This is a genomic window from Nocardioides conyzicola (assembly GCF_039543825.1).
GTDB classification, from domain to species: domain Bacteria; phylum Actinomycetota; class Actinomycetes; order Propionibacteriales; family Nocardioidaceae; genus Nocardioides; species Nocardioides conyzicola.
In genome coordinates, this window is record NZ_BAABKM010000002.1 from 1,358,362 (window position 1) to 1,414,276 (window position 55,915).

A 55,915-nucleotide genomic window follows, 5' to 3' on the forward strand; every position below is an offset into this window, starting at 1 on the left:
GTCCGGCAAGGGCGTCGACCCGGTCAGTGGCAAGAACCTGTCGCTGCTGCCGACCAGCATCGACATCTCGTGGTTCCCGCTGGAGAACCCGGGCATCGTCTCGATCCCGCTCGCCTTCTTCCTGGGCTGGCTCGGGTCGGTGACCTCGAAGGAGCCGGACGCCGAGGAGCGCTACACCGAGCTCGAGGTCCGCGCGCTCAGCGGCGCCGGGTCGGAGAAGGCCGTCCAGCACTAGCCGAAGACCACCCCTAGCCGACCGGTACCCGCCACGTCCTACTGTGGCGGGTACCACTAGTTCTGATCCTAGGAGCGAGACGTGAGCGAAGAAACCCTGTCGAACCTGCTCAAGGAGGACCGGCGGTTCGAGCCGCCGGCGGACATCGCGGAGCACGCCAACCTGAAGGAGGAGGCGTACGAGCGGGCCGCCTCCGACCGCGAGGCGTTCTGGGCCGAGCAGGCCGAGCGGCTCGACTGGGCCCAGAAGTGGGACCGCGTCCTCGACTGGGACAACGCCCCCTTCGCGCAGTGGTTCGTCGGCGGCAGGCTCAACGCGTCGTACAACTGCGTCGACCGCCACGTCGAGGCGGGCCGCGGCGACAAGGTGGCCCTGCACTGGGTCGGCGAGCCGCTCGACGACACCCGCGACATCACCTACGCCCAGCTCAAGGACGAGGTCTCGAAGGCCGCCAACGCCCTGATCGAGCTCGGGGTCCAGACCGGCGACCGGGTCGCGATCTACCTGCCGATGATCCCCGAGGCCGTCGTCGCGATGCTGGCCTGCGCGCGGATCGGGGCCCCGCACACGGTGGTCTTCGGCGGCTTCTCCGCCGACGCGCTGGCCTCGCGGCTCGACGACTGCCAGGCCAAGGTCGTGATCACCTCCGACGGCGGCTACCGGCGCGGCGCCCCGTCGGCGCTGAAGCCTGCGGTCGACGAGGCCCGCACCAAGACCGACGTCGTGGAGAAGGTGCTCGTCGTCCGCCGTACCGGCCAGGACGTCGACTGGGACGACGACGTGGACGTGTGGTGGCACGACGCGGTCGACAGCGCGTCGCCCGAGCACACCCCCGAGGCGTTCGACGCCGAGCACCCGCTCTACGTCATGTACACCTCCGGCACGACCGGCAAGCCGAAGGGCATCCTGCACACGACCGGCGGCTACCTGGTCGGTACGTCGTACACGCACTGGGCGGTCTTCGATCTCAAGGCCGAGACCGACGTCTACTGGTGCTCGGCCGACATCGGCTGGGTGACCGGCCACTCCTACATGGTCTACGGGCCGCTCGCCAACGGCGCGACGCAGGTGATGTACGAGGGCACGCCGGACGCGCCCGAGCGCGGCCGCTGGTGGCAGATCATCGAGGACTACAAGGTCACGATCTTCTACACGGCGCCGACCGCGATCCGGTCGTTCATGAAGCAGGGGCGCGAGATCCCGGACCGCTTCGACATGTCGTCGCTGCGGATCCTCGGCTCCGTGGGTGAGCCGATCAACCCGGAGGCCTACGTCTGGTACCGCCACGTCATCGGCGGCGACCGCACGCCGGTCGTGGACACCTGGTGGCAGACCGAGACTGGCATGATCATGATCAGCCCGCTGCCCGGGGTCACCCACGGCAAGCCCGGCTCGGCGATGATCCCGATCCCCGGGGTCGCAGCCGACGTGGTCACCGAGGAGGGCACGTCCGTGCCCAACGGGTCCGGCGGCTACCTCGTGCTCACCGAGCCCTGGCCCTCGATGCTGCGCACGATCTGGGGCGACGACCAGCGCTACAAGGACACCTACTGGTCCCGCTACGCCGACCAGGGCTGGTACTTCGCCGGCGACGGCGCCAAGAAGGACTCCGACGGCGACCTCTGGGTGCTGGGCCGGGTCGACGACGTGATGAACGTGTCCGGTCACCGGCTCTCCACCACCGAGATCGAGTCGGCGCTGGTCTCGCACCCGAAGGTCGCCGAGGCCGCGGTCGTCGGCGCCAAGGACGAGGACACCGGCCAGGCGGTCTGCGCGTTCGTGATCCTGCGCGAAGAGGCCGGCGACGGCGGCGCGGACATCGTCGAGGAGCTGCGCAACCACGTCCGCAAGGAGATCGGCGCGATCGCGAAGCCGCGCCAGATCATGATCGTCGCCGAGCTCCCCAAGACCCGCTCCGGCAAGATCATGCGCCGCCTGCTGCGTGACGTGGCCGAGCACCGCGAGGTCGGCGACGTCACCACCCTCGCCGACTCCACCGTCATGGACCTGATCAAGCAGCAGGAGGACGCCGGCTCCGGCGACGAGTAGCCGACTCGGCGTCCGTGCATCTGTAGGGTGGGCGCAGGTGCGCCGGGAAGTCTGGTCGGCATGACGTCGCCGACCCCTGAGGACCCCCGTGACCAGCCCCACCCCCGCCGGACCGCAGCGGTCCCGGCTGTTCGCGCGAGGGTCGTTCCTCGAGAGCTCGCGTACGGCGGGGATCCTGCGCGCCGAGACCACCGGCGGGATCCTGCTGCTGGTCGCCGCGGCGGTCGCGCTGGTGTGGGCCAACAGCCCGGTCCGTGACTCCTACTTCACGCTGCGCGACACGGTCATCGGGCCGCACGCGTTGCACCTCGACCTGTCGCTCGGCGGCTGGGCGTCCGACGGGCTGCTGGCGGTCTTCTTCTTCGTCGCCGGTCTCGAGCTGAAGCGGGAGTTCGTCGCCGGCGACCTGCGCGACCCACGGCGCGCAGCGCTCCCGGTCGTGGCCGCCGTCGGCGGGATGACGACCCCCGCGCTCATCTACGTGCTGTGGAACCTCGGCACCGGCGGCGAGCTCGTCGGGTGGGCGATCCCGACCGCCACGGACATCGCCTTCGCGGTCGCGATCCTCGCGGTCATCAGCACGCACCTGCCGACCGGGCTGCGGACCTTCCTGCTCACCCTCGCCGTGGTCGACGACCTGCTCGCCATCACGATCATCGCGATCTTCTACACCGACCACCTGAGCCCGGCGTACCTCGCGCTCGGGCTGGTGCCGATCGCGGCCTTCGGCGTGCTCGCCCAACGGCGCATCTACCGCGCTTGGCTGCTGCTGCCGCTCGCGCTCCTGGCGTGGGGCCTGGTCCATGCGTCCGGCGTGCACGCCACCGTCGCCGGCGTGCTGCTGGCCTTCACGGTGCCGGTGCGCCGCGCCGACGGCTCGGCCGGCCGCGGCCTCGCCGAGCACCTCGAGCACCTGGTCCGCCCGATCTCCGCCGGGTTCGCCGTGCCGGTCTTCGCCTTCTTCGCCGCCGGCGTGTACGTCGGGGGCGGGTCCGGCCTGGCCGACGCGCTCACCGACCGGATCGCGCTGGGCATCGTCTGCGGCCTGGTCGTCGGCAAGACGGTCGGCATCGCGGGCTCGACCTGGCTGCTCGCGCGGTTCACGCGCGCCACGCTCGACGACGAGCTCAGCTGGGTCGACGTGATCGGGATGTCGATGCTGGCCGGTGTCGGCTTCACCGTCTCGCTGCTGATCGGCGAGCTCGCCTTCGGCACCGGCACCACCGCCGACGACCACGCCAAGGTCGGCGTGCTGGTCGGCTCGCTGGTCGCGACGGCCCTGGCGTCCGTCGTGCTGCGCAGCCGCAACCGGGTCTACCGACAGCTGTGCGAGCTGGAGGAGCGTGACGCCGACGGAGACGGGGTACCCGACGTCTACCAACACGACGACAACACGAACTGAGGGTTCTGTAGGGTGACGCGCATGGCGAACAACCAGCCCCCGACCCCTTCCCCGACCGAGGGCGATCCCACCATCGGCCGGCTGGTCCACGACGCCACCCGAGACATCTCGACCCTGGTCCAGAAGGAGATCCAGCTCGCCAAGTCCGAGCTGAAGGTCAGCGTCAAGGCCGGCGGCATCGGCATCGGCATGTTCGCGGCGGCGGGCTTCCTGCTCGTCCTGGCCGTGATCATGCTGTCGGTCTCGATCGCCTACTTCATCAACTGGAACGGTGACGGCCTCGCGCTGCACTGGGCGTTCCTGATCGTCTTCGGCTTCTACGCCCTGGTCGCCGGGCTGCTCGTCTACCTCGGCATCCGCAGCGTGAAGAAGGTGCGCGCGCCGGAGAAGGCGATCGAGCAGGGTCGCGAGATCCCCAAGGCGCTGAAGGGTCAGCACAGCTGACCTGCGGCTGACTATCCGGCGCAGTTGCCGGTGCTGACCGAGTCCGAGCTGCTGAGCCCCGCCGCCGCGGCCTGTGCCACCTGGTCGGCGGTGAGCGCGTAGCCCGTGTCATGGTCGTTGACCGACGCCGCGAAGACGACACCGACGACGTCGCCGGCCGACGAGACGATCGGGCCGCCGGAGTTGCCCGGGCGGATCAGTCCGCGCAGCGAGTAGACGTCGCGGATGACCGTGCCGTTGCCGTAGATGTCCGGCGAGCGGAGCCGCTGCTGGGAGCGGATGCGACCGGGCTGGACGTCGTACGGGCCGTCCTCGGGGTAGCCGAGGATGGCGACGCCGGTGCCGGCGTCCGCCGTACGGTCGAAGTTGAGGGTCGCGGTGTCGCCGCTGTCGAAGGCGAGCACGGCGACGTCGACGTTGGGGTTGTAGTAGACGACGTCGGCGGACAGCGTGGAGTCGCCGATCTTGACCTCGGGGTCGTCGACGCCGGCGACGACGTGGGCGTTGGTCATCAGGCGGTTGGGGGCGTAGACGAAGCCCGACCCCTCCACCCCGCGGCCGCAGGAGTTGCCGCCCCTGACCTTGACCACGCTGGCGGCGGCCCGGTCGACGTCGGGGTCGCGCAGCAGCCGCTTGGGGCCGGGGCCGACCTCGACGATCCGCTCCGGGGCGAAGGGCTCGAGGTAGCGCGGGAAGAAGCTGGTGCCGACCACGTTGTTGAACGCCTGGAGCGCGCCGTCGGCGGTGTCCGGGAGCGCCTCGTCGACGTGCGCGAGGACCGCCGACTCCCGCACCAGAGGCGTGATGCCGTTGATCCGCGAGCCCGAGATCGCGACGCCGAGCGCCCACGCGACGATCAGGACCGCCACCGCGCTGAGCAGCGCGCCGCCGACCGCGTCGACCGCGCGGACCGGCTGCCAGGTGATCTTGTCCCGCAGCCGCGAGCCCACGAACTGGAAGACCGCCTGCCCCAGCGAGGCCGAGAGGATCACGATGAAGAGAGCGCCGAGCGACACCCACATCGACGGGTTGGCATCACCGAGCGCCGTGGGTGCCAGCCAGACCCCGAAGAGCCCGCCGAGCAGCAGCCCGGTCGTGGCGAACGCGCCGGTGATGAAGCCCTGCCAGTAGCCCGACAACGCGTAGGCGAGGACGAGGACGACGAGCAGCCAGTCGAGCAGGTTCACCGAGCACCTCCGCGGCGCAGGTCGTCCTCGATGTCGAGCAGCGCGGCGGTGCGTCGCTCCTGACCGGTGAACATGTACGCCGGGAGGTCACGCACCCGCGACTCGTCCCACGGCACCGACCAGCCGAGGAAGTCGAGGAGCCGCGCGATGATGCCGCCGGTGAAGCCCCACAGGATGACCTCGTGGTCGGGACCGATCAGGAACCCCGGGCTGCGGTAGTCGCCCACCGGCATCCGGACGGTGATCCGGTGTGCCGGGTCGACCAGCTCGGCGATCGGCACGTGGTGGATCGCGTGCACCTCGGCCCGGCTCACGACGGAGACCTCGGCCGGCTCGCTCCACCAGCCCAGGACGGGCGTGACCGCGAAGTTGCTGGGCGGCAGCCAGAGCTCGGGCAGGCGGCCGAAGACCGCGACCGAGCTCGGGTCGACGCCGACTTCCTCCTCCGCCTCACGGAGGGCAGCCTCGACCACGTTCTCCCCCGCGTCCAGTGACCCGCCGGGGAAGGAGACCTGACCGGGGTGCGAGCGCATGTCGTGAGCGCGTTCGGTGAGCAGCAGCTCGGGACCGTGCGGGCCCTCCCCGAAGAGCATGAGGACCGCCCCACGGCGGGCGTCGCTGTCCGGGGGCGGCACGAAGCTGGTCAGGTCGGAGGCCTCGATCTCGCGAGCCGCCTGCTCGACCGGTCGCAGCCAGTCCGGGAGCTCCGTCACAGGTCGGTCCCCAGGTGTGCGTCGACCAGGTCGAGGAGCTCGTCGTACGACCCGACGCCGCCGAGCTGCTGGTAGGCCAGGTCGCCGTCGGCGTCGATGATCGCGAGGTAGGGGTAGCCCTGGATGCGGGGAAACGGCTTCTGCCCGCTCAGGTCGCCGCCCGGGTCGGCGAGCAGGGGGTAGGTCACCCCGACCTTCTTGGCGAACTCGAGCGCGGCCTGGGGCTGCATGTCGGCGGTGTCGATGCCGAGCACCGGGACGGCGTCGCCGTGCTTCTCGTAGAACTCCTGCAGGGCCGGCATCTCCTTGCGGCACGGAGCGCAGTAGGACTGCCAGAGGTTGACGATCATCGGACCCTTCAGCGTGGCCAGGTCGACGTCGGGGCCGCCGCCCAGGCACGGGAGGGTCACCTCCGGGAGCCCGCCGTCGGCGGTCCCTGGCTGGCAGTCCTCGATGCCGGCGGCCTGCTTGATCTGACGCAGCTGGGGCGTGTCGACCTCGACCTTGGCGTCGCCCGGCGCCTGCGAGTCGGAGCCGCACCCGGTGAGGAGCCCGCTCAGCAACCCACCCAGCAGCACGGCCGCGACGAGCGCGGCCGGGAGGCGGCGCGTCATGCTCTGCCCTCGGTCTTCACCAGCTTGGCCGCGACCTCGGGGTCGGTCGGCCCCTCGCCGTACGACGGGCACCACTTCGCGACCGTGCACGCACCGCAGGCGGGCTTCTGCGAGTGGCAGACCCGGCGGCCGTGCCAGATCAGGTGGTGGCTGAGCAGGGTCCAGTCGCGCTTCTCGAAGAGGGCGCCGACGGCGTGCTCGACCTTGACCGGGTCGGTCTCCTCGGTCCAGCCGAAGCGGCGCGCGAGGCGCCCGAAGTGCGTGTCCACGGTGATCCCGGGGATCCCGAACGCGTTGCCGAGCACGACGTTGGCGGTCTTGCGGCCGACGCCGGGCAGCTTGACGAGGTCCTCGAGGCGGGCGGGCACCTGCCCGCCGTGGTCGGTGACCAGCGCCGCGCTGAGCTTGAGCAGGGACTCGGTCTTGGCCCGGAAGAACCCGAGCGGGCCGACGATCCCCTCGAGGGTGGCGCGGTCGGCGGCCGCCATCGCCTTGGGGTCGGGGTAGGCCGCGAACAGGGTCGGTCGGACCGCGTTGACCCGCTTGTCCGTGGTCTGCGCGGAGAGCACGGTGACCACCAGGAGCTGGAACGGGTCGTCGAAGTCGAGCTCGGTCTTCGCGTCCGGGTAGGTCTCCCCCAGGACCCGGTCGATCTTGCGCGCACGACGCACCAGCCCGGTGCGGGTCTCAGTGACGGGGGCAGGCACGGCGCAAGCGTACGGCGCGGCGCGGACACCACCGATTCGGCCGCCGATTCCCGGTCCGGACCAGCGCGCGCCCGACTTGCGGACACCGGTGCTGCCTGTGAGGTTTCCCACTGGCTAGGATCAGCGAGGAACCCGTGCGCTTGCGGGTCACTTCACGAGGAGGATCCGTGGACAACGACGTACTCCGTCAGGCACCGCTTTTCAGCGCGCTCGACGACGAGGCCGCCACCGCCCTGCGCGGCTCGATGGCCGAGAGCCGCCTGCGTCGCGGGGACGTGCTGTTCCACGAGGGCGACTCCGGCGACAAGCTGTACGTCGTCCTCGACGGCAAGGTGAAGCTCGGGCGCACCTCCTCCGACGGTCGCGAGAACCTGATCGCCATCCTCGGCCCCGGCCAGATGTTCGGCGAGCTCTCGCTCTTCGACCCGGGCCCGCGGTCGGCGACCGTCACCGCGGTGACCGACGCGACCTTCGCCTCGCTCTCCCACGAGGACCTGCTGCGCTGGCTCGAGGGCCGCCCGGGCGTCGCCCGCGGCCTGCTCGCCCAGCTCGCCGGCCGCCTGCGCAAGGCCAACGACGTCGTCGCCGACCTGGTCTTCTCCGACGTGCCCGGTCGCGTCGCCAAGGCGCTGCTCGACCTCGCCGACCGCTTCGGCCGCACCGCCGACGACGGCGTCCACGTGCACCACGACCTCACCCAGGAGGAGCTCGCCCAGCTGGTGGGCGCCTCCCGCGAGACCGTCAACAAGGCGCTCGCCGACTTCGCCTCGCGCGGCTGGCTGCGCCTCGAGCCCCGCTCGGTCGTGATCATGGACGTCGAGCGGTTGGGCAAGCGGGCTCGCTGAGCGTGGTCAGGGATACCCGGTTAACCGGGTATCCCTGAACTTCTATGGCACTGCAATGCCCGAGAAGTTGGCGAAGTGACCGAGAAGCTCGCCTCGGCTGACCCCCGAACCACCCCACCGCACCGTCATCAGGGGTGAGAGGGGGCGAGATGCCACAGCCGTACGACGAGGACGCGTTCCGCGCGTTCGTGCTCGCGCGCACGCCCGCCCTGTCGCGCACGGCGTACCTCCTCACCGGGAACGCCCACCTCGCGGAGGACCTGGTCCAGACCGCGCTCTTCAAGGCGGCCAAGAGCTGGGGCCGGATCCAGGGCGATCCGGAGCCCTACGTCCGGCGCATCCTGTACACGCAGAACGTCTCCTGGTGGCGCAGCCGCCGCCACGTCCGCGAGCACCGGCTCGGGGCGTACGACGAGGCCGCCACCCACCCCGACACCGACCTGCGGCTCAGCCTCGAGCAGGCCCTCGCGCGGCTGACCACCCGCCAGCGCACGGTGCTCGTGCTGCGCTACTTCGAGGACCTCACCGAGGTGCAGACCGCGGCCACGCTCGGGATCGGCGCCGGCACGGTCAAGTCGATCAGCCGCCAGGCGCTGGCCCGGTTGCGCACCCTCGCCCCCGACCTCGCCGAGCACGTGGGAGACCCTTCATGACCCTCCATGACGAGCTTCAGCGGATCGCCGACCGGGCCCCGGTTGCCGACGTCCCGGACGACACCTGGTCCCGCGCCCGCGACGCCCACCGCCGCAACGTGGCACTACTGGTCGCCGGCATCGCGGCCGTCCTCGCCCTCGTCGCCGGCGCCGTCGCCTGGGTGCCCGGCCACGTCGACCCGCCGGTCGCCGACACCGACTCCCTGGGCGTGCCCGACCACCTGTACGCCGTACCCGAGCGGATGGAGGCCCGCGACAACGATGGCGGCTGGATGCGTGACGAGGTCACCGACGACCCGACCGTGGTCGGCATCGGAGCCGCAGCATGGGTGACCAACGGCGGACTGCCGGTCGTCGTCGGCGCGTCCGACGGCGCCTACCACCTGCTCGACCTCCCCGACTTCGTCGGCAACAACTGGAGCTCTGCCGTCGGTCTCGGCGCTCCGACGATCGCGCTCGCGCCCGACGGGCGGCACCTGGCCTACAGCTACGCCGTGTTCGGCCCCGACGCTGCCACCGCGCCGATCCCGACCGGGATCCGGGTCGTGGACCTCACGACCGGCGCGCGGCGCGAGATCCCGGTGCCCGGCAAGGAGGGCACCGCCATCCGGCAGATCGAGTGGTCCCCGGACGGCTCCTGGCTGGCCTTCACCGGGACGCCGCAGGACACCTGGACCGAGATGTCCATGGGGAGCCGCGGTCCAGCGGTGCTCGGCCGGATCCCGCCCGGCCGCGAGCGGGCCCAGGTCAGGGACATCGGCAACGACCAGGCACCGATGTCGGTCGACGACCGGGGCACCGTCCAGTGGCAGAACGGGAAGATCCACGTCTGGGGCCCGGGAAGCCCGGATCCCGACGATCTCGAGTCCGTTGGTCACCTCTCCGACGGACGCCCCGTGGTGTTCGTCGAGGACACCGTGGACTTCCTGGGCGTGTGGAGCGAGGACGGTCTGCGCTCGCTGACGACCCTGGACCCCGGTGTCGGCAGCGACGTGACCGTGGCCACCGACCTGATGCCCCCGGAGCACCCGACGGTCGAACGCCCCGAGCCGAGCTGGCCGTGGTCGGAGGAGCGCCTCTCGATCACGATCGGCCTCGGCGTGGCCGCGGTGATCGCGGCGTGCCTCGGGCTCCGCTGGGTGGTACGCCGCTACCGCTCGGCCAGGTAGGCCAACTGCGCCCGCACCGACCACTCGGCGGCGCCCCAGAGCGACTCGTCGACGTCGGCGTACACGACCTCGACCACCTGCCGCGGCAGCGCCTCGTCCTCGGCCAGCTCAGCAGTGAGAGGCACGCCGAGCTCGTGCAGCGCGCGCTCGACCTGGGCCAGCCGCTCGCGCCGGTGCGCCAGGTAGAAGTCCAGGATCCCGAGGGCGTCGTCGAGCACCGGACCGTGCGCCGGCCACAGGGTCGTGACCTCACCCGCGAGCACCAGCGAGCGCATCCGCTCGATCGAGTCGAAGTAGGGCCCGAGCTGTCCGTCGGGATGCGCCACCACCGTCGTGCCCCGCCCCAGGACCATGTCGCCGGTCAGCAGCGCGCCGTCACCCGGCAGCACCAACGAGATCGAGTCGGCGGTGTGGCCCGGGGTCGTGAGCACCCGCACCGACAGGCCGTCGACGACGAGGTCCTCGCCGTCGACGAGGGGGTCGGCATCGACGCACAGCGCCGGGTCGAGGGCGCGTACGGCGCAGCCCTTGCGCGCCGCGAACTCCGCCGCGACCTCGGCGTGGTCGAAGTGGTGGTGGGTCAGCAGCACCAGCCCCACGTCGCCGAGCTCGGCGGTGAGCCGGTCGAGGTGACCGTCCTCGATCGGACCCGGGTCGACGACGATCGACGCCGACGCACCCGGCTCCTGCAGCACCCAGGTGTTGGTGCCGTCGAGCGTCATCATCCCCGGGTTGGGCGCCAGGAAGCAGCGGCCACGCGAGCCGAAGGACCCGCCGTACCAGGCGGTCATGGGCGACGTCGGGCCGCCACCAGCGGCCGCAGGCGGTCCGGCATCGACAGGGTCCAGCCATCGCCCAGCGGCTCGACGGACGGCGTGAACATCTCCACCGACCGCGAGGCCGCGACCGCGAGCACCTCCTCGGGCGACGCGTGCTCACCGACCTCCATCGAGGTGAGGTACGTCGGCGGCATCAGCGCCAGGTCACCGGTGTCGGCCTGATCGGCGGCCACCCGGGCCGGGATCCACGACACCGACGAGGACTCGGTCGACACGTCGCGGGTGACCTGGCCCGAGGGCAGCAGCGCCACGAAGAACCAGGTGCGGTAGCGCTTCGGCTCGAAGACCGGCGTCAGCCAGGCGTCCCAGACGCCGAGCAGGTCGGTACGCAGCACCAGCCCGCGGCGGTTGAGGAAGTCCGTCAGCGACAGCTCCCGCGACTCCAGGGCGACCCGGTCGGCCTCCCAGTCGTCCGCGGTCGTGTCGGCGACGATGCTCGTCTCCGACGTACCGGCCAGGAGCACGCCCGACTCCTCGAAGGTCTCGCGTACGGCGGCGCACACGAGCGCCCGCGCGGTCTCCTCGTCGCAGCCGAGGCGGGCCGCCCACTCGAGGGGGGTCGGACCGGCCCAGGCGACCGCGGTGTCGAAGTCGCGCGGATCGACGCCGCCGCCCGGGAAGACGCACATGCCACCGGCGAAGTCCATCGAGACCTGGCGGCGCATGTAGTAGACCTCGGGGCCGTCGGCGGACGCCCGCATCAGGATCACGGTGGCGGCGTTGCGCGGCTCGGCTGGCGTCTGCCGGCCGTCCTCGAACTCGCGCGCGATGTCGACCAGCCGGTCCGGCAGCGGGACCGGAGGGAGAGGAATCCTCACCCGGCCACCCGCACGATGATCTCCACCTCGACCGGCGAGTCCAGGGGCAGCACGGGCACGCCGACCGCCGAGCGGGCGTGGACGCCGGCGTCGCCGAAGACCTTGCCCAGCAGCTCGGAGGCGCCGTTGGCGACCTGGGGCTGGCCGGTGAAGTCGGGGGTCGACGCCACGAAGACGACGACCTTCACGACCTGGGCGACCCGGTCGAGGTCACCGACGACCGACTTCACGGCCGCGATCGCGTTGAGGGCGCACTGCTGCGCGGCGTCCTTCGCCTCCTCGGGCCCGACCTCGCCACCGACCTTGCCGGTCAGCAGGAGCTCGCCGTTCTTCATCGGCAGCTGGCCGGAGGTGAAGACCAGGTCCCCGCACGCGACCGCGGGCACGTAGACCGCCACCGGCGTGGGGACCTCGGGCACCGACAGGCCCAGCTCGGCCAAGCGGTCCTCGGGTGCGCTCATCGTCCGCTCACCCCTCGATCGGGCGCTTGAAGTAGCCGACGAGGTTCTCGGGGTTCATGCCGGGCGCGACCTGCACCAGCTCCCACCCGTCGGCCCCGAAGTTGTCCAGGATCTGCTTCGCCGCGTGCGTGAGGATCGGCGCGGTCAGGTACTCCCACTTCGTCATGCTCGGCACCCTACTCGGGGAGCACGCGGGATCCACCCGTGGTCGGACGCGGTCGCCTCCGCTCGCAACTAGGGTCGCTGCGTGAGCACCGTGGCCGAGCACCGCCAGCCCTGGCGGCTGAGCCCGCAGGGCCAGGTGTGGTTCGACATCGTGCTCGCGACGGGCCTGCTGCTGCCGGCCCTCGCGATGCCGTTCACCGAGGCCGGCTGGACCGGCTTCGCCGTCTCGGTCGGTCAGCTGGCACCCCTCTACTGGCGCCGCCGGCACCCGGTCGTGGTCTTCGCCGTCGTCGCCGGCTCCAGCGCCGCCCAGGCGCTCCTCCTGGACACGCCGTTGTGGAGCCAGGTCGCGTTCCCGGTCGCGGTCTACTCGGTCGCACGGTTCTCGCACACGCGGGCCGGCCTGGCCGCGCTCGCCACCGGGATCGCGGGCGCGTTCGTCGCGTCGTACGTCTGGTTGCTCGGCTTCGACCAGCTGATCCCGTCGGCCTTCACGTCGTACGTCCTCTTCATCACGGCCATCGTCGTCACGGCCTGGGCCCTCGGCACCCTCGGCCGCATCCGCCGGGCGTACGTCGACGCGCTGGTCGAGCGCGGCGAGCAGATCAGGCGCGAGGCGGCCCAGGAGATCGCCCTGGCGGCGTCGGACGAGCGCGCGCGGATCGCCCGCGAGATGCACGACGTCGTCGCACACGGGCTGTCGATGATCGTGGTGCAGGCCGACGGTGCGCGCTACGCGGCGGAGCGGGACCCGGCCGTCGCGACCGAGACCCTGGAGACGATCGCCGCGACCGGTCGTGCGTCCCTCACCGAGATGCGCCACACCCTGGGCCTGCTCCGCTCGGGCGGCGACCTCGAGCTCCGCCCGCAGCCCGGCATCGCGGACCTGGCCGGGATCGTGGTCGGCGACGACATCGACGCGACCCTCCCGGACCCGGCGACCACGGCGCCGGACGGCGTCGCGCTCACGGCGTACCGCATCGTGCAGGAGGCGCTCACCAACGTCCGCAAGCACGCCGGCCCGGACGTCCGGGTGCGCGTCGTGGTCGCCGTCGACGACGAGGCGACCGTGCTGGTCGAGGACGACGGCCGGGGCGCCGCCGTCACGGCCGCCGGCGGCGGCCTCGGGCTGCTCGGGATGCGGGAGCGGGTGCAGGCGCACGGCGGCACGCTCGAGGCAGGTCCCCGCGCGGGCGGCGGCTGGCGCGTCGCTGCGAGGCTGCCGCTATGACCATCCGCGTCTTCCTCGTCGACGACCAGCAGCTGGTGCGCAGCGGCTTCCGGATGCTGGTCGACAGCCAGCGCGACATGACCGTCGTCGGGGAGTCGGGCGACGGCGCCGACGCCGTCCAGCAGCTGGCGGTGACCGCTGCCGACGTCGTGCTCATGGACATCCGGATGCCGCGCCTGGACGGCGTCGAGGCGACCCGGTCGATCACTGCTCGCGGCGACCTCCCCCGCGTGGTCGTCCTGACGACGTTCGACCTCGACGAGCACGTCTTCGCCGCGATCAAGGCCGGCGCCGCCGCCTTCCTGCTCAAGGACGCGCTCCCCGAGGACCTGCTGACCGCGATCCGCGTCGTGCACGCCGGCGACTCGGTCGTGGCACCGAGCACCACCCGGCGGCTGCTCGACCGGTTCGCCGCCGAGCTCCCGGACCCGGTCACCGCGGCACCCGACGAGCGCATCGCCGGACTCACCGACCGTGAGCGCGAGGTCCTGGTGCACGTCGGTCGCGGCCGGTCCAACCACGAGATCGCCGCCGACCTCGTGGTCGCCGAGGCCACCGTGAAGACCCACATCGGCCGGCTCCTCGCCAAGACCGGCTCCCGCGACCGGGTCCAGCTGGTCGTGCTGGCGTACGAGACCGGGCTGGCCCGTACGACCTGAGTCGTACGCCGGGTCCGGCCCGCGGGCTGACGATCCGGCGGCCCGCGATCGCGAGAGTCGTGGCATGACGACCACCTCCCTCGCCGCCAGCGCCCGCGCCCTCACCCGTGTCTACGGGCACGGGGACACCGCCGTGCACGCCCTCCGCGGCGTCGACCTCGACCTGCCCGCCGGGCGCTTCACCGCGATCATGGGGCCGTCCGGCTCGGGCAAGTCCACGTTGATGCACTGCCTGGCCGGTCTCGACACCCCCACCTCCGGCACCGTCTCCGTCGCCGGGCGCGCCCTGCAGGACATGGACGACACGGCGCTGACCGTCTTCCGGCGCGAGCACGTGGGCTTCGTCTTCCAGTCCTTCAACCTGCTGCCGATGCTCACCGCCGGCCAGAACGTGCTGCTCCCCCTCGAGCTCGCCGGCCGCCGCGTCGACGCCGAGGCGCGGGAGCGCTACGACCTGGTCGTGGACGTGCTCGGCATCCGGGACCGGCTCGGCCACCGCCCGTCCGAGCTGTCCGGCGGCCAGCAGCAGCGGGTGGCGATCGCCCGCGCGCTGGTCACCCGGCCCGACATCGTCTTCGCGGACGAGCCCACCGGCAACCTCGACAGCGAGACGTCCGCCGAGGTGCTCGGCTTCCTGCGGCGCTCGGTGCGCGAGCTCGGCCAGACCGTCGTGATGGTCACCCACGAGACCGACGCCGCGGCGTACGCCGACGACGTCGTCGTCATCACCGACGGCCTCGCCGCCGACGTCCGTCCCGTGGCGGAGCCGGTCCGATGAGGACCGTGCTGCGCGCGTCGCTGCGCACCCACACCCGCCGCTACGTGTCGGCGGCGATCGCCGTCGTCATCGGCGTCTCCTTCATCGTCGTCACCAGCCTGCTGTCCGACGCCACCCGCGCCGGCCTGGTCGCCGGCGTCGAGGTGCCCTTCCGAGGTGCCGACGTCGTCGTCACCGACGTCAGCGCCGACGAGGCGGCCCGCATCGTCGACCGGGCGCAGCGGGACGGCGACTCCGCGGCCGTCCTCGGCTGGACTCCCCAGAGGGTCCGGGTCGGCGGGCGGCTCTTCGAGGACCGGGCCGATGTCGGCGGGGTCGCCGACGACGCTGGCCTGCGCTGGCAGGTGCTCCGCAAGGGCCGCTTCCCCGACGCTCCGGGCGAGGTCGTCGCCGACGTCAACGCGGTCAAGGGGCACGACGTCTCCCTCGGCGACAGCGTCGAGATCGGGACAGGTCGGGGATCGGTCGACGGCACCCTCGTCGGCCTCGTCGACACCCCCTCCGCCAGCAACGGCGCCCAGCTCTACCTGACCTGGGCGGACCTGCGCGGTCTCGACTCGGACCTGTGGATCGACTCGGTCGCGTACGCCGGACCCGGGTCGTCGTCGCTCGCCGCGACGCTCCCCGCGGGCGCCACGGTCCAGCCGCGCGACGAGTTCGTCGAGGACCGCCAGGCCGAGCTGACCAACGAGGTCAACGTGCTGGCGATCCTGCTGCTGGTGTTCGCCGCCATCGCGCTCTTCGTCTCGGTGCTGGTTATCGCCAACACCTTCTCGATCCTCTTCGCCCAGCGCGCCCGCGACGTCGCCCTGCTCCGCTGCGTCGGCGCGACCCGGCGCCAGGTGCTGCGCTCCGTGCGGGTCGAGGCGGTCGCGCTCGGCGTCGCGTCCGCGGCCCTCGGGCTCGTGGTCGGCACCGGCCTCGGCTACGCCCTCGTGGCGCTGGCGAAGTCCGCCCTGCCCAGCGGCAGCATGGCCTTCCCGGCGCCGTCGGGGCGTTGGTACGCCGGCGCTCTCGTCGTCGGCGTCCTCGTCACCGTCGTCGCGGCCTGGCTGCCCACCCGGCGAGTGGTCCGGGTCAGCCCGCTGGCGGCGCTGCGTCCCGACGACTCGACCAGCGTGCAGACCGGGGCCGGCCGGCTCCGCGTGCTGCTCGGCCTGGTCGGAGTCGCCGTCGGCGTCGGCCTGCTGGCGCTGTCGATCAGCGCGAGCAACGCGGTCGCGATGATCCTCGGCGGGATCGCGACCTTCAGCGGCGTGCTCCTGCTCGGCCCAGTCATCGTCCCGGCGCTGATCAGGGCGGTCGGGGGACTGGTCGGCCGGGTGGGTGGCACGCCCGTCCGGCTGGCGACCGAGAACGCCGTGCGCAACCCACGGCGTACCGCCGCCACGACCGCGTCCCTGCTCGTCGGCGTCACCCTGACCGCGGCCGTCCTGGTCGGGCTGGCGAGCTCCCGCAGCGCCGTCGACGAGGACCTCGACCACGACTATCCCGTCGACGTGACGCTCACCGCGACCGGTGCGCCGCTGGCGGCCGACGTGGCCGACCGGGTGCGGGCGGTGCCGGGGGTCGACTCCGCGATCACGCTCGCGGGCGTCTCCGCCGACGTGTCCGGTGCCGGCCGCCTGCCGGTGGTCGCCCAGAGCGGCGCCGTCGGCCTGGTCCGGGGCACCCCCGGCGTGGCCGCGCCGCGTCCCGGCGAGATCTGGGTCCCCGGGGACCTGATGGACGGCCTCGCCGACGGCGACCTGGTCACCGTGCGGGCCCGCGGCCGGACGGACCGGCTACGGGTCCGCGGCGGGGCGGGCTGGGGCGAGGCCGCGGTGGTGGCACCGTCCACGCTCGCGGATCTGACCGCCACCCCCCAGCCGTGGGCGGTCTGGGTGCGGGCCGACGACGGCGCCGACGCCGAGGACCTGGGCGGCGACCTGGATGCCATCGCCCAGTCGGTGGACGCCGACCTGGTCAACAGCCTGCGCGAGCGCTCGTGGGTGACCCTCCAGCTCGACATCCTGACGGGCACGGTCGTCGCCCTGCTGGGCATCGCCGTCGTGATCGCCCTGGTCGGCATCGGCAACACCCTCGGCCTGTCCGTGCTCGAGCGCGGCCGGGAGAACGCGCTGCTGCGCGCCCTCGGGCTCACCCGCCGTCAGCTGCGGGCCACGCTCGCGGCCGAGGCACTGCTGCTGTCGGTCGTTGCGACCGTGCTGGGCACGGTGATCGGGGTGGCGTTCGCGTGGGTCGCGGTCCACGCCCTCGTGCAGCGGGCGGTCGACGCCGCGCCGATGGTGCTGCCGTGGGGCCAGCTGGCTGCGGTGGTCCTGGTCGCCGGCGTGGCCGGGCTCCTGTCGGCTCTGCTGCCGGCGCGCCGCGCAGCTCGCACCACCCCGGCCGCCGGGCTCAGTGCCGACTGAGCGGGCTCGGGTTGACCTCAACCAGAGTTGAAGTCCTAGGTTCTGCGGGTGACCACGACCGTCCCGAGCACCCCCGCACCACCGGGGCCACGTCCGCGCATCCTGTCGCCGGCGTACGCCGCGACCACGATCGGGATGTTCGCGCTGGTCGCGTTCTCGGCGTTCGAGGCCACCGCCGTCACGACCGTGATGCCGTCGGTCGCGGACGAGCTCGACGGCGTCGGGCTCTACGCCCTGTCGTTCGCGGCGCCGCTCGCGAGCGGCGTCGTCGGCATGGTGGCCGCCGGCGCCCGGGCCGACCGACGCGGCCCGGTCGGCCCGCTGGTCGCGGCGCTCGTGCTCTTCTCCCTGGGCCTGGTGGTCTGCGGGACCGCGCCGTCGATGGAGGTGCTCGTCGCAGGCCGGGTGCTTCAGGGCCTCGGCGGCGGCGCGATGACCGTCTGCCTGTACGTCGTGGTCGGGCTGGTCTTCCCGGCGGTCCTCCAGCCGGCCGTGTTCGCGAGCTTCGCCGCTGCGTGGGTGCTGCCGTCGCTGTTCGGCCCCGCCCTCGCGGCGTTCGTCGCCCACTCCCTCGGCTGGCGGTGGGTGTTCCTCGGCGTGGTCGCCGTGGTCGCGCTGTCGACCGTGCTGATCGCCCCCGCGCTGCGCGGCCTGGAGCGCCGCGACGGCGCGGCCACGGCGTCCGGCTCGCGGCTCGCCTGGGCCGCCGTCGGGGCGACCGCGGTCCTGGTGCTCGAGCTGCTCGGGTCACGACGCGGTCCGGTCGTGGTCCTGGCGGTCGTCGCGCTCGGCGTCGTCGTCCTTGCGCTCCGGCGGCTGCTGCCCAGCGGTGCGCTGGTCGCCCGTCGCGGGCTGCCGGCCGTGATCGGCACGCGGGGGTTGCTGAGCGCGTCCTTCTTCTGCGCCGAGGCCTACATCGTCTTCGTCCTGCAGGAGCGGTGGGGGCTCTCGCCGGGCACCGCCGGCCTGGCCCTGACGGCCGTCGGCCTGGTCTGGGCGGCCTCGAGCCAGGTGCAGTCCCGGCTCGGCGACCGCGTCTCCCACGTCACCGCGATGCGCTGGGGCACCGCTCTCGTGCTCGCCGGGACGATCCTGCTGACCGTCGTCGTGGTCGGCCACGGCTCCCCGGTGCTCGCCATGGCGGCGTACGTCGTCGCCGGCGCCGGGATGGGCTTCGGCTACCCGCGCACCGGCGTCGCGATGCTCGCCGCCTCCTCCGACACCGACCGTGGCTTCAACTCCTCGGCCCTGTCCATCGCCGACTCCCTCGGCGGCGCGCTGTCGCTGTCCCTGTCCGGCATCGTGTTCGGGGTGGCGACCCGGGTCGGGGTCGACCCGTTCGGCTCCGTCTTCGTGCTCGCGGCCGGCATCGCCGTGCTGGGTGTGGGGGCGGCGTGGCGGACGGCCGCTGGTGTCGAGAGACGCGAAATCGCCCTCGATCCAGCCGTCTGAGGGCGATTTCGCGTCACTCGACGATCTCAGCCGCGCAGCACCGACGCCAGCTTGTCCGGCGCGAGCACGATGTCGACCCGGGTGATCCGGTCACCGTCGACGGTGAACGACACGACCGAGTGCAGGTGACCCGCGACGCGGAACGCGACGCCGGTGCGGCCGTTGACCTCCACCAGCTCGACCTCGCCGTCCTTGCGCGCGATCCCGGCCATGAAGCGGGCGACCTTGTCCGGCCCGACCACGGGCCGCCGGGCTGCGTTGACGACACCGCCGCCGTCGCTGGTGAGCACCACCGACGGGTCGAGCAGCCGCATCAGGTCGGCCAGGTCGCCGCCGGCGGCCGCGACCAGGAACGCGCCGACCACCCGGTCGTGGGTGGTCGCGTCGACCGCCACCCGAGGCGTCCCGGCCACGACGTGCTGCCGGGCCCGGCGGGCGAGCTGCCGGACCGCCTCCGGCGTCCGCCCCACGGCGGCGGCCACCTCCGCGAACGGCAGCTCGAAGATGTCGTGCAGCACCCACGCCGTCCGTTCCGCAGGGGTCAGCCGCTCGAGGGCGACCAGCAGGGCGTAGCGGACCGAGTCGTCGAGGCTCACCCGGTCGGCGGCGTCCGGGACGGCGGCCACCACCGGCTCCGGGAGCCACGGCCCGACGTACGACTCCCGGCGCACGCGGGCCGATCGCAGCACGTCGAGGGCCGCCCGTGCGACGGTGACGGTCGCCCAGGCGCCGACGTCGCGCACCGGGTCGCGGGCGTCGGCCGCCACCAGCCGGAGCCAGCAGTCGGCCACGACGTCCTCGGCCTCGGCGTGGCTGCCGAGGATCGCGTAGGCCACCCGGACGAGGCGCGGCCGCTCCCCGTCGTACGCCGTTGCCAGCTCGTCGCTCACTGCTGGCTCAACCACTCGTCGAAGGTCACCCGGCCACGCGGTCCGTCAGCGGTCGGCGTCAGCGCGCCCGAGCGCATCGCCCGGCCGGCCGCTCCGGGGAGCCGGACCGGCACCACCCGGCGGCCGAGGCTGCGCGCCGTCGAGACCCGGCGAGCGAGGTCGACGATCTGCAGCCGGTCTGGGCCGGCCAGCTCGGGCGCGTGCCCGACCGGAGGGCCCGCGGCGAGCTCGACGAGCGCCTCGGCGACCTCGCGGGCGGCCACCGGCTGGCTCAGCATCCGCGGCACCAGCGAGAACGGCCCGACGGTCACGAAGTGCAGCGCCTGCTCGGCGAACTCGTGGAACTGCGTCGCCCGGAGCACCGTCCACGGCACCTGCCCCTCCGCCAGGACGCGCTCCTGGAGCCGCTTGCCGGCGTAGTAGCCGGTGTCGACGTCGTCGATCCCGACGATCGACAGGGCCACGTGGTGGCCGACCCCGGCCGTCGACTCGGCGGCGAGCAGGGTGCGGGTCACCCCGCCGAAGAACGCCTCGGCCGCGTCCCGCTTCTGGGTGGTCACGTTGGTGGTGTCGATGACCGCGTCCACACCGGCCAGGCGATCGACCAGGCCGGCGCCGGTGGTCAGGTCCACGCCCTCGGACCGGGACAGCACGACGACGTCGTACCCGCGATCGCGGGCGGCGTCGACGACCATGCGTCCGACCAGGCCGGTCCCACCGGCCACCGCGATCTTCATGCCGTCACCTCCGCCCGCTGCTCGGCCCGGGCCGGCACCAGGAGGAGCACGGCCAGGACCAGGGTCCCACCGAGCGCGACCACGTTGCCGACGACGTCGACGGCTGCCAGCTCACCGAGGTGGTGCAGGTGATAGCTCAGGTGCAGCAGCGAGAACGTCGTCCAAGCCGCGCCGAGCATCAGCGTCGTACGGCGCTCCCGCCACGCGAGCGCCAGCACGCCGGCCACCGCGAGGGCCAGGTAGAGGCCGCCGACGTCGCGGACGAGATGCTCGTTGAAGGGACCGTCACCGCCGACCCACGTCCGGTTGAGCCCGGGGAAGCTGTCGTAGAAGGACCGCGGCGCCAGCGACGCCCACCAGCCGACGTACAACGCCGACGCGGTGAGCACCCCCGTGGCCACGGTGTGGGGAGTCGTGTTCATACCCGGTAGACGGGACAGCCCGCCCGGGTGTGACATCGGGAGCTAGACGAGCTCGGGTTCGGTCTTCTCGCGGACCTCGTCCTCGGTGACGCCGGGGGCGAGCTCGACCAGACGCAGCCCGTCGGGGGTGACGTCGATGACGGCGAGGTCGGTGATGATCCGCTGCACACAACCCCGTCCGGTGTAGGGCAGGGAGCACTCCTCGACGATCTTGAACGACCCGTCGCGGGCCACGTGCTCCATCAGCACGATCACCCGCTTCGCGCCGTTGACCAGGTCCATCGCCCCGCCCATGCCCTTGACCATCTTGCCGGGGATCATCCAGTTCGCGATGTCACCCGCAGCCGAGACCTGCATCGCGCCCAGGATCGCGGCGTCGATCTTCCCGCCCCGGATCATCCCGAACGACGTGGCCGAGTCGAAGATGGACGCGCCCGGGCGCAGCGTCACGGTCTCCTTGCCGGCGTTGATCAGGTCCGCATCCACCGCGTCCTCGCTCGGGTAGGCACCCGTGCCGAGCACCCCGTTCTCCGACTGCAGCACCAGCTCGACGTCGTCGGGGACGTAGTTGGGCACCAGCGTCGGCAACCCGATCCCCAGGTTCACATACGACCCGTCCGACAGCTCAGCGGCCGCCCGCGCCGCCATCTCCTCACGCGACCAGCTCACGACGACACCGTCTTCTTCTCGATCCGCTTGTCGGCCGCCTGCTCCGGGGTCAACGCCACCACCCGGTGCACGAACACCCCCGGCGTGTGCACCTGCGCCGGAGCAATCTCACCGGGCTCCACCAGCTCCTCGACCTCCGCGACCGTCACCCGACCGCACATCGCGGCGAGGTGGTTGAAGTTGCCCGCCGACTCGCGGTAGACGAGGTTGCCGTGCCGATCGCCCTTCCAGGCCCGCACCAACCCGAAGTCGGCCACGATCGCCTCCTCCAGCACGAACTCCCGCGGACCCTCGGCGGTCTCGAAGACCTGGGTCTGCTTCGCCGGCGACGACACGACCACGTTGCCCTCGGAGTCGTACCTCCACGGCAGCCCACCCTCGGCAACCTGCGTACCGACACCGGTCGCGGTGAAGAACGCCGCGATCCCCGTCCCACCCGCCCGCATCCGCTCCGCCAACGTGCCCTGCGGGGTCAGCTCCACCTCCAGCTCACCGGACAGGTACTGCCGCGCGAACTCCTTGTTCTCCCCCACGTACGACGACACCATCCGCCGGATCCGCTTCCGGGCGAGCAGCAGACCCAGGCCCCAGTCGTCGACACCACAGTTGTTCGACACCGCCTCCAGGTCCGTCGTCCCCGCCTCCAACAGAGCACCGATCAGCACCGACGGGATCCCGCACAACCCGAAACCACCCACCGACAACCGCGCGCCGTCCGGGATGTCCGCCACCGCCTCCGCAGCAGTCGAAACGACCTTGTCCACGTCTAGCCTCCTGGTGTGACCTGCCTCCCCATGGAGTTTAGGGGTGGGGGTCGGCTGGCTACTCTCGGTCCATGTCAGGGCCGAGCACAGCCGACTGGTCGCGCGTGCGTCTGCATGTCGTGACCGGCAAGGGTGGCACCGGCAAGTCCACGGTGGCCGCGGCCCTGGCCCTCGCGCTCGCCTCCCACGGCAAGCAGGTGCTGCTCTGCGAGGCGGAGGGCCGCCAGGGCATCGCGCGGATGTTCGACGTCGACCCCCTGCCGTACGCCGAGCGCCGGATCGCGACCGGGCTGCGCCACGAGGACCGCTCACCCGGCGTCGTGCACGCCCTCCACATCGACGCCGAGTCGGCGCTGCTCGAGTACCTCGCCATGTACTACAAGCTCGGCCGCGCCGGACGGGCCCTCGACCGCTTCGGCGTGATCGAGTTCGCGACGACGATCGCGCCCGGCGTCCGCGACGTGCTGCTGACCGGCAAGGTCTTCGAGGCCGTGCAGCGCAACAGCCGCAACAAGTCCGCGATCACGTACGACGCCGTCGTGCTCGACGCGCCGCCGACCGGACGCATCACGCAGTTCCTCAACGTCAACGACGAGCTGGCCGGCCTGGCCAAGGTCGGCCCCATCAAGAGCCAGGCCGACAACGTCACCGCTCTCTTCCGCTCGCCGCGCACCGCCGTCCACCTGGTGACGGTCCTCGAGGAGATGCCGGTGCAGGAGACGGCCGACGGCATCGACGCCCTGGCCGCCGCCGGCCTCCCGGTCGGCGGCGTGGTCGTCAACCGGGTGCGTCCGCGCGACATCGCGGCCGCCGATCTCGCGGCCGCCCTCGACGGGCGGCTCGACACCACGCGGCTCACCGCCGACCTCGAGGAGGCGGGGGTCGACCTCGACGAGGGGCTGGTCGACGGGCTGGTCGCCGAGGCCCACGACCACGCCGTACGACGCGCGCTCGAGGACGCCCAGCGCCAGGTCGTCGCCGGGCTCGGCCGGCCGGCGTACGAGCTCCCGCGCCTGCCCGGCGGCGTCGACCTCGGTGGCCTCTACGAGCTCGCCGCCACCCTCAAGCAGCAGGGCCTCGCATGAGGAGCACCCGATGAAGTCCCGCCCCCGCGTCGGCCCGCTGGCCGGCCGCCCCGGACCGGCCCCGGCGATGGACGTCGACGCCCTGATCGACGACCGCGGCATCGGCATCATCGTCTGCTGCGGCTCGGGCGGGGTCGGCAAGACCACGACCTCCGCGGCGCTCGCGCTCCGGGCGGCCGAGCGCGGACGCAAGGTCGTCGTCCTCACCATCGACCCGGCGAAGCGGCTCGCCCAGTCGATGGGCATCGAGCGGCTCGACAACACCCCGCGGCCCGTCACCGGCCTGCGCACCAACGGCAGGGGCAACCGCAAGGGCGGCGGGCTCGACGCGATGATGCTCGACATGAAGCGCACCTTCGACGAGGTGGTGGAGAGCCAGGCCACCCCCGAGAAGGCGCAGCAGATCCTGGCGAACCCCTTCTACATCGCGCTGTCGAGCTCGTTCTCCGGCACCCAGGAGTACATGGCGATGGAGAAGCTCGGCCAGATCCACGCCGACGCGCAGCGCGACGGCACCTATGACCTGATCGTCGTCGACACCCCGCCGTCGCGCTCCGCGCTGGACTTCCTCGACGCACCCGAGCGGCTGTCGAGCTTCCTCGACGGCCGGTTCATCCGGCTGCTGCTCACGCCCGCCAAGGGGCCGGCGCGGATGATGACCGCGGGCCTCGGGCTGATCACCGGTGCGCTCAACAAGATCCTGGGCACCCAGGTGCTGCGCGACATGCAGACCTTCGTGGCCGCCTTCGACACCCTCTTCGGCGGCTTCCGCCAGCGCGCGCAGAAGACCTTCGAGCTGCTCCAGGCGGACGGTACGGCGTTCCTGGTGATTGCCGCCCCCGAACCCGACGCGCTGCGCGAGGCGGCGTACTTCGTCGAGCGGCTCGCCGACGACGACATGCCGTTGATGGGCCTGATCGTCAACCGCGCCAGCCCGGCACCGCGCGGCACCTTGTCCCCCGACGAGGCGATGGCGGCCGCCACCCGCCTGCGCCAGCGTGACCCGGAGTCACTGACCGCGGGGCTGCTGCGGCTGCACGCCGACCAGTCCCGCATCGTCGAGCGCGAGGAGGTGCTGCGCGCCCGCTTCGCCGCGGCGCACCCGCAGGTGCCCACCGCCGTGGTGCCGGCGCTCCCCGGCGACGTGCACGACCTCGCCGGCCTGCGCCGGATCGGCGAGCTGCTGGCGGGCGCCTGACCGTCAGGTCAGACGGTGACGGGCGGCGTGACGCCGCCCTTCTCGCGCGCCGTCTCGAGCACGGAGCGCCACGAGGCGTTCGGACGCCGACGCAGCAGCGCACGGCGCTCCCGCTCGGTCATCCCGCCCCAGACCCCCCACTCGATCTGGTTGTCGAGCGCCTCCGCGAGGCACTCCGTCCGCACGGGGCAGCCCGCGCAGAGCTGCTTGGCCTTGTTCTGCTCGGCACCGCGAACGAACAGCTGGTCCGGCTGTGACTCGCGGCATGCCGCCGCGCTCGCCCAATCCTCAACCCACATAAGTGATGTCCCCACATCGAACCGGGATCCGGCGCCCCCATGGCGCCTTATACCCGGGAGAGTTCCCCTCGATGAGAAAGTTAAGGAAATGCTGAGGACTGGAACAGACCAATTGTGCCCAGATCGTCTAGTCCATTTGGACTAGTCCGCTCGGGTCAGGGGCTCGGATCGCAGAATGGGGCTCTCTTCGACCGGTCCCGTATCCTCGGACGCATGTCCGTTCCGCGCGAGGAGCGCCTCTCCGCCGGCCGTATCACCGCCCACCTGCTCGTGATGGTGTCGGTCGCGGCCCTCCTCGGCGTCGTCGTGGCCGGTCTGGCGATCCCGTTCGCCGGCATCGCCGGCGTCGGTGCCCGCAACGTCGCCAAGGCGATGGACAACCTCCCCGCCGAGCTCGAGACCGACCCGCTCCCGCAGCGGACGCGGCTGCTCGACTCGTCGGGCAACACGATCGCCACCTTCTACGACGAGAACCGGGTCAACGTCTCGCTCGACCAGATCAACCGCACCATGATCGAGGCGATCGTCTCGATCGAGGACTCCCGCTTCTACGAGCACGGCGCGCTCGACCTCAAGGGCACGGTGCGCGCCCTCGTCACCAACCAGGCCAACGCCGGCGTCGTGCAGGGTGGCTCGTCGATCACCCAGCAGATGGTCAAGATGACGCTGCAGACCCAGGCCAAGACGAAGGCCGAGCGGGCCGCCGCGACCGAGGACACCTACGCGCGCAAGCTCAAGGAGCTCCGCTACGCGATCGCGTTCGAGCAGCACCACAACAAGGACTGGATCCTCGAGCGCTACCTCAACATCGCCTACTTCGGTGACGGCACGTACGGCGTCCAGTCGGCCGCGCGGCACTACTTCGGCGTCAACGCCAAGAAGCTCAACCTGCGGCAGTCCGCCATGCTGGCCGGCCTGGTCAAGAACCCCACCGGCTACGACCCGACCAACTCCCCCGACCGGGCCCTGGCGCGACGCAACGTGGTGCTCGACCGGATGGCCCAGCTCAACGTCATCAGCCGCGAGAAGGCCGAGCAGACCAAGAAGCGGGGCCTCGGTCTGCACGTGGTCAAGGCCAAAAACGGCTGCTGGTTCTCCCGGGCACCGTTCTTCTGCGACTACGCCTGGAACTACCTCCTCGACGACAAGTCCCTCGGCGCCACCGTCGCCCAGCGGCGCCAGCTCCTCAAGTCGGGTGGTCTGACGATCCGCTCCACCATCGACCTGACCGACCAGGAGGCCGCCGAGCGCGCGGTCACCGACCACGTCTCCAAGGGGGACCAGGCGGTCGGCGCGATCGCGATGGTCGAGCCGCGCACCGGCGACGTGAAGGCCATCGCCCAGTCCCGGCCGATGGGGCGCAGCGAGAAGAACGGCCAGACGTTCCTCAACTACTCGGTGCCGACGAAGTACGGCGACTCCGCCGGCTTCCAGGCCGGCTCGACCTTCAAGCCGTTCGTCCTGGCCGCCGCCCTCGAGAAGGGCATCCCGCTCTCGACGACGTTCAACGCACCGCAGTCGATGGTCATCGACACCTCGGAGTTCGCCAACTGCCCGGGCGCCGGCAACTACGTCGGCGACTGGGACGTCTCGAGCTCCACGTCGTCCGGCACGATGGACGTCTACCGGGGCACGCGTGAGTCGGTCAACACCTTCTACGCGATGCTCGAGCGGGCCACCGGCGTCTGCAAGCCCTACAGCATCGCCAGGTCCCTGGGCGTCGACCTCACCTACCCCAAGGGCGACCGGAGCCACCAGGCCGAGCGGGTGCCGACCTTCGTGCTCGGCATCGCCAGCGCCAGCCCGCTGGAGATGGCCGAGGCGTACGCCACCTTCGCCGGACGGGGCCTGCACTGCGACTCGCGACCGGTGACCTCGATCGAGGACGCGTCCGGCAACGTGCTCAAGAAGTACGACCGGGCCTGCCAGCAGGCGCTCCCGCAGACGGTCGCCGACGCCATCAACGACGTGCTGCGCGGCGTGCAGGAGCCGGGCGGCTTCGGCTACGACAACGGCCAGACCGGCCTGAACGTCCCGTCCGCGGCCAAGACCGGCACCACCACCGACGGCAAGTCCGTCTGGTACGTCGGCTACACGCCGCAGCTCGCGACCGCCGCCATGATCGCCGGCGCCAGCAAGGACGGCGGCAAGCCGATCCCGCTCGGCGGCCAGACCATCCACGGGTCGTACATCTCCGACTCCGACATCTCCGGCTCCGGCTTCGCCGGTCCGATGTGGGCGCAGGCCATGCAGGCGATCCAGGACCGGTTCGACGACATCGACTTCGTCGCCCCGAGCGACATCAACGTCAACGGCGTCCCGGCGACGGTGCCGTCGACCTCCGGCATGAGCGTCGCGACCGCCGAGAGCACGCTCAGGCAGGCCGGGTTCAACCCGATCCTGGGCGGCTCGACCGACTCCGGCAACCCGATCGGCACCGTCGCCTACACCGACCCGAGCGGCGGCTCGAGCAGCACGAAGGGCTCGGTCGTCACCATCTACACGTCCAACGGCGTCGCGCCCAAGCCGCCGAAGGGCCACGGTGGGAGGGGCCACGGCGGTGGCGGTGGCGGCGGTGGTGGCCGCCCCGGCAACGGCCCCGGCGGCGGTCGCTAGCCCGCCCGTCAGGCGCCGAGCTGGCGGCGTACCTCCGCGGCAACGGCGCCGCCGTCGGCCCGGCCCTTGACCTGCGGCGTGACGACGCCCATCACCTTGCCCATGGCCTTCATGCCCTCGCCGGCGGCGCCGACCTGGGCGACGGCGGCGGTCACCAGGTCGGCGATCTCCTGGTCGCTGAGCTGGGCCGGGAGGTAGTCGGCGATCACGGCCGCCTCCGCGACCTCCTTCGCCGCCATCTCGGCCCGGCCGCCGTCGGCGAACGCCGTGGCCGCCTCGCGTCGCTTCTTGGCCTCGGACGAGAGCACGCCGATGATGTCGTCGTCGCTCAGCTCGCGGGCCTGCTTGCCCGCGACCTCGGCGTTGGTGATGGCCGCCAGCACCATCCGCAGGGTCGAGGACCGGACCTCGTCACGGGACTTGATGGCGGTGGTGAGGTCGGCGCGCAGTCGGTCCTTGAGGTCACTCATTTCTCCATTGTGGCAGCCTTGCCGGCGTGACCCTCCGCGCCGCCGTCCGCCGTACCGCGCTGGGCGTCGTCGGCACCGGGGTCGCGAGCGGGGCCGCGCTGACGGCGTACGCCCTGGCCGAGGCCCGCGCCTACACGCTGCGCCGCGTCACGGTGCCGGTCCTGCCGCCCGGCAGCCCGGACCTCCGGGTCCTGCACCTCAGCGACGTGCACATGACGCCGGGCCAGACCCGCAAGCAGGGCTGGCTCCGCGGGCTCGCCGACCTGCGGCCCGACCTGGTGGTCAACACCGGCGACAACCTGTCGCACCGCGACTCGGTCCCGGTCGTCCTGGACTCCCTCGGCCGGCTGCTCGATGTCCCCGGCGTCTTCGTCTTCGGCTCCAACGACTACTTCGTCCCCAGCCTGCGCAACCCGGTGCGCTACCTGCTGCCCGACGACGGCACCCGGCACACCGACACGCCCCAGCTCCCCTGGCCCGACCTCCGCGACGGGTTCAGCAGTGCGGGGTGGGCCGACCTCACCAACCGGCGCGCGACGCTGGAGGTGCGCGGGGTCCGGATCGCGTTCGCGGGGGTCGACGACCCGCACCTCGGCTACGACCGGCTCGACGACGTGGCCGGGCCTGCCGACCCGTCCGCCGATCTGCGGCTGGGTGTCGCGCACGCGCCGTACTTGCGGGTGCTCGACCAGTACGTCGCGGACGGGTACGACGCGGTGCTCGCCGGTCACACCCACGGCGGCCAGGTGTGCCTGCCGGGCTTCGGAGCGCTGACGACCAACTGCGACCTCGAGCCGGCCCGCGCGAAGGGCCTGCACCGGCATCCCGCCGCCTCCCGGCCCGGGGATCCGGACTCTGCGTGGCTGCACGTCTCGGCCGGGCTCGGCACCAGTCCGTACGCCCGGATCCGGGTCGCGTGCCGCCCGGAGGCGACGCTGCTGACGCTGGTCGCCGCCAACCGCTGAACCGATTTCAGTGGGCCGGAGGTGCTCGGGTATGGTTGCCCCCGGCCTGCTCCGGTGGGTCGATCGGGCTGTGGCGCAGCTTGGTAGCGCGCTTCGTTCGGGACGAAGAGGCCGCAGGTTCAAATCCTGTCAGCCCGACAGCTGGGACCCGGATCCGCACCGCGGATCCGGGTCCTGCTGTCTTCGGGCCTGGTTTCCCACGCCGTACTGGTGGAATGCTGCCGGGCATGGTCGAACCCGAGCGCGACGAGCCCTCCCTGGAGCTCGAGCTCCCGCGTCTACGACGCCGCAAGCGCAAGGACCGCGCCGCCGAGCCGGCCGCGCCCAGCGGTGAGCAGGCACCCGTTCCGGAGGCGGAGACGGTCGTCGAGCCGCCGCAGGCGGCACCGACCCCCCAGCCGGAGCCGACGGTCGTCGAGCAGACCACGGTCCTCGAGGCGCCTCCCGTCGAGGCGGCCGCACCGGCCCCCAAGCCACGCCGTCCCCGACCGTCGGTGCGGCTGCCCGGAGGCTGGGCGGCCGTCGTCGTCACCGGCCTGCTGGTCGGCCTCGTGCTCGTCGCCCTGACCTGGGGCTCACTGCAGACCTGCGAGCGGGTGCAGGGCACCTCCAGCTGCGGGACGGCGGGCTATCCGATGCTCGGGCTGGTCGTGGCCGTCGCCGTGCTCGTGGGCGCCCTGCTGCTCCGACTGACCCACGTGCCGGACCCGGTCAGCAGCAGCCTCCTGGGCGTCGGCGTCGCCGCTGTAGTCGTGCTGGTCGCGCTCATCGACCACCTCGACCAGCCCGCGGTGGTGGTCGTGATCCCGCTGCTCTGTGCCGCGACGTTCGCGGGCGCGCACTGGCTCAGCACGGCCGTCATCGAGTCCGACGGGGGCTGAGCCGGTCTAGCGCGCGGCCGCGATCAGCTCCGCGATCTGCACCGTGTTGAGCGCGGCGCCCTTGCGCAGGTTGTCGTTCGAGACGAACAGCGCCAGCCCCCGCTCGCCGGGGACACCCTCGTCCTGCCGGATCCGCCCGACGTACGACGGGTCCTGGCCCGCGGCCTGCAGCGGGTTGGGGATGTCGGAGAGCTCGACGCCCGGAGCCCCGGACAGCAGCTCGCGGGCACGCTGAGGGGTCAGCGGCCGCGCGAACTCGGCGTTGATCGCCAGCGAGTGGCCGGTGAAGACCGGCACCCGCACACAGATGCCGGAGACCGGCAGGTCCGGGAGACCGAGGATCTTGCGCGACTCGTTGCGGAGCTTCTGCTCCTCGTCGGTCTCGTCGAGGCCGTCGTCGACGATCGAGCCGGCGAGGGGGACGACGTTGTAGGCGATGGTCCGCTCGTACTTCACCGAGTCCGGGAAGGTGACCGCGGCGCCGTCGTACGCGAGCTCGGTGGCCTTGTCGCCGGCCGCGGCGACCTGGCTGGCCAGCTCCTCGACACCGGCGACGCCGGAGCCGGAGACGGCCTGGTAGGTCGAGGCGATCAACCGGACCAGCCCGGCCTCGTCGTGCAGCGGCTTGAGGACCGGCATGGCGGCCATCGTCGTGCAGTTGGGGTTGGCGATGATGCCGCGACCGGCGGCGATCACACCGGCCATCGCCTCCGGGTTGACCTCCGAGACGACCAGTGGGATCGAGGGGTCCTTGCGGAACGCACTGGAGTTGTCGACGACGATCACACCGGCGTCGACGAACTTCGGGACCAGCGCGCGCGACGTGGTCGCACCAGCCGAGAAGAGCGCGATGTCGAGACCGGTCGGATCCGCGGTCTCGGCGTCCTCGACGACCACACGCTGCAGACCGTTGGGGCCGTTGAAGGACAGCACCTTGCCGGCCGAGCGGGCGGAGGCGAAGAAGCGGATCTGGTCGACCGCGAAGCCGCGCTCCTCGAGGATCTGGCGCATGGCGACGCCGACCTGGCCGGTGGCGCCGACGATGCCGAGGTTGATGCCCATGTCTACCTACCGGTCCCGCCGTACACGACCGCCTCGACCTCGGCGGCGTCCAGGTCGAACGCCGTGTGGGTCGACCGGACGGCCTCGTCGATCTGCGACTCGGCGACGATCACGGAGATCCGGATCTCGGAGGTGGAGATCATCTCGATGTTGACGCCGGCGGAGGCGAGCGCCGCGAAGAACCGGGCGGTGATGCCGGGGTGCGAGCGCATGCCGGCACCGATCAGCGAGACCTTGCCGATCTGGTCGTCGTACAGCAGCTTGTCGTAGCCGACCTCGTCCTGGATCCGCGCCAGGGCGCCCATCGCGGACTGGCCGTCGGCGCGCGGCAGCGTGAAGGAGATGTCGGTGAGGCCGGTCGCGGCCGCGGAGACGTTCTGCACGACCATGTCGATGTTGACCTCGGTGGCCGCGAGGGCCTCGAAGATCCGGGCGGCCTCGCCGACCTTGTCGGGGACGCCGACCACGGTGATCTTGGCCTCGCTCCGGTCGTGTGCGACACCGGAGATAATCGCCTGCTCCATGTTCATGGCTCCTGCCTGGCTGTCCGGAATGACCCAGGTGCCTTCCTTCTGGGAGAAGGAGGAGCGCACGTGGATCGGCATGTCGTAGCGGCGGGCGTACTCGACGCACCGCAGGTGGAGGATCTTGGCCCCGGAGGCCGCCATCTCGAGCATCTCCTCGGTGGAGATCTGGTCGAGCTTGCGGGCGGCCGGGACGATCCGCGGGTCGGCGGTGAAGACGCCGTCGACGTCGCTGTAGATCTCGCAGACCTCGGCGCCCAGCGCCGCAGCCAGGGCGACGGCGGTGGTGTCGGAGGCGCCGCGACCCAGGGTGGTGACGTCCTTGGTGTCCTGCGAGACACCCTGGAAGCCGGCGACGATCGCGATCGCGCCGTCCTGGATCGCCGCCTCGATCCGACCCGGCGTGATGTCGATGATCTTCGCCTTGCCGTGCTTGGAGTCGGTGATCACGCCGGCCTGCGAGCCGGTGAACGACTGCGCCTTGTGGCCGAGCTGGGCGATCGCCATCGCGACCAGCGCCATCGAGATGCGCTCGCCGGCGGTGAGCAGCATGTCGAGCTCGCGCGGGGGCGGCAGCGGCGTCACCTGCTCGGCGAGGTCGCGCAGCTCGTCGGTGAAGTCGCCCATGGCCGACACGACGACGACCACGTCGTTGCCCGCCCGGCGGGTGTTGACGATGCGTTGCGCGACGCGCTTGATACCGGTCGCGTCAGCGACCGACGATCCGCCGTACTTCTGCACGACAATGCCCACGGTGCGGTCCTTGATGCTCGAGGTGTGTCCGCGGGCGATTCTACCGAGACTCAGGATCCGCCGAATCGAGTATCTCATCGGCGACCGCGAGCAGCTCCTCCTCCTCGACCGGGGCGTCCGCGTCGAGACGGTCGTGGGCAACCACGGAGAGCAGCGCGTTGAGGGCGGCGCCGGCGAGGTTGCCCCAGGAGGCGACGTACGAGAACTGCCACCACCACAGCGCCTCGTAGACGTTGCCGAGCCGGTAGTGGCGCAGCCCGTTCTCGAGGTCGGTCGCGATGCTCGTCAGGTCGTCGGAGAGCTGGCTCTCGACCACCTCGGGCACGTACGGGTCGAACACGAACGCGTAGGTGTCCAGACCGCCGAGCAGGTCGGCCAGCGCCAGCCGCATCTCGTCGAGGTCGGCCTCGGGGCCGACGTCGGGCTGGTACTCCGCGATCGGGGTGAAGTCCTGCTGGGCACCGAGCCGGGCGCCGGCGAGCGACACCTGGCTGATCTCGAGCAGCAGCAGCGAGATGCCGCGACCACCGTCGGCCTCCCGCGCGATCGCGCGCAGCGCGATCAGGAAGCTCTCGATCTGATCGGCGATCTGCCCGGCGAACTCCGCCGTCGCTGCGTCGACCACGGGGGTGGTCTGTCGGGTCTCAGTCATCTGCGGATCGCCTTCCTACGAACGCTCGGCCGAGCGTCACTTCGTCGGCATACTCGAGGTCGCCGCCTACCGGCAGTCCACTCGCCAATCGCGTCACACGCAAGCCGATCGGCTTGAGCATGCGGGTGAGATACGTCGCGGTCGCCTCACCCTCCAGGTTGGGGTCGGTCGCGAGGATCGTCTCGGTGATGGTGCCGTCGGACAGCCGGACCATGAGCTCGCGGATGCGCAGCTGGTCGGGCCCGATGCCGTCGATCGGCGAGATCGCACCGCCGAGCACGTGGTAGCGGCCCCGGAACTCACGGGTGCGCTCGATCGCGACCACGTCCTTGTACTCCTCCACGACGCACAGCACCGTCGGGTCGCGCCGAGGGTCGCGGCAGATGCGGCACTGGTCGTCCTCGGAGACGTTGAAGCAGATGCTGCAGAACTTGACCTTCGCCTTGACCTCGATCAGCACGTCGGCGAGACGGCGTACGTCGGTCGGGTCGGCCTGCAGCAGGTGGAACGCGATCCGCTGCGCGCTCTTGGGACCGACGCCCGGAAGCCGACCGAGCTCGTCGATCAGGTCTTGGACAACGCCTTCGTACAACGCAGACCCGCTAGAAGCCGAGCTGCCCGAGGGGGCCGCCCTCGGGCAGTCCACCTCCGGCGAGCGGACCGAGGGCCTCGCCGGCGAGCGCGTCGGCCTGCGCCTTGGCGTCCCGGTAGGCGGCGACGATCATGTCGCCGAGGTCGGAGAGGTCGTCGACGCTGCTGCCGTCGAAGCCCCCCGCCTTGATCTCGACGCCGACCAGCTCGCCGACGCCGTTGACCTGGACGGTCACGGCGCCGCCGGCGACGGTGCCGTCGACGACCGTGTCGGCCAGCTGCGCCTGGGCGCTGGCGAGCTGCTCCTGCATCTGCTGGGCCTGCTGGAGCAGCGCGTTCATGTCGAAACCACCGCCGCCGAGGGCGTCGAAGGGACTCTGGCTCATGGGATCTGCACCTCTCGGTCGTGCGTGGTCACTGGTGGGGGATCTCCTCGATCATCGAGGCGCCGAGCTCCCGTTGGAGCAGCTCGGCGGTGCTGACGCCCTGGTGCTCGGCGTCGAGGTCGTCGGGGTGGGCGTCGGCGTCGGCCGTCGCCCAGTCCGGGCCGCGCTGCTCGGGCGGCTCGTCGGCCGACCGAGTCTGCTGGATCGCCTCTCGCGCGGCGGCGCTGGCCGCCGCCGTCGCCTCGGGCCCCGGTGTTGCAGCCGGCGGGTCCCACGGTGCCGACGCCTGCGGTGCCGCCGGCTCCACCGGTGCGGCCGGCGCGGTCGCGGGCTTGGTCACGGTCGGCGTGCCCTCCGCCTGGGCGCTGGGGTCGACGATCGTGTCGATCTTCCAGCTCGCGCCGACCACGTCGACCGCGGCCTGGCGGAGCACGTCGTCGCAGCCACCGCTCACGAAGGAGTCGCGGGCGCCCGCGTTGGCGAAGCCCAGGGTCAGCGTGTCGCCGTCGACCGCGACGACCTGGCAGTTCTGGGTGAGGTGCATCCACGCGAGCCGGCGCATGCCCTTGGTCGCGTCCACGATGTCGGGCCACAGCCGGCGTACGTCGACCAGCGTGAGCGAACCGCCCGCGGCGACGGGTGCCGGGGTCGGCTCGGGGGTGGGGGACGGCTTGGGCACCGGAGCCGGCGCCGGCTCGGGCGTCGGCTCCGGGATGGGCGAGGGGTCCGGCTCGGGCGTGGGCTCGGGCGCGGGCGACGGGTCCGGGATCGACTGCTGCGGACGCGCCGCGGCCGGGTCGGGTGCGGCGGGGCGGTCGGCGGGCGGCGCCGGCCGGTCCTGGGCGGGCGGGGCCGGGGCGGCAACGGTCGGCGTGGGCGCACCACCGCTGATCGACATCCGCTTCTCGAGCCGGTCGAGCCGGGCCAGGACGCCGTTGACGTTGTCGTCCGAGCCGGGCAGCAGCACGCGGGCACAGAGCAGCTCGAGCAGCAGCCGCGGCGCGGTCGCGCCGCGCATCTCGGTCAGGCCCGAGGCGACGATGTCGGCGGCCCGGCTCAGCTCGGCGGGTCCGAACCGGGCGGCCTGGGCGACGAGCCGCTGGCCCTGGTCCTCGGAGCAGTCGATGAGCCCGGTCGCCGGGGCGTCCGGCACGGCGGCGACGATCACCAGGTCGCGCAGTCGGCGCAGCAGGTCCTCGGTGAACCGGCGCGGGTCTTGGCCGGTCTCGATCACCTTGTCGACCACCCCGAAGACGGCGGCACCGTCACCGCCGGCGAAGGCCTCGACGACGTCGTCGAGCAGCGTGTCCGGGGTGTAGCCGAGCAGCCCCGACGCGAGCTCGTAGGTCACGCCCGCAGGCCCCGCGCCGCCCAGCAGCTGGTCGAGGACGGACAGGGAGTCGCGGGCCGAGCCGGCGCCCGCGCGCACGACCAGCGGCAGCGCGGCCTGGTCGATCGTCACGCCCTCCTTGGCGCAGAGCTCGGAGAGGTACGACGAGAGCAGCCGCGGGGGGATCAGCCGGAACGGGTAGTGGTGGGTCCGCGACCGGATGGTCGGCAGCACCTTGTCGGGCTCGGTCGTGGCGAAGATGAAGCGCAGGTGCGGAGGCGGCTCCTCGACGAGCTTGAGCAGGGCGTTGAAGCCCTGCGTCGTGACCATGTGGGCCTCGTCGATGATGTAGACCTTGTAGCGGCTGCGCACCGGCGCGAAGAACGCCTTCTCGCGCAGGTCGCGGGCGTCGTCGACACCACCGTGCGAGGCGGCGTCGATCTCGATGACGTCGATGGATCCCGGGCCGCCGCGGGCCAGGTCCTTGCAGCTGTCGCACTCACCGCACGGGTCGGCGATCGGCGCCTGCTCGCAGTTGAGCGCCCGGGCCAGGATCCGGGCGCTGGTCGTCTTGCCGCAGCCGCGCGGCCCGGAGAAGAGGTAGGCGTGGTTGACCCGGTTGTGGGCGAGTGCGGCGCGCAGCGGCTCGGTGACGTGGTCCTGGCCGATGACCTCCTCGAAGGTCTCCGGCCGGTAGCGGCGGTACAGCGCGAGGGGTGACTCCACGCATGAACCCTAACCACCGGTCCCGACACCCGGTAGGCGGGCGGAGGGGGCGGATCGCACCAGCGGATGTAACGCCGGGTTACCGGCTGTACCCAGGGGGTTGCAGCACGGCGGGGAGAGCCAGTAACCCGGCGTTACAAGCGGCCCGGCGGGCCCGACACCCGGGGACAAGAAGGCCCCCCGCGTACCCGACAGAGCTTGCCGACCCTTGCTGCCTTCCGGCCCTGGGGGAGTTGAGCGAGATGCCGCCACGCGGGGGGTTGGCGCAGAGTCTAGGCGAGGCCGGCTCGGGCCTCCAAGACGGGGCTCGCCGAGGCCCTCGGGGCGATTTCGCGGCGCCGTACGCCGACGGGTACGCTCCTCCGCGGAGGATTCGCCTAGTGGCCTATGGCGCTCGCTTGGAAAGCGGGTTGGGTGTGAAAGCCCTCAGGGGTTCGAATCCCCTATCCTCCGCCACTCGAACGGCGTCGCACCTCGGTGCGGCGCCGTTCGCGATTCTCCGGGTACGGCGCCGGCAACCGCCCGCGGCCTAGGTTCGAGGGCATGGAACCCCTCTACACCGCCAGCGCTGTTGCGACCGGCGCGGGCCGCAACGGCCACGTCCAGTCCACCGACGGCCACATCGACGCCGACGTCCGCATCCCGAAGGAGATGGGCGGAGCGGGGGGCGCCACCAACCCGGAGCAGCTCTTCGCCGCCGGCTACGCGGCCTGCTTCCACTCGGCCCTGCAGCTGGTCGCCGGACAGGCCAAGGCCGACGTGACCGACTCCGAGGTCGTGGCCGACGTCTCGATCGGCATGAACGACGCCGGCGGGTTCGGCCTCGCGGTCCAGCTCGAGATCAGCCTGCCCGCCGTCGAGCGGGCCCAGGCCGAGGAGCTCGTCGAGAAGGCCCACCAGGTGTGTCCGTACTCCAACGCCACGCGCGGCAACGTCGAGGTGACGCTCACCGTCGCCTGACGGCGCACGACCTCAGTCGACTGACTGATGTCAGCTGCCGCGGCCTGCCCTAGCGTCCGAAGCATGGATCTCGACCTCACCGGCCGCACCGTCGTCGTCACCGGAGCCAGCCGCGGCATCGGGCTCGCCGTCACCCGGGCCTTCGTCGCCGAGGGCGCCCGAGTGGTGGCGGGCGCGAGGTCGACGACCCCGGAGCTCGCGGCGCTCGCCGACGGCGGCGAGGTGACGATCGTCGAGGTCGACCTGTCCACGCCCGACGGGCCCGCGCAGCTCGTCGCCGCAGCCGGACCGCGCGTCGACGTGCTGGTCAACAACGTCGGCAGCGCGCACCCCCGCCCCGACGGCTTCCTCGAGATCACCGACGAGATGTGGCACGCCACGTTGGAGCTCGACCTGATGGCGAGCGTGCGGGCGATCCGTGCCGTCGTCCCCGTCATGCAGGCGTACGGCGCGGGCGCGATCGTCAACATCGGCTCGGTCAACGCCCGGCTGCCCGACCCGCTGGTCCTCGACTACTCGGCCGCCAAGGCCGCCGCCGGAAGCATGGCGAAGTCGCTGTCCAAGGAGCTCGGCCCGCACGGCATCCGGGTCAACAGCGTGGATCCGGGCCCGGTGGCCACCGACCTGTGGCTCGGCAAGGGTGGCGTGGCCGACGTGGTCGGCGGGGCGCACGGCGCCTCGCCCGAGGACGTCGCCGCCGGCGCGGCCGCGTCGATGGTGACCGGTCGCTTCACCCGGCCCGAGGAGGTCGCCGACCTGGTCCTGGTGCTCGCCAGCCCGCGCTTCGGCAACGTCACCGGGTCGAACGTCGTCATCGACGGCGGCCTGATCACGACCCTCTGACCTACCCCGTCAGCCGGCGGCGGCGCTGCTCTCCGGGAAGACGACGTCGGCGGCGGTCGGTCCGGGCACGATCTCGCAGCGTCCGCTGGTGGCCTCGCACGTGATGAGCGGCTCGGTCGAACCCGCCGTCAGCCCCTCCGCATCGGCCGAGCCGTCGAGCGCGGAGCCGGCGACGACCGTGTCGCTGATCCACCTCACGAGGTCGACCTTCGGGGGCACTCCGGTGAGCTGCACGCGCTGGCCGTCAGCGGTGACCAGGCGGTCCTGGGGTGCGTAGTCCTCGTAGACGTCCTCGACCGTCCAGCGGCCGTCCGGGCTGCGCAGGCCGTCGGACGACGGTGGCTTGTCGTCGTCGCCGCGGACGGCGACCTTCCCCGTGGAGAGGTCGATCGCCACGTCGTCGCGCGCGCCCTGGTAGTACGCCGTGTCCGCGGTGATGCCCTCGAGCTGCGGCTCGGCGTCCTCGTAGAGGTCGGCGAGGTCGTCGTCGGAGCCCGGGTCACCCATGCCCTCGCTCGTCCGGGCGACCTCGTCCCCCGTCGTCGTGTCCACGACGACCACCACGGCCTGTGGTGTCCCGAACCCGTCCTTCTTGCCCGAGCCCATGTCCATGTACATCAGGTAGCGACCGTCGGCCGACGCCGTCAGGTCCGAGGCATCGGGGGCCACCTCCCTCGCCTTCCCGTCGCCGGTCGAGTAGTAGAGCGGGTCGACGTAGTAGGAGGCGTCCCCGCCGGCATCGTGCCCACCCGCGGTGAAGTAGGCACCGGCGCCGGCCAGCACGAAGTGCTCGACCTTCTTGCCCACCTCCAGCGACGAGTCGTCGCCCAGGTGCACCGTGTCGCCGACCGCGTAGACGAGGCCGGAGGTGTCGACCGCGGGCTTGCCCGACGGCCAGTCGGCACTGTCCGTCCCGCCACCCCCGCCGTCGGAGTCACCGCACCCGGCCACGCTGCTCGCCAGCACCAGCGCGAGCAGCACCGGCCCGAGGCGCCGCCCCCTCATCCGAGCCTCCCGGACAGTCGGCGCATGCCGGCGCTGACGTGGTCGTCCGTCGCGACGTAGTGGTGGCTCGCCGCCTCCAGTGCATCGGCCAGCAGCTCGACCCCGGCGGCCGACGTACGGGTGCTCTGGCCGACCGGGTCGACGCGGCCGGTGACCGCGGAGCTGAACCCCCCGGCCGACGGGACGTCTCCGAGCAGGTGGGCGGGCACGGTCACGCCCTCCACGATGCCCGCCTGCTTCTTCAGCGTCGAGGCGGGGTCGCCGAGTGCCGCGGCCGCCTTGGTCAGGCTCTCCGGCTCGGCCTCCAGCTCACCTGCCGCTCCCTCGGTCGCCAGACCGAGCGCGCTCAGCGGCGTCTGCGTCATGAAGGGGCTGGCCCAGAGCTCGTCGTCGTCGTTGCCCCCGAAGAGCCGGTCCAGCAGGGCGCTCGCCTTCGCGTGCTGGTACTCGTCGGAGCCTGACTCGTACGTCGCGACCAGCTGGCCGTCCACCTCCACGATCCCCTCCGCCATGTTGGGGAACTCGTAGGAGCTCGCCGACCCCTCGTCGTAGTCACCGTGACCGTGCTGGACGATCATCGTGCTGGAGTTCGTGCGGCCCTCGGACGTGCTGTAGATGAAGCCGTCGTCGCGGACCACGACCCCCTGCGTCAGAGGAGGGGTCGTGTACGCCGGCGGCGAGCCCGGCACCCAGGATCCGTCGGACCCCTTCTCGTAGACGCGGAGCGTGTTGTCGTCGAAGTCGCCGACGTACAGCTTGCCGTCGTGGAACGACGTGTAGGACGCGTTGACCGGGTCGCCGTCCGCGTCCTCACCCAGGCCCTGGGTCGAGGTCGGGTCGATCGGTGTCCCGGCACTCGCTCCGGTGATCGAGTCCATCGAGTACGTGTAGACCGAGTTGCCGGAGCTCACGTGGACGTTGTCGCCGTCGACGGTCACCCCGCCCGCGTGCCCCAGCGGCTCGTCGACGTTCCGGCCGGCGGTGAGCACGACCTCGTTGACCTCCTGCCCGGTGCGCGGGTCGATGACCGAGAGCACCGACGGCTGGCCCTCCTTGTAGTAGGTCTGCAGCAGCATGCCGCTGGCCGGGTCGTAGCCCAGCCCCTGCGGCGTGAGCCCGCGGCCGTCGCCGGTCGCCTGGGTGTTGGGGATCAGCGGACCGTTGGTGCTGCCGTACTCGTCGAGCCAGTCCTCGGTCTTGTCCAGCCCGCGCTCGACCCAGGCCCGGGTGTCACCGTCGAGGGCGTCGAGGTCGAGGCCGTCGGTCTCGCCCGTGAGCACGGCGGTCGCGGCCGCGAGCTGGGCGTCGTAGCCCTTGCCGATCTCGGCGAGCTGCGCGCTGACGAGAGCGGCGAGGAGGGTCTCCAGGATCCCCGGCATGCCGGGGGTCCGGTTGCGCCAGAAGGCGATCGACTGGTCGGCGGCCGTGCAGGTCTCGGCGTACGCCGCGGCGACCTGGTCGAGCACGTTGGCGGTCTGCGCCAGCAGCACGCGACCACCGACCGCGGCCTGGAGGACCGCCGTCGCGCGGACGGCGAACGCAGTCGCACCGTCGCCGGTCCACACCGGGATGCCGGTCGCCTCCTGGACCGCGTCGCAGGCACCGTCGATCGTCGTGGCGGCTCCGCGCAGGACGCGCCCACGTTCTCGGACGGCGCTGGCCTCGCCAGAGGTGATCCGGCGGTACGGGAGCTCGGGGTCCAGCATCGTCAGGCCCTTCTCCGCCGGGCGAGCACGGGGCGCAGCATCAGCACGACCACCAGCAGGCCGCCGCCGATCAGCCCCCACCAGACCGCGTGCTCACGCGTACTGGCGAGCAGGTCGTCGGCGGGCTCGGGTGCCGCTGCCTGCGTCTGGGGCCGGCTCTGCTCGACCGTGCGCTCCACCTTGCCCGATCGGGACGGCGCCAGCGGCCGGGTGAGCGCCTCGTAGGGCTGGACGATGCCGTACCCGGTCAGCGGCGTCGGGTCGTCGGTCGTGCCGTCCGCCGTGTTGATCAGCCGGGCAGCGATCTGTGCCGCTCGTTCCTTGGGATAGCGCTGCCACAGCAGGGCGACCACGCCGGCCACGATGCCGGCGGCCGCGGCCGTCGAGGTCGGCTGGACCAGGCAGGTGTGCTCGTTGAGGCCGTAGGACACCGCGTCGTACGTCGGGGCAGCGACCGCCGTGCGCGAGTTCTTGACCACGCTGGCGAGTGCGCCGGCCGGGTCGCCGGTGCCGGTCGCGTTGACCGCCACCACTCCGGGGTAGCCGGCCGGGAAGAAGAGGGGGCCTGCGTCCTCGTCCTTGGCGGCCGGACTCTTGAAGTCCGCGGCGAAGGCCGCGCCCTCGCCGGGCCGGTCACCGCTCGCTGCCACCACGACCGTGCCCGCATCCTGGAGCCGCTTGACCGCTCGGCGCAGCTCTTGGCTGTCAGGCACGACGAACGGGACCACGGCAACCTTGATGTTGAGCGGGCGAGCCTCGTCGGCGACCCAGTTCAGGCCCGCAGCCAGGGTCGCCGGCGCCGGTCGCTCGCGCGCCTCGTTGGAGTCGCTGTCGACGAACACCCGGGCGTCGATGATCTGCGCGGCCGGCGCGACGCCGACCGGTTGGCCGTCCTTGCGGGGGACCCCGGAGACCAGTCCGGCGATCTCGGTCCCTTGCGGGTCGACGATGTCGCCCCCCACACCGGACAGGTCCTTCAACGACCAGAGCGGGATCACGCCGGCGTCCCCGAAACGCACGCCCGAGCTCACCACGGCCACCCGCACGGGCGTCCCGCTGGAGCTGCCGAACCGGGCGACATGTTGCTGAGCGGCCTCGACCCCGAGCATGGCCAGCGGCGCGCTGGGGCGGGAGGTGTCGGTGCCCGGGGTCGTCTGCTCCACCGCGAGGCAGGCGTTGTCGGCGGCGTACGCCGGAGCGGTGGGCACGACCAGACCGAGGCCGACCGCACCGAGCGCCGTCGTGCCCACGAGCGCCGTCCTCAGCCGCATCGGGAGCTTTCCACATCACCCGGCGGGGACAGGGCGGCATCGCGGGAGAGGTTGACCCCGCAGCCGAAGAGCTTCACCCAGGTGTCAGGCACCACCGCCACGGGGTAGCTGCCGTAGCCGAGGAACTCGGGGGCGTCGTCACCCACGATCGGGTTGGCCCGTCCCTTCGAGTCGATGACGAACGGCGAACCGTGGTCGGTGTCGGCCCAGCCGCCGGACAGCACGTAGGCGCCGCGGCCGGGAGCGACCACCGGCTCCTTCTTGCCCTCCGGCACGTCCGCCGCGCCGGACTCCGGTCCCGGTGCCGTCAGCTGCACGATCGGCGCCGACCCGTGCTCCGAGGTCAGCTGCGCGCACGGTTCGTCGATGGAGAAGTCCGGCGGCTCGTCGGGCCAGTGGGCATCCTGGTCGCGGTCCGCCTCGCGGCTGACGCGAGGAGGGGCGTCCACGTCAATCGGCGTCACGACGGCGTTGCTCGGGGCGACCACGTTGCGGTAGACGAGGGCGGCGAAGTCCGAGAGCTGTCGCGGACCGGTGTCGGTGAGCAGCAGCTGCTGGTCACCCGCCACGAGCAGGTCCCCGACGGACTTGTCGGCGAGGAGGCCGGTGTCGTCGCTGTTGGCGTACGTCGGCTTCTTCCCGAAGTCCTTGATCCCGAAGCTGCTCCAGTCCAGCGGGGCACCCGTCGGGAAGAGGCTGATCCAGTCGCGGCTGACCGGGATCGCGTCGCCGGTGGTCTGCACGTGGATCGCGCTCAGGAGGTTGTCGGTCTGGTCGCCGTACGAGCCCTGGGCGGGCACGGGGTAGACGTAGGCGCCCGGGTCGGGTGCGCCGGGCCGCCCGGTGCCTGCGGTCGGCAGGACGACGTAGAGATCGTTGCCGTTGCTGACCGTGATCCCGGTCTTGGGCACGGCTGAGACGTCCGGGGCGGTGGAGATGGACAGCTTGACGCCGGCGTTCGCAGCCGTGCACGCGGTCCAGCCGGAGCCGATGAGGAGGGACGAGGTGGGCACGTTGACCGGGGCACCGAAGATGCCGATGTCGTCACCGATGCGCTGGTCGTCGATGACGTCCTGCGACATCAGCGTCGGCTTGGCGTCGGAGCCGAGGATCAGCTTGGCGCTCGTCGAGTTGAGGACCGGCCGCAGCTCCGGGTCGCTGCTCGCCTTCACGATGACGTACGCCGAGCCCGTGTCCTTCGAGATGATCAGCCCTTCCTTCTTCCAGTCGCTCGGCGCGGTCGGCGAGAAGACACCGGTGATCGCGGCGCCGGCCCCGAGGAGCACGGCGAGGGCGAGACCGCCGATGATCGTGCGACCGGGGCGCGCCGGCTCGACCTCACGGCCACCGGGGGCGCCGGAGACGAACGCCGTCACCAACCGGCGGCGACTGAACGAGTAGGCCTCGACCAGGTCCTTCTTGGTTGCCACGTCGCGCCCTAGCTCCGGATCGCCGTGAACAGGCCGACGGCCACCACCAGCACCGGCAGCAGGCCCAGGAGCGCGATGCTCTCGGCGACGTCACCGAGACGCCCGCGGCGGACGGACGGCACGGCCGGGAGCAGCGTCACGGCGAGGAGGACGGCTCCGGTGGCGGCCAGCACGACGGCGATCGTGGGACGCCAGTCGGGGTGCAGCCACAGGGCTGCGACCGCCGACGACACGAGCCCGACGATCCCGGAGACCAGGCCGACCATGACCTCCGGACCCGTGCGGTACTGCCGGGTCCGCAGCATCACGACCAGGCTGCACAGCACCGCGAGGATGGTGCCGGCCAGGCCGAGGGACACGGTCAACGGCGCGATCAGGACGAGCAGCAGACCGACGGTCGCGGAGACGGCGACCAGGATCTCGTGGGCGATGCGGGCGTCCGCGCCGACCCGGTCGTGGTCGACGGGGCGGGGCTCGGCCGTGATGTCGGCGACGTCGTAGAGCTGGTCGACCGACGTGCCGGTCGCGCCGAGGGCGAGCCAGGGGAAGACGCTGCCGAGGATGACGACCACGACCAGCGCGACCGTCAGCACGACGGCGGGGTCGAAGTCCGCGGACTGCATGAGCAGCCCGGTGAGCAGGAAGACGGCGCCGGCGACCACGGTCGGCAGCACGAGCGTGCGGCCCTGACCCAGGCCGACCAGCGAGACCAGGCCGGCCCCGAGGGCGGCGCCACCGGCGGCGGCCACGGGCGGGCCGAAGAACTGGCCGTCGGTCACGAGCATCAGGCCCGCGACGGCGGCGTACAGGATCCCCATCCAGGCCACGGCGACGGCTGCGACGGGTTCGTGCTGGGCGCGGGAGAGGACGATCGCGCCGACCACCAGCGCGGCGGACACCACGACGGCGGCCGCTCCGGCGAGCACCGAGTCGCGCTGGATCAGGAGGGCGACGGCGCCGAGCACCATGAAGAGGCCGGCGGCCCAGAGGGCGGTACGGCGTCCCGCGGCCGGCGACCAGGGCTTGAGGTCGTGCTCGACGATGTCGGTCATCGCCTCGACGACGTCGTCGTAGACCCGCGGCGGCTCGTCGTCGACGCCGGCGGCGACCGTGATCAGGCCGCCGTCCTCGACGCCCTGGGACACCAGGCCGGCGTCGGTGGCGAGTTCGCGACCGTCGGCGGTGACCAGGCGGTAGCCCCCGTAGACGGTGCCCGGGTCGAGCAGGCCGACGCTGCGGGCCAGCTCGGGCACCAGCTCGGCGACCGGTACGGCACCGGGGAGCACGAGGTCGACCCGGCGGCTGCCGGACGCGATCGTCACACGCACCAGTCCCGAGGACACAGGCGCTTGCGTCATGTCGCTCTCCCTCCCCTCATGGCTGAACCCTTCCGGCTGCGCCGTCGGTAAAGGGGCCGGCGCACCGCGCCGACCCCTTCACCTACGTGCGGTCAGATCTCGAACGAAGCGGCGCCGCGCTGGTCGGCGGCGCGGTAGTCGGCGTTCGACTGGTGCACGGTGGTGCTGGTCTCCTGCAGGAGGTCACGCATCTCCTGCATGGCGTTGTCCCACTTGGTCTTGGCGACCTGGTAGGACTGCTGGGCGTTACCGGTCCAGTCGCTGCGCAGCGGAGCGAGCTCCGACTCGAGGCGGTTGAGCCGGTCATCGATGTGCTTGACCGTCGTACCGAGGTCCTGGGCGGCCTGGTCGAGGCCGGCGTGGTTGACGCGAAGTCCGTCGAGAGACATCTCACTCACTTCCTTGTCCGGTGCTCGCGGCTCAGCTGAGCCGGCCGGCGACCCGGCTGTAGTTGGAGGACTGCGTCTGGTCGGTGTTGAGGTTGTCCTTCTCGGTCGAGGTCAGCGATGCCTCGAACTCGTTGAGGGCATTGGTGATCACGCGCTGCTTCTCGGTCCACGCCTGGTGGAGTGCGAGGAAAGCGGTGCCACCGGCACCGGCCCACTTGCCCTGGATGCCAGCGATCTGGCCGTCCAGGGTCTTGCTCATCGAATCGAAGTCCTGCCTGGCCTCGGATACAAGTCCCGCGGCCCGGGTGAGTGTGCCCTCACCCTGTCCCATCTCTGCTGCGCCCGACATAGCGCCAACTCCTTCCCCCGTGGCGGCGATCGGCCGCTTCGAGACTGATTGGTGTTCTGGTGAACATCAGTCCGGTCCGTAAGCCCGAGCCGGACAGGCGTCGATTACCCGAGGGCATGTGGGCTAAACCTCACCGTCCCCAACTCGGAGGCGCATTCCATCCACCGGTCACTGGCCCAGTTCCCAGAGGCTGGCCATCTCCCAGACCTCGCGGAACCACCCGGCCGAGACCACGACCGACGCGACCACCAGGGCGCCGCACAGGCCCTCGGCCACCTCGGCCCGGCGCGACCACCACGCCGAGCGCCAGCCGCGCCCGGTGGCGACGGCACTGATGACCAGGACGACACCGAGCAGCACCGAGGCGATCGTCGTCGCCTGGACGGCGGTCTCGCCCATCAGGCGGACCAGCACGACCAGGAGCACGAGCCAGCAGCCGAGGCCCGCCGTACGCAGCAGGGCGCCGGCGCCGCGGTGCCGGTAGCTGCGGGCCGCCAGCAGCAACGCGGCGCCGGCGAAGCCGACCAGGCAGCGGGCGCCGATCCGGTCCACCCGGAGCGTGGCGGTGCTCAGGAGCAACGGCGCGGACAGCACGGCGAGGACCGCGATCGCCGCCGTGGCGGCGGTCAGCATCCGGGTGCCGTGGCCGGCCACGGCGGAGACGGCCGAGCTCGGGACGACCGCACGGCCGCGCTTGCCGCCGGTCCGTTCGCGCGCCGACCAGGCCGTCACGGCGAGGCGTTCGAGGTCGATGAGGTACTGGTCCGGGACGTCGACGACCAGGCCCGGCACGACCCGGGCGGCGAGGACCGCCAGCATCAGGACCAGCGACCAGGTGAGCCGGGGCGGGGCACCGGCCAGGGTGGACATCCAGGTCAGGCCGAAGAGCAGGGAGCCGGACACGATCCACACCTGGAGGGCCTCGTCGGCCTCGCGACCGAGCGACCGGGCGACCGCCGCGGTGAGCGCGGCGACCAGGGCGCAGAGGCCGAGGATCATCGGCATCCGCTCGGCGTGGCTGTCCCAGGCGATGGCGAGCGCGGCGGCCGCGGCGAAGGCCGGCGCGGCGATCGCCCGATGGGCGGCGTACCGACCGACCGGGAGCACGGCGACCACGCTCGCACCCAGCAGCACCAGGACGGTCGCCAGCCGGAGCTGGTCGGAGGCGGCGATGGCCGCCAGCCACCCGGCCGCGACCGCGCACGCGGCGGCGAGCACGGCGACCACGGTGACGCCCCACGTCGTACGCCGCCCCGGCGGCCCGGTCTCGGCCGCGCGGGGTCCGCGGCCGGCCACGGGCACGACCGCCGAGGTCGCGACCAGAACGTCTCCCGGTCGGATCCCGGCGCGGGCCAGCGGGAGGTCGGGCGGCAGGACGGCACCCATCCGGGTGCACAGGATGGGCACGGTCGGGAGCCCGGCCTGGCGGGCATAGACCTCTGCCACGTCGACCGCGGCGGCACCCGCGGGCACGACCAGGTCGAGCACGCCGACCGGTCCGTGCACGCTGAGCGCCAGGTCGGCGGTCGCGTTCGTCGTCACGTCGTCCACCTTCCCCCGCGATGGGAGGCGTCAACCACGTCTCAGCGGGGTAGTTCCCACGTGGACAGGCCCAGATCAGGGCAGGGACTTCGGGGAGGACCGCGTTGACGACGACGCTGCGTGGCACGCGCATGGACGAACCGGAGATGCCCACCGGGCAGCTCGTCCTCCAGCCGCCACCCCAGATCGAGCCCAACGAGGGCGCCAGCGGCGTCCTCATGAACGCCATCCCGATGCTCGGCAGCCTCGGCTCCATCGTGCTCGTCGCCACGATGGGCAAGGCGAGCGGCGGCCGCGGCCTGATCGCCGCCGGCATGTTCCTCTTCGCCACGGTCGGCTTCATCATCGTGCAGCTCGACCGGCAGAAGAAGCAGCGTGCCCAGCAGCTGACCGGGTCGCGCACCGAGTACCTCCGTTACCTCGCCAACGTCCGCAAGGTCGCACGCGAGGCCGCCAACCAGCAGCGCCGCGCGCTCACCTGGCACCACCCCGACCCGTCCGCCCTGCCGTCCCTCGCCGACGAGCGGTCGCGGGTGTGGGAGCACGGCACCTCCGACCCCGGCTTCCTCCATGTCCGGTACGGCGTGTGCTCGCAGCCGCTGGCGCTCGAGCTGGTCCCGCCCGAGAGCACGCCCATCGACCAGGTCGACCCGGCAGCCGCCTCCGCACTGCACCGGCTGCTCGTCGTGCACCGGCTGCAGCCGGACCTGCCCGCCTCGATCGACCTGCGCGCCTTCGACCGGGTCGAGGTGTGCGGTCCCGAGGACCCCGCCCGGTCGCTGGCCCGGTCGCTGATCTGCTCGGCGACCGCCTTCCACTCCCCGGAGCACCTCGTCGTCGCCGTCCTCAGCTCGGAGCAGAACCTCGCCCACTGGGACTGGGTGAAGTGGCTCCCCCACGCCCAGAGCACCCGCGAGTCCGACGCCGTCGGTCCGATGCGCATGGTGTCGACCTCCCTGACCGACCTGGCCGGGCTGCTGCCCGCCGACCTGGCCGACCGCCCGCGGTTCGGGGCCGACGAGCGGGCGGCGACCCCGCACCTGCTGCTGGTGATCGACGGCGGCGAGCTGCCGCCCGGCAACCACGTCGTACCCCCTGACGGCCTGCACGGCGTCACCCTCATCGACCTGCCGTCTCGCTGGGACGAGCTCGAGGACGCGACCCGGCTGCGGATCCAGTTCGACGAGGACCTCGCCGACGACGCCCAGGGACGGCACCCGATCCTCGCGCTGCGGCTGCGAGAGGAGCCGATCCGGGCCCGTGCCGACTCCTGCCCGACCGCGACGGCCGAGGCGTTCGCGCGCCGGCTGACCCCGCTGCACACCGTGGCCGGAGCCGTGGACGCGTCCGGCGAGATCGCCGGCCCCACCGACTTCATGGAGCTGCTAGCGCTCGGCGACGTGCACTCCTTCGACCCGACGCGCGCCTGGCGTCCACGCCCCGCCCGCGACCGGCTGCGCGTGCCGATCGGCCTCGGCGAGGGGGGATCGCTCGTCCACCTCGACATCAAGGAGTCGGCCCAGCAGGGCATGGGCCCGCACGGCCTCGTCATCGGTGCGACGGGCTCCGGCAAGTCGGAGTTCCTGCGCACCCTCGTGCTCGGCCTCGCGATGACCCACTCCCCCGAGCAGCTCAACATGGTGCTGGTCGACTTCAAGGGCGGCGCGACGTTCGCGGGGATGACCGACATGCCGCACGTGTCGGCGGTCATCACCAACCTCGAGCAGGAGCTCACCCTCGTCGACCGCATGCAGGACGCGCTGTCCGGCGAGATGGTGCGGCGCCAGGAGCTGCTGCGCGACGCCGGCAACTTCGCGTCGATCCGCGACTACGAGAAGGCACGCACGTCGGGTGAGGACCTGGCCCCGATGCCGTCGCTCTTCGTCGTCGTCGACGAGTTCTCCGAGATGCTGTCGGCGAAGCCCGAGTTCATCGACCTGTTCGTCGCGATCGGCCGGCTCGGCCGCTCGCTCGGGCTGCACCTCCTGCTCGCCTCCCAGCGCCTCGAGGAGGGCCGGCTGCGCGGGCTGGAGTCGCACCTGTCCTACCGGGTCGGCCTCCGCACGTTCAGCGCCACCGAGTCCCGTTCGGTGCTCGGCGTGCCCGATGCCTACGAGCTGCCCGCCGACCCGGGCCTCGGCTACCTCAAGCCCGACCCGTCGACGATGCTGCGGTTCAAGTCGGCGTACGTGTCCGGTCCGCCGAGCCAGGTCCAGGTCCGGCGCGACGAGGGCGGCCACGTCCGCGGCATCCTGCCCTTCACGATCTCGGAGGTGCAGAGCCTCGACCTCCCCGACCCGGCGTCCGAACCGGTCCCCGCTCCGACCCAGGGTGAGAGCGAGTCGCTGTTCGCGATCGCCGTACGCCACATGAGCGGTCACGGACCCGCGGCCCACCAGGTCTGGCTGCCGCCGCTCGACGAGCCCGACACTCTCGACGAGCTGATGGCCGACCTCGCCCCCGACCCGCAGCTCGGCCTGGTGTCCGGACACTGGCGCGGGCTCGGTGGTCTCGTCGTGCCGCTCGGCACGGTCGACCGCCCGCGCGAGCAGCGCCGCGACACCCTGACGATCGACCTCAGCGGTGCCGGCGGACACGCGGCGGTCGTCGGCGGTCCTCGCAGCGGCAAGAGCACCCTGCTCCGCACGATCGTCTCCAGCATCTCGCTGACGACGACGCCCCAGGAGTCGCAGTTCTTCATCCTCGACTTCGGCGGCGGCACGTTCTCGCCCTTCGCCGGTCTCCCCCACGTCGCCGGTGTCGGCTCGCGGGCCGAGCCCGACGTCGTACGCCGGATCTTCGCCGAGGTGCAGGGCATCGTCGACCGGCGCGAGGCCTACTTCCGGGCCAACGGCATCGACTCGATCGAGACCTACCGGTCGCGCCGCGCGGCCGGCCGGGCGGACGACGGGTACGGCGATGTCTTCCTCGTGGTCGACGGCTGGAGCACGCTGCGCGCGGACTTCGACGACCTCGAGGCCGAGATCCAGCAACTGGGGACCCGGGGCCTGACCTTCGGCCTGCACGTGGTCGTCGGCGCCGCCCGCTGGGCCGACTTCCGCGCTGCGATGCGCGACCTCTTCGGCACCCGGCTGGAGCTGCGCCTGGGCGATCCGATGGACTCCGAGATCGACCGCAAGGTCGCGGCGCTGGTGCCGACCGGGCGACCCGGTCGCGGCCTGATCCAGGGCAAGCTGCACTTCCTCGCGGCGCTGCCGCGCGTCGACGGGATCGGCGACGCCGACACCCTCGGCGACGGGGTCGAGAACCTGATCAAGCAGGTGTCCGCCGCCTGGTCCGGCCCGTCCGGGCCCAAGCTGCGGCTGCTGCCCGAGCAGATCTCGCTCGACGAGGTGCGCAGCCTCGGGGCCGAGATCGCGGGCGCCAAGCAGCTGCTGCTCGGGATCAACGAGAAGGACCTGGGGCCGATCGGCCTCGACGTCGACGCCGAGCCGCACCTGCTGATCTTCGGCGACGGCCAGTCCGGCAAGAGCAACGTGCTCCGCGCGTACGCGCAGGAGATCATGCGCACCCGCTCGCCGGAGGAGGCGCAGCTGGTGGTCGTGGACTACCGGCGCTCGCTGCTCGGCGAGGTGCCCGACGACTACCTGCTGAGCTACCTGACCTCCAGCACCCAGGCGCAGCCGGGGCTGCAGGACCTCGCGACGTACCTCGAGGGCCGGATCCCCGGTCCCGACGTGACGCAGGAGCAGCTGCGCGGCCGGTCGTGGTGGTCGGGCGCGGAGGTCTACGTGCTCATCGACGATTACGACCTGGTCGCGACCCAGCAGGGCTCACCGGCGCTGGCCCTGGCCCCGTTGCTCGCCCAGGCGCGCGACGTCGGCCTGCACGTGGTCGTGGCCCGGCGCTCCGGTGGTGCGTCGCGCGCGCTCTACGAACCCGTCATCCAGTCGCTCCGCGACCTCGCCATGCCCGGCCTGCTGCTCTCCGGCAGCCCGGACGAGGGCTACCTGATCGGCAACCAGAAGCCGCAGCCCGCTCCCGCCGGCCGTGGCCGGCTGGTGTCGCGCGACCGCGGGGTCGAGGTCGTCCAGATGGCGTGGTCCGACCCGACGATGTAGCGGGCCGCAGCCCTCAGACGTGCGTGTGCTCGCCGGGACCGTTGATCTTGGTGCCGGGCAGGTCCTTCAGGTCGTAGGTGACCTCGAAGGTACGGCGGTAGCCGGTGTGGGCGACCCGCCAGCCCTCCGGCGTCCGCACGTAGCGGTCGGAGTAGAAGGCCGCGCCCTCGAGCATGAACTGGAAGGCCGGGACGATCACCTTGTCCTGGAGGTACCAGCGTGCCGTCGCGGTGTCCCCGTCGACCTCGATCTCGGGGTGGTGCACCTGGTGCATGGTGAGGAAGCCCTCAGGGAGGTTCTCCTTCATGTAGGAGACCAGCGCGTCCCGGTTGTCGAAGAGCAGGCCGTTGTAGTCGCCCGTCGTGTCGGGGACGAAGCAGTCGGCGAACTCGTCCCACTGCTTGGTGTCCAGGGTGCGCAGGTAGCGGTACTTCAGCTGGCTGATCGCGGTGATGTCGTCCACAAAACTAGAACGTATTCTAGTTTTCCCGACCAGAACAGCCGAACGTTTGACCTGGATGTAACGCAGGGTCAACCTCCCGGCGATGTGAACGATCCAATCTTGTCCTGTCAGGCCGTCCCATCCACCGGCGGCCGGACGACGAACTGATCACCACACCTGATCCGGGAGGTCCCGATGGACGAGCAGCTCACCCTTGAAACGCCGATCGACCGCGTCGCAGAGCAGCGTGCGCTGCTGCGGCTGCGCCACTCCGCCGCACTGACCAACCTGATGGTCGAGCGGGAGGACCTGCGCGGCGTGCACGCGCTGGCCGACACCATCGACGACGCGATCCGCTGGTCGGCCTGACCCCAGGCGACGCCCCGCCGGGGACCCGCCCGAAAGTGGCGGACCCCGGCGGAGGCCGCACCCGCGGACGACCGTCGTCGTTATAGTCGCGGCGTGATCTTCAAGCGCGTCGGCGTCGGGAGGCCCTACCCCGACCACGGACTGACGTCTCGTGGGTGGGCCGACGTGCCGCCGCGCCAGATCCGCCTGGACCTGCTGGTCACGACGAAGGACACGCTCCAGCTCGCCGCCCTCCTCGACGAGGACTCCACCTTCTACGGCGACCTCTTCGCCCACGTCGTCGAGTGGCAGGGCGAGTACTACCTCGAGGACGGCCTGCACCGCGCGCTCCGCGCGGCGCTCCAGCAGCGCAACATCCTGCACGCGCGCGTGCACACGATGGAGGGCTGATGACGCAGCCGATGCGGACCGCCCTCACCCTGGTGGCGCTCGGGGTGCTGCTCGTCCTCGCCGCCCTGTGGGGGTGGAACGCCGCGATGAAGCCGCTGCCGGCGAAGGTCGACAGCGCCGTCTGCGTCGACACCGACGTGGCCGCGGGCGAGAAGGTCTACCCCCAGCAGGTCACCGTCAGCGTCTACAACGCCGGCCGCCGCGAGGGCCTGGCCGGGCGCACCATGCAGCTGTTGACGGACGAGGGCTTCGCGAAGGGCAACGCCGGCAACGCGGCGTCGGCGAAGGTGAGCACGATCGCGATCTGGACGACGACGCCGAAGAACCCCGACGTACGCCTGGTCGCCAGCTACTTCGACCACCCCAAGATCGAGCGCCGGGACGGTCCCGGCGCCGGGGTCACCGTCATCGTCGGTGACGGGTTCAAGACCCTCGCCAAGGGCGCGGGGGCCGCGCGCGCCGCGAGCGACGCCACCATCTGCAGCCCGCCGGTGACCTGACCGCTCAGCGCGGACGCCGGTCCTTCTCGCCGAGCCACTGCGCGAGCCGACCGTGCTCGCTGATCTGGCGCAGCCGCTCCTCGGTCTTCTCCCGCAGCTTGCGCGGGGTGACGACGAGCAGGTCGTCGCCGTGCCGGAGCACCGTGCGCTGCTCGGGAATGATCGTCCTCCCGTCGCGGATGACCATCGACACCGAGGACCCCTGCGGGAGCCGCAGCTCGCCGACCTCGACGCCGTGCATCCGGGAGACCGGGCTGATCGTCACCTGCAGCAGGTCGGCCGCGATCCGCTCGAGCGGGGCGGCCTCGACCTCGAGCCCCCGCGGCTCGGAGCGACGGGCCACCTTCAGCACCCGGGCGACCAGGGGCAGCGTGGGTCCGGTCAGCAGGGTGTAGATGACGACCATGACGAAGACGATGTCGAAGAGCCGCTTCGACTGGTCGATCCCTTCCGCGAGCGGGATGGTCATCAGCACGATCGGTACGGCGCCGCGCAGCCCGGCCCAGGAGATGAAGCCCAGCTCGCGCCACGGCATCGGCTGCACGATGGAGCTGACCAGCACCGAGAGCGGGCGGGCGACGAAGGTCAGGATCAGGCCGGCCAGCACGGCGAGCCCGACGGTCTCCCAGGAGATCCGGCTGGGCGAGAGCAACAGCCCGAGCATCACGAACAGCCCGATCTGGGCCAGCCAGGCGACACCCTCGGCGAAGGAGCGGGTGGCCGCCCGGTGCGGGAGCTCCATGTTGCCGAGCACCAGCGCCGACACGTAGACGGCGGCGAACCCGGACGCGTGGACGGACGTCGCGACGCCGTACGCGAGGAACGTGAGCGAGAGGACGGCCAGCGGGTAGAGACCGGACGACGGGAGCGCCGCGCGACGCATCACCCACGCACCGCCGAAGCCGGCGGCGAGCCCGATCGCGGTGCCGGCCGCGAGCTCGTAGCCGATGATCCCGAAGAGCGCCAGCGGCCCGTGCTCGTCGACGGCACCGGACGCGACGAGCGTCACGAGCACGACCGTCGGAGCGTCGTTCAGGCCGGACTCGGCCTCGAGCGAACCGGTGAGCTTCTTGGGCAGCGGCACGACGCGGAGCACCGAGAACACCGCCGCGGCGTCCGTCGGCGAGGTCACCGCGCCGAGCAGCAGGGCCAGCTCCCACGGGAGGCCGAGGACGAAGTGGGCGCCGACCGCGACGACCGTCACCGACACCGCGACCCCGATGGTCGCCAGCGAGACGCCGAGCCGGATCGAGGGACGCATCTCGCGCCAGCTGGTGGTGAGACCACCCTCGGCCAGGATGATCGCGAGCGCCGCGAAGCCCAGGGCGTGCGCGAGCTCGGCGTCCTCGAACTCGATGCCGAGACCCTTCTCCCCGAGGGCGACGCCCATGAGGAGGTAGATCAGCAGGCTGGGCAGCCCGGCACGCGACGAGAGTCGGACGGCGAGAATCGCCAGGAGCGTGACCGCAGATCCGACGAGCACGAAGGTGTCGAGCTCGTGGACATTGAAAGACACAGGTCACCTCGGCGTTCGTCGGGGCGGCGGGTACGCAGTCTATCGGCGCGGGACGCGACCTCTTGGCCTGCCGACCGCGCGTGGAACTGGAACTTGTTCTAGATTTGCCTCATGAGCACTTCCGGTACCGCCCTGCCCGACGTCCTGCCCGCCTCCGCGCTGGGCGACGAGCCCGAGCGGTACGACGTCGTCGTGGTCGGCTTCGGGATCGCGGGCGGCTGCGCGGCGCTCGAGGCGGCCCGGGCCGGTGCACGGGTGCTGCTGCTCGAGCGGGCGGCCGTGCACGGGGGCACCTCGTCGATGTCCGGCGGGCACTTCTACCTCGGCGGCGGGACGGCGGTGCAGGTCGCGACCGGGCACGAGGACTCGCCCGACGAGATGTACAAGTACCTCGTCGCGGTCTCCAAGGAGCCCGAGCACGACAAGATCCGCGCGTACTGCGACGGCTCGGTCGAGCACTTCGACTGGCTGGAGGCGCTGGGCTTCGAGTTCGAGCGCTCCTACTACCCGGAGAAGGCGGTGATCCAGCCCGGGACGCAGGGGCTGATGTTCACCGGCAACGAGAAGGTGTGGCCGTTCAAGCAGGAGGCGGTGCCGGCGCCGCGCGGCCACAAGGTGCCGGTCCCGGGCGACACCGAGGGCACCAAGATGGTGATGGACCTGCTGCGTGCCCGCGTCGAGGAGGCCGGCGTCGAGGTCCGCTACGAGACGGGGGCGACCAACCTCGTCGTCAAGGACGGCGCCGTGGTCGGCGTGGCCTGGCGGTCCTTCGACAAGCACGGCGCGATCGCCGCTTCGGCCGTGGTCGTCGCCGCCGGCGGCTTCGTGATGAACCCCGACATGGTCGCGGCGTACACGCCCTCGCTGGCCGAGAAGCCCTTCACCCTGGGCTCGACCTACGACGACGGGCTCGGCATCCGCCTCGGGGCGTCGGTCGGCGCCGAGCTCAAGCACATGGAGGAGCCGTTCATCACGGCGCCGTTCTACCCGCCGTCGGCCCTGATGACGGGCTTCATCGTCAACTCCTCCGGGGAGCGCTTCGTGGCCGAGGACTGCTACCACTCGCGGACGTCGCAGTTCGTGATGGAGCAGCCCGACCACACGGCGTACCTCATCGTCGACAGCGAGCACGTGGAGTACCCGAAGTTCCCGCTGGTGCCGCTGATCGACGGCTTCGAGACGATCGCCGAGCTGGAGACCTCCCTGTCACTGCCGAGCGGGTCGGTCGCCGCGACGCTCGAGCGCTACAACGAGATGGCGGAGGCCGGCGAGGACCTCGACTTCCACAAGGGCGCCGAGTGGCTGGCGCCCCAGGGCACCGGCCCGTGGGCGGTCTTCGACCTGCGGCTCGGCAAGGCGATCTACGCCGGCTTCACCCTCGGTGGCGTCCGGGTGTCGGTCGACGGCGAGGCGCAGCGTCCCGACGGCTCCGTCATCCCCGGCCTGTACGCCGCCGGTGCCTGCGCGTCCAACATCGCCCAGGACGGCAAGGGCTACTGCTCCGGCACGCAGCTCGGCGAGGGGTCGTTCTTCGGGCGGCGGGCGGGGCGTCACGCTGCGGGGGTTTCACCGGCTACCCGGTGAAACCCGCAGCCCCCGTACGCTCGCCCCATGACCGACCGGCTCCGGGTGGCGAGCAGGGCCAACGTGCCGCCGTTCCACGTGATGGACCTGCTGGCGGCATCGGCGGCGCGGCAGCGGACCCACGGCGACATGCTCAACCTGCTGGCCGGGCAGCCGATGACCGGGGCACCGGTGCCGGTGCGCGAGGAGGCGAAGCGGCTGCTCGACTCGGGTGACCCGCTGGGCTACACGCCGGCCGCCGGGATCCTCGAGCTGCGCGAGGCGATCGCGCGGCACCACAAGCGGGCGCACGGGATCGACGTCACGCCCGACGAGGTCGTGGTG

Annotated in this window: 56 protein-coding genes, 2 tRNA genes and 1 other RNA gene (2 of these 59 running past the window's edge); 27 read left to right on the forward strand and 32 right to left on the reverse strand. The window is 72.0% G+C overall.

Translation table 11 applies throughout. The features are described from left to right. The 4 genes from ABEA34_RS09670 to ABEA34_RS09685 all read left to right on the forward strand — a co-directional run. Positions 1-235, forward strand: partial view of a solute symporter family protein gene (locus ABEA34_RS09670; protein WP_345521043.1) — the final stretch only. 1,400 nt of this gene lie to the left of the window's left edge; only the last 235 of its 1,635 coding nucleotides appear in the window; the start codon falls outside the window, past its left edge; its stop codon occupies positions 233-235. Positions 236-316: 81 nt separating this feature from the next. Beyond that, positions 317-2,284, forward strand: a complete 1,968-nt coding sequence (gene acs, locus ABEA34_RS09675) for an acetate--CoA ligase (protein WP_345521044.1) — start codon at positions 317-319, stop codon at positions 2,282-2,284. An 88-nt stretch (positions 2,285-2,372) separates the two neighbouring features. Then, complete coding sequence (gene nhaA / locus ABEA34_RS09680; RefSeq protein WP_345521045.1) at positions 2,373-3,686, forward strand: Na+/H+ antiporter NhaA; 1,314 nt, start codon at positions 2,373-2,375, stop codon at positions 3,684-3,686. 21 nt (positions 3,687-3,707) lie between these two features. After that, positions 3,708-4,130, forward strand: coding sequence for a phage holin family protein (locus ABEA34_RS09685; protein WP_345521046.1), 423 nt, complete (start codon positions 3,708-3,710; stop codon positions 4,128-4,130). Between the two features lie 11 nt (positions 4,131-4,141). On the opposite strand, the gene ABEA34_RS09690 is transcribed toward ABEA34_RS09685, so the two are convergent. Genes ABEA34_RS09690 through nth form a run of 4 tightly spaced genes read right to left on the reverse strand, consistent with a single transcriptional unit; the run spans position 4,142 to position 7,351 of the window. Further along, on the reverse strand, positions 4,142-5,317 hold the full coding sequence (locus ABEA34_RS09690; RefSeq protein ID WP_345521047.1) for a MarP family serine protease: 1,176 nt from the start codon (positions 5,315-5,317) through the stop codon (positions 4,142-4,144). Continuing rightward, a complete protein-coding gene (locus ABEA34_RS09695; protein WP_345521048.1) occupies positions 5,314-6,030 on the reverse strand; it encodes an NUDIX hydrolase in 717 nt (238 codons plus the stop codon). The genes ABEA34_RS09690 and ABEA34_RS09695 overlap by 4 nt, the downstream gene beginning before the upstream one ends. Next, entirely contained in the window at positions 6,027-6,644 is a 618-nt protein-coding gene (locus ABEA34_RS09700; protein WP_345521049.1) for a TlpA family protein disulfide reductase, read from the reverse strand. The genes ABEA34_RS09695 and ABEA34_RS09700 overlap by 4 nt, the downstream gene beginning before the upstream one ends. After that, positions 6,641-7,351, reverse strand: a complete 711-nt coding sequence (gene nth, locus ABEA34_RS09705) for an endonuclease III (protein ID WP_345521050.1) — start codon at positions 7,349-7,351, stop codon at positions 6,641-6,643. Before nth ends, ABEA34_RS09700 begins: the two co-directional genes overlap by 4 nt. A gap of 167 nt (positions 7,352-7,518) precedes the next feature. On the opposite strand from nth, the gene ABEA34_RS09710 reads away from it, so the two are divergent. The 3 genes from ABEA34_RS09710 to ABEA34_RS09720 all read left to right on the forward strand — a co-directional run bounded on the left by ABEA34_RS09710 (position 7,519) and on the right by ABEA34_RS09720 (position 10,018). Continuing rightward, on the forward strand, positions 7,519-8,196 hold the full coding sequence (locus ABEA34_RS09710; protein ID WP_345521051.1) for a Crp/Fnr family transcriptional regulator: 678 nt from the start codon (positions 7,519-7,521) through the stop codon (positions 8,194-8,196). A gap of 149 nt (positions 8,197-8,345) precedes the next feature. After that, the gene (locus ABEA34_RS09715; RefSeq protein WP_345521052.1) at positions 8,346-8,849 is read left to right on the forward strand and encodes a SigE family RNA polymerase sigma factor; all 504 of its coding nucleotides are present in this window, start codon (positions 8,346-8,348) and stop codon (positions 8,847-8,849) included. Next, positions 8,846-10,018: a hypothetical protein gene (locus tag ABEA34_RS09720; RefSeq protein ID WP_345521053.1), complete on the forward strand. Its 1,173-nt coding sequence runs from the start codon at positions 8,846-8,848 to the stop codon at positions 10,016-10,018. Before ABEA34_RS09715 ends, ABEA34_RS09720 begins: the two co-directional genes overlap by 4 nt. On the opposite strand, the gene ABEA34_RS09725 is transcribed toward ABEA34_RS09720, so the two are convergent. Genes ABEA34_RS09725 through sp36 form a run of 4 tightly spaced genes read right to left on the reverse strand, consistent with a single transcriptional unit; the run spans position 10,000 to position 12,302 of the window. Beyond that, complete coding sequence (locus ABEA34_RS09725; RefSeq protein ID WP_345521054.1) at positions 10,000-10,809, reverse strand: MBL fold metallo-hydrolase; 810 nt, start codon at positions 10,807-10,809, stop codon at positions 10,000-10,002. The two genes, ABEA34_RS09720 and ABEA34_RS09725, sit on opposite strands and share 19 nt — an antisense overlap. Further along, positions 10,806-11,675 (reverse strand): NUDIX hydrolase, encoded by an 870-nt coding sequence (locus ABEA34_RS09730; protein ID WP_345521055.1) that lies wholly within the window; start codon positions 11,673-11,675, stop codon positions 10,806-10,808. The genes ABEA34_RS09725 and ABEA34_RS09730 overlap by 4 nt, the downstream gene beginning before the upstream one ends. After that, positions 11,672-12,136, reverse strand: coding sequence for a RidA family protein (locus ABEA34_RS09735; protein ID WP_345521056.1), 465 nt, complete (start codon positions 12,134-12,136; stop codon positions 11,672-11,674). Before ABEA34_RS09735 ends, ABEA34_RS09730 begins: the two co-directional genes overlap by 4 nt. A gap of 7 nt (positions 12,137-12,143) precedes the next feature. After that, the gene (gene sp36, locus ABEA34_RS09740) at positions 12,144-12,302 is read right to left on the reverse strand and encodes a Sp36 family protein (RefSeq protein WP_186347541.1); all 159 of its coding nucleotides are present in this window, start codon (positions 12,300-12,302) and stop codon (positions 12,144-12,146) included. Positions 12,303-12,383: 81 nt separating this feature from the next. Between sp36 and ABEA34_RS09745 the strand changes: the two genes are divergently transcribed. The 5 genes from ABEA34_RS09745 (at position 12,384) to ABEA34_RS09765 (ending at position 18,835) form a co-directional block, all read left to right on the forward strand. Next, complete coding sequence (locus tag ABEA34_RS09745; protein ID WP_345521057.1) at positions 12,384-13,532, forward strand: sensor histidine kinase; 1,149 nt, start codon at positions 12,384-12,386, stop codon at positions 13,530-13,532. Continuing rightward, the gene (locus ABEA34_RS09750) at positions 13,529-14,191 is read left to right on the forward strand and encodes a response regulator (protein WP_345521058.1); all 663 of its coding nucleotides are present in this window, start codon (positions 13,529-13,531) and stop codon (positions 14,189-14,191) included. Before ABEA34_RS09745 ends, ABEA34_RS09750 begins: the two co-directional genes overlap by 4 nt. A gap of 64 nt (positions 14,192-14,255) precedes the next feature. After that, on the forward strand, positions 14,256-14,969 hold the full coding sequence (locus ABEA34_RS09755; RefSeq protein ID WP_345521059.1) for an ABC transporter ATP-binding protein: 714 nt from the start codon (positions 14,256-14,258) through the stop codon (positions 14,967-14,969). Further along, positions 14,966-17,383 carry an ABC transporter permease gene (locus ABEA34_RS09760; protein ID WP_345521060.1) on the forward strand — a complete coding sequence of 806 codons (2,418 nt, stop codon included), beginning with the start codon at positions 14,966-14,968 and terminating at the stop codon, positions 17,381-17,383. The genes ABEA34_RS09755 and ABEA34_RS09760 overlap by 4 nt, the downstream gene beginning before the upstream one ends. Positions 17,384-17,431: 48 nt before the next feature. Then, positions 17,432-18,835 carry an MFS transporter gene (locus ABEA34_RS09765; RefSeq protein ID WP_345521061.1) on the forward strand — a complete coding sequence of 468 codons (1,404 nt, stop codon included), beginning with the start codon at positions 17,432-17,434 and terminating at the stop codon, positions 18,833-18,835. A gap of 26 nt (positions 18,836-18,861) precedes the next feature. Here ABEA34_RS09765 and sigJ read toward each other — a convergent pair whose 3' ends face one another. From sigJ to ABEA34_RS09790, 5 genes are read right to left on the reverse strand one after another with little or no spacing between them, the layout of a single operon-like run. Continuing rightward, positions 18,862-19,725, reverse strand: coding sequence for an RNA polymerase sigma factor SigJ (gene sigJ, locus ABEA34_RS09770; RefSeq protein ID WP_345521062.1), 864 nt, complete (start codon positions 19,723-19,725; stop codon positions 18,862-18,864). Then, complete coding sequence (locus ABEA34_RS09775) at positions 19,722-20,462, reverse strand: SDR family oxidoreductase (protein WP_345521063.1); 741 nt, start codon at positions 20,460-20,462, stop codon at positions 19,722-19,724. The genes sigJ and ABEA34_RS09775 overlap by 4 nt, the downstream gene beginning before the upstream one ends. Then, positions 20,459-20,884 carry a hypothetical protein gene (locus tag ABEA34_RS09780; protein ID WP_345521064.1) on the reverse strand — a complete coding sequence of 142 codons (426 nt, stop codon included), beginning with the start codon at positions 20,882-20,884 and terminating at the stop codon, positions 20,459-20,461. Before ABEA34_RS09780 ends, ABEA34_RS09775 begins: the two co-directional genes overlap by 4 nt. A 42-nt stretch (positions 20,885-20,926) precedes the next feature. After that, the gene (locus ABEA34_RS09785; protein WP_345521065.1) at positions 20,927-21,553 is read right to left on the reverse strand and encodes a 3-oxoacid CoA-transferase subunit B; all 627 of its coding nucleotides are present in this window, start codon (positions 21,551-21,553) and stop codon (positions 20,927-20,929) included. Further along, on the reverse strand, positions 21,550-22,317 hold the full coding sequence (locus tag ABEA34_RS09790; protein ID WP_345521066.1) for a CoA transferase subunit A: 768 nt from the start codon (positions 22,315-22,317) through the stop codon (positions 21,550-21,552). Before ABEA34_RS09790 ends, ABEA34_RS09785 begins: the two co-directional genes overlap by 4 nt. A gap of 71 nt (positions 22,318-22,388) precedes the next feature. Here ABEA34_RS09790 and bagA point away from each other — a divergent pair, with 71 nt between their 5' ends. Beyond that, the gene (gene bagA / locus ABEA34_RS09795; RefSeq protein WP_345521067.1) at positions 22,389-23,402 is read left to right on the forward strand and encodes an ATPase BagA; all 1,014 of its coding nucleotides are present in this window, start codon (positions 22,389-22,391) and stop codon (positions 23,400-23,402) included. 10 nt (positions 23,403-23,412) lie between these two features. Further along, positions 23,413-24,600, forward strand: coding sequence for an ArsA family ATPase (gene bagB, locus ABEA34_RS09800; RefSeq protein WP_345521068.1), 1,188 nt, complete (start codon positions 23,413-23,415; stop codon positions 24,598-24,600). An 8-nt stretch (positions 24,601-24,608) separates the two neighbouring features. Here the strand turns inward: bagB and ABEA34_RS09805 are convergent, their stop codons facing one another. Continuing rightward, complete coding sequence (locus ABEA34_RS09805) at positions 24,609-24,899, reverse strand: WhiB family transcriptional regulator (RefSeq protein ID WP_345521069.1); 291 nt, start codon at positions 24,897-24,899, stop codon at positions 24,609-24,611. 213 nt (positions 24,900-25,112) lie between these two features. Here ABEA34_RS09805 and ABEA34_RS09810 point away from each other — a divergent pair, with 213 nt between their 5' ends. Further along, positions 25,113-27,515 carry a transglycosylase domain-containing protein gene (locus ABEA34_RS09810; RefSeq protein ID WP_345521070.1) on the forward strand — a complete coding sequence of 801 codons (2,403 nt, stop codon included), beginning with the start codon at positions 25,113-25,115 and terminating at the stop codon, positions 27,513-27,515. Positions 27,516-27,523: 8 nt separating this feature from the next. Here ABEA34_RS09810 and ABEA34_RS09815 read toward each other — a convergent pair whose 3' ends face one another. Continuing rightward, positions 27,524-27,985 carry a GatB/YqeY domain-containing protein gene (locus ABEA34_RS09815; protein ID WP_345521071.1) on the reverse strand — a complete coding sequence of 154 codons (462 nt, stop codon included), beginning with the start codon at positions 27,983-27,985 and terminating at the stop codon, positions 27,524-27,526. A 26-nt stretch (positions 27,986-28,011) separates the two neighbouring features. Here ABEA34_RS09815 and ABEA34_RS09820 point away from each other — a divergent pair, with 26 nt between their 5' ends. From ABEA34_RS09820 to ABEA34_RS09830, 3 genes are all read left to right on the forward strand, one after another. Then, a complete protein-coding gene (locus tag ABEA34_RS09820; RefSeq protein WP_345521072.1) occupies positions 28,012-28,950 on the forward strand; it encodes a metallophosphoesterase in 939 nt (312 codons plus the stop codon). Between the two features lie 64 nt (positions 28,951-29,014). Beyond that, a tRNA-Pro gene (locus ABEA34_RS09825) sits at positions 29,015-29,088 on the forward strand. A gap of 89 nt (positions 29,089-29,177) precedes the next feature. Continuing rightward, the gene (locus ABEA34_RS09830; RefSeq protein WP_345521073.1) at positions 29,178-29,831 is read left to right on the forward strand and encodes a hypothetical protein; all 654 of its coding nucleotides are present in this window, start codon (positions 29,178-29,180) and stop codon (positions 29,829-29,831) included. 6 nt (positions 29,832-29,837) lie between these two features. Here ABEA34_RS09830 and ABEA34_RS09835 read toward each other — a convergent pair whose 3' ends face one another. The 7 genes from ABEA34_RS09835 to ffs all read right to left on the reverse strand — a co-directional run bounded on the left by ABEA34_RS09835 (position 29,838) and on the right by ffs (position 36,117). Continuing rightward, positions 29,838-30,893, reverse strand: a complete 1,056-nt coding sequence (locus tag ABEA34_RS09835) for an aspartate-semialdehyde dehydrogenase (RefSeq protein WP_345521074.1) — start codon at positions 30,891-30,893, stop codon at positions 29,838-29,840. A 2-nt stretch (positions 30,894-30,895) separates the two neighbouring features. After that, on the reverse strand, positions 30,896-32,170 hold the full coding sequence (locus tag ABEA34_RS09840) for an aspartate kinase (protein WP_345521075.1): 1,275 nt from the start codon (positions 32,168-32,170) through the stop codon (positions 30,896-30,898). 40 nt (positions 32,171-32,210) lie between these two features. Further along, on the reverse strand, positions 32,211-32,822 hold the full coding sequence (locus tag ABEA34_RS09845) for a DUF5063 domain-containing protein (RefSeq protein WP_345521076.1): 612 nt from the start codon (positions 32,820-32,822) through the stop codon (positions 32,211-32,213). Next, on the reverse strand, positions 32,815-33,414 hold the full coding sequence (gene recR, locus ABEA34_RS09850; protein WP_345521077.1) for a recombination mediator RecR: 600 nt from the start codon (positions 33,412-33,414) through the stop codon (positions 32,815-32,817). Before recR ends, ABEA34_RS09845 begins: the two co-directional genes overlap by 8 nt. A 10-nt stretch (positions 33,415-33,424) precedes the next feature. Further along, positions 33,425-33,799, reverse strand: coding sequence for a YbaB/EbfC family nucleoid-associated protein (locus tag ABEA34_RS09855; RefSeq protein WP_345521078.1), 375 nt, complete (start codon positions 33,797-33,799; stop codon positions 33,425-33,427). Positions 33,800-33,827: 28 nt separating this feature from the next. After that, positions 33,828-35,855: a DNA polymerase III subunit gamma and tau gene (locus ABEA34_RS09860; RefSeq protein WP_345521079.1), complete on the reverse strand. Its 2,028-nt coding sequence runs from the start codon at positions 35,853-35,855 to the stop codon at positions 33,828-33,830. 171 nt (positions 35,856-36,026) lie between these two features. Continuing rightward, positions 36,027-36,117, reverse strand: an RNA gene (gene ffs / locus ABEA34_RS09865) — signal recognition particle sRNA small type. Between the two features lie 104 nt (positions 36,118-36,221). Here ffs and ABEA34_RS09870 point away from each other — a divergent pair. The 3 genes from ABEA34_RS09870 to ABEA34_RS09880 all read left to right on the forward strand — a co-directional run bounded on the left by ABEA34_RS09870 (position 36,222) and on the right by ABEA34_RS09880 (position 37,658). After that, positions 36,222-36,311 (forward strand) — tRNA-Ser (locus ABEA34_RS09870). A gap of 87 nt (positions 36,312-36,398) precedes the next feature. Then, positions 36,399-36,815 (forward strand): organic hydroperoxide resistance protein, encoded by a 417-nt coding sequence (locus ABEA34_RS09875; RefSeq protein WP_345521080.1) that lies wholly within the window; start codon positions 36,399-36,401, stop codon positions 36,813-36,815. A 63-nt stretch (positions 36,816-36,878) separates the two neighbouring features. Continuing rightward, on the forward strand, positions 36,879-37,658 hold the full coding sequence (locus tag ABEA34_RS09880; protein ID WP_345521081.1) for an SDR family NAD(P)-dependent oxidoreductase: 780 nt from the start codon (positions 36,879-36,881) through the stop codon (positions 37,656-37,658). A 9-nt stretch (positions 37,659-37,667) separates the two neighbouring features. Here the strand turns inward: ABEA34_RS09880 and ABEA34_RS09885 are convergent, their stop codons facing one another. The 8 genes from ABEA34_RS09885 to ABEA34_RS09920 form a co-directional block, all read right to left on the reverse strand. Beyond that, positions 37,668-38,663: a hypothetical protein gene (locus ABEA34_RS09885; protein ID WP_345521082.1), complete on the reverse strand. Its 996-nt coding sequence runs from the start codon at positions 38,661-38,663 to the stop codon at positions 37,668-37,670. Next, entirely contained in the window at positions 38,660-40,369 is a 1,710-nt protein-coding gene (locus tag ABEA34_RS09890) for a WXG100 family type VII secretion target (RefSeq protein ID WP_345521083.1), read from the reverse strand. Before ABEA34_RS09890 ends, ABEA34_RS09885 begins: the two co-directional genes overlap by 4 nt. 2 nt (positions 40,370-40,371) lie before the next feature. Further along, positions 40,372-41,640, reverse strand: coding sequence for a S8 family serine peptidase (locus ABEA34_RS09895; protein WP_345521084.1), 1,269 nt, complete (start codon positions 41,638-41,640; stop codon positions 40,372-40,374). Continuing rightward, positions 41,631-43,070 (reverse strand): type VII secretion protein EccB, encoded by a 1,440-nt coding sequence (locus ABEA34_RS09900; RefSeq protein WP_345521085.1) that lies wholly within the window; start codon positions 43,068-43,070, stop codon positions 41,631-41,633. The genes ABEA34_RS09895 and ABEA34_RS09900 overlap by 10 nt, the downstream gene beginning before the upstream one ends. Positions 43,071-43,078: 8 nt before the next feature. After that, positions 43,079-44,428 (reverse strand): type VII secretion integral membrane protein EccD, encoded by a 1,350-nt coding sequence (eccD, locus tag ABEA34_RS09905; RefSeq protein ID WP_345521086.1) that lies wholly within the window; start codon positions 44,426-44,428, stop codon positions 43,079-43,081. 92 nt (positions 44,429-44,520) lie between these two features. Then, positions 44,521-44,817, reverse strand: a complete 297-nt coding sequence (locus ABEA34_RS09910; protein ID WP_345521087.1) for a WXG100 family type VII secretion target — start codon at positions 44,815-44,817, stop codon at positions 44,521-44,523. Positions 44,818-44,848: 31 nt separating this feature from the next. Beyond that, complete coding sequence (locus ABEA34_RS09915) at positions 44,849-45,166, reverse strand: WXG100 family type VII secretion target (RefSeq protein ID WP_345521088.1); 318 nt, start codon at positions 45,164-45,166, stop codon at positions 44,849-44,851. 168 nt (positions 45,167-45,334) lie between these two features. After that, the gene (locus tag ABEA34_RS09920) at positions 45,335-46,708 is read right to left on the reverse strand and encodes a hypothetical protein (protein WP_345521089.1); all 1,374 of its coding nucleotides are present in this window, start codon (positions 46,706-46,708) and stop codon (positions 45,335-45,337) included. A gap of 146 nt (positions 46,709-46,854) precedes the next feature. Here ABEA34_RS09920 and eccCa point away from each other — a divergent pair, with 146 nt between their 5' ends. After that, the gene (eccCa, locus tag ABEA34_RS09925) at positions 46,855-50,790 is read left to right on the forward strand and encodes a type VII secretion protein EccCa (RefSeq protein ID WP_345521090.1); all 3,936 of its coding nucleotides are present in this window, start codon (positions 46,855-46,857) and stop codon (positions 50,788-50,790) included. Positions 50,791-50,803: 13 nt separating this feature from the next. On the opposite strand, the gene ABEA34_RS09930 is transcribed toward eccCa, so the two are convergent. Then, complete coding sequence (locus tag ABEA34_RS09930) at positions 50,804-51,253, reverse strand: nuclear transport factor 2 family protein (RefSeq protein WP_345521091.1); 450 nt, start codon at positions 51,251-51,253, stop codon at positions 50,804-50,806. Between the two features lie 174 nt (positions 51,254-51,427). Between ABEA34_RS09930 and ABEA34_RS09935 the strand changes: the two genes are divergently transcribed. From ABEA34_RS09935 to ABEA34_RS09945, 3 genes are all read left to right on the forward strand, one after another. After that, positions 51,428-51,601 carry a hypothetical protein gene (locus ABEA34_RS09935; RefSeq protein ID WP_345521092.1) on the forward strand — a complete coding sequence of 58 codons (174 nt, stop codon included), beginning with the start codon at positions 51,428-51,430 and terminating at the stop codon, positions 51,599-51,601. Positions 51,602-51,694: 93 nt separating this feature from the next. Then, on the forward strand, positions 51,695-51,991 hold the full coding sequence (locus tag ABEA34_RS09940) for a type II toxin-antitoxin system VapB family antitoxin (RefSeq protein WP_345521093.1): 297 nt from the start codon (positions 51,695-51,697) through the stop codon (positions 51,989-51,991). Continuing rightward, complete coding sequence (locus ABEA34_RS09945; RefSeq protein WP_345521094.1) at positions 51,991-52,491, forward strand: LytR C-terminal domain-containing protein; 501 nt, start codon at positions 51,991-51,993, stop codon at positions 52,489-52,491. Before ABEA34_RS09940 ends, ABEA34_RS09945 begins: the two co-directional genes overlap by 1 nt. A 4-nt stretch (positions 52,492-52,495) precedes the next feature. Here ABEA34_RS09945 and ABEA34_RS09950 read toward each other — a convergent pair whose 3' ends face one another. Further along, positions 52,496-54,007, reverse strand: a complete 1,512-nt coding sequence (locus ABEA34_RS09950; protein WP_345521095.1) for a potassium/proton antiporter — start codon at positions 54,005-54,007, stop codon at positions 52,496-52,498. Positions 54,008-54,118: 111 nt separating this feature from the next. Between ABEA34_RS09950 and ABEA34_RS09955 the strand changes: the two genes are divergently transcribed. Both ABEA34_RS09955 and ABEA34_RS09960 read left to right on the forward strand, forming a co-directional pair. Continuing rightward, a complete protein-coding gene (locus tag ABEA34_RS09955; protein WP_345521096.1) occupies positions 54,119-55,591 on the forward strand; it encodes an FAD-binding protein in 1,473 nt (490 codons plus the stop codon). Positions 55,592-55,618: 27 nt separating this feature from the next. Continuing rightward, positions 55,619-55,915, forward strand: the 5' end (the start) of a protein-coding gene (locus ABEA34_RS09960; protein WP_345521097.1) for a pyridoxal phosphate-dependent aminotransferase. It continues 873 nt past the right edge of the window; only the first 297 of its 1,170 coding nucleotides appear in the window; it begins with the start codon at positions 55,619-55,621; the stop codon falls past the right edge of the window.

Coding starts and splice junctions, on each gene's coding strand:
- ABEA34_RS09685 (WP_345521046.1), top strand. CDS start 3,708: ATGGCGAACAACCAGCCCCCGACCCCTTCCCCGACCGAGGGCGATCCC.
- ABEA34_RS09700 (WP_345521049.1), bottom strand. CDS start 6,644: ATGACGCGCCGCCTCCCGGCCGCGCTCGTCGCGGCCGTGCTGCTGGGT.
- ABEA34_RS09715 (WP_345521052.1), top strand. CDS start 8,346: ATGCCACAGCCGTACGACGAGGACGCGTTCCGCGCGTTCGTGCTCGCG.
- ABEA34_RS09720 (WP_345521053.1), top strand. CDS start 8,846: ATGACCCTCCATGACGAGCTTCAGCGGATCGCCGACCGGGCCCCGGTT.
- ABEA34_RS09725 (WP_345521054.1), bottom strand. CDS start 10,809: ATGACCGCCTGGTACGGCGGGTCCTTCGGCTCGCGTGGCCGCTGCTTC.
- ABEA34_RS09735 (WP_345521056.1), bottom strand. CDS start 12,136: ATGAGCGCACCCGAGGACCGCTTGGCCGAGCTGGGCCTGTCGGTGCCC.
- sp36 (WP_186347541.1), bottom strand. CDS start 12,302: ATGACGAAGTGGGAGTACCTGACCGCGCCGATCCTCACGCACGCGGCG.
- ABEA34_RS09750 (WP_345521058.1), top strand. CDS start 13,529: ATGACCATCCGCGTCTTCCTCGTCGACGACCAGCAGCTGGTGCGCAGC.
- ABEA34_RS09755 (WP_345521059.1), top strand. CDS start 14,256: ATGACGACCACCTCCCTCGCCGCCAGCGCCCGCGCCCTCACCCGTGTC.
- ABEA34_RS09760 (WP_345521060.1), top strand. CDS start 14,966: ATGAGGACCGTGCTGCGCGCGTCGCTGCGCACCCACACCCGCCGCTAC.
- ABEA34_RS09775 (WP_345521063.1), bottom strand. CDS start 20,462: ATGAAGATCGCGGTGGCCGGTGGGACCGGCCTGGTCGGACGCATGGTC.
- ABEA34_RS09780 (WP_345521064.1), bottom strand. CDS start 20,884: ATGAACACGACTCCCCACACCGTGGCCACGGGGGTGCTCACCGCGTCG.
- bagA (WP_345521067.1), top strand. CDS start 22,389: ATGTCAGGGCCGAGCACAGCCGACTGGTCGCGCGTGCGTCTGCATGTC.
- bagB (WP_345521068.1), top strand. CDS start 23,413: ATGAAGTCCCGCCCCCGCGTCGGCCCGCTGGCCGGCCGCCCCGGACCG.
- ABEA34_RS09805 (WP_345521069.1), bottom strand. CDS start 24,899: ATGTGGGTTGAGGATTGGGCGAGCGCGGCGGCATGCCGCGAGTCACAG.
- ABEA34_RS09810 (WP_345521070.1), top strand. CDS start 25,113: ATGTCCGTTCCGCGCGAGGAGCGCCTCTCCGCCGGCCGTATCACCGCC.
- ABEA34_RS09815 (WP_345521071.1), bottom strand. CDS start 27,985: ATGAGTGACCTCAAGGACCGACTGCGCGCCGACCTCACCACCGCCATC.
- ABEA34_RS09830 (WP_345521073.1), top strand. CDS start 29,178: ATGGTCGAACCCGAGCGCGACGAGCCCTCCCTGGAGCTCGAGCTCCCG.
- ABEA34_RS09835 (WP_345521074.1), bottom strand. CDS start 30,893: ATGGGCATCAACCTCGGCATCGTCGGCGCCACCGGCCAGGTCGGCGTC.
- ABEA34_RS09845 (WP_345521076.1), bottom strand. CDS start 32,822: ATGACTGAGACCCGACAGACCACCCCCGTGGTCGACGCAGCGACGGCG.
- ABEA34_RS09855 (WP_345521078.1), bottom strand. CDS start 33,799: ATGAGCCAGAGTCCCTTCGACGCCCTCGGCGGCGGTGGTTTCGACATG.
- ABEA34_RS09875 (WP_345521080.1), top strand. CDS start 36,399: ATGGAACCCCTCTACACCGCCAGCGCTGTTGCGACCGGCGCGGGCCGC.
- ABEA34_RS09880 (WP_345521081.1), top strand. CDS start 36,879: ATGGATCTCGACCTCACCGGCCGCACCGTCGTCGTCACCGGAGCCAGC.
- ABEA34_RS09885 (WP_345521082.1), bottom strand. CDS start 38,663: ATGAGGGGGCGGCGCCTCGGGCCGGTGCTGCTCGCGCTGGTGCTGGCG.
- ABEA34_RS09890 (WP_345521083.1), bottom strand. CDS start 40,369: ATGCTGGACCCCGAGCTCCCGTACCGCCGGATCACCTCTGGCGAGGCC.
- ABEA34_RS09895 (WP_345521084.1), bottom strand. CDS start 41,640: ATGCGGCTGAGGACGGCGCTCGTGGGCACGACGGCGCTCGGTGCGGTC.
- eccD (WP_345521086.1), bottom strand. CDS start 44,428: ATGACGCAAGCGCCTGTGTCCTCGGGACTGGTGCGTGTGACGATCGCG.
- ABEA34_RS09910 (WP_345521087.1), bottom strand. CDS start 44,817: ATGTCTCTCGACGGACTTCGCGTCAACCACGCCGGCCTCGACCAGGCC.
- ABEA34_RS09915 (WP_345521088.1), bottom strand. CDS start 45,166: ATGTCGGGCGCAGCAGAGATGGGACAGGGTGAGGGCACACTCACCCGG.
- eccCa (WP_345521090.1), top strand. CDS start 46,855: ATGCCCACCGGGCAGCTCGTCCTCCAGCCGCCACCCCAGATCGAGCCC.
- ABEA34_RS09935 (WP_345521092.1), top strand. CDS start 51,428: ATGGACGAGCAGCTCACCCTTGAAACGCCGATCGACCGCGTCGCAGAG.
- ABEA34_RS09945 (WP_345521094.1), top strand. CDS start 51,991: ATGACGCAGCCGATGCGGACCGCCCTCACCCTGGTGGCGCTCGGGGTG.
- ABEA34_RS09955 (WP_345521096.1), top strand. CDS start 54,119: ATGAGCACTTCCGGTACCGCCCTGCCCGACGTCCTGCCCGCCTCCGCG.